The sequence below is a fragment of the Arthrobacter sp. GW460-12-1-14-TSB2 genome (assembly GCF_059423525.1).
In genome coordinates this window covers 1-57,141 of the sequence record NZ_JBWKYC010000007.1, presented here as the reverse complement: position 1 = coordinate 57,141, position 57,141 = coordinate 1, and the positions used below count along the sequence as shown (strand labels likewise).

Below are 57,141 nucleotides of genomic sequence, written 5' to 3'. Positions count from 1 at the left end.
CGGACGGACAACAGCTGGCCACCATGGCCTCGCTGCTGCACACCGATGCCGCGGGCACACCCTTGGTCTCCGCCCTGATCGAACAGTCCGGGCTGGAACCCGGCGAGTGGCTGCGCCGGTACTTCGAGGCGTACCTCGTGCCCCTGGTGCACTGCCTGTACCGCTACGAGCTGGCGTTCATGCCGCACGGCGAGAATGTGATCCTGGTGCTCCATAACGGGGTGCCCGTGCGGGCGGTCATGAAGGACATCGCCGAGGAAATCGTGGTGATGGGGAACCGGATCGAGCTGCCGGACGCCGTATCCCGGATCAAGGCGGACATTCCCGACGACGAGAAGGTCCTGGCCGTCTTCACCGACGTGTTCGACTGTATCTTCCGGTTCCTCGGCGCCCTCCTGGAGGAAGACGGCGTGCTTCGCGGCGAGGAATTCTGGCGCATCGCTGCCGGGGCCATCCGCGATTACCAGGCGGAGCACCCCGAACTCGCGGACCAGTTTGCCCGGCACGACCTGTTCGCGCCCGACTTCCAGTTCTCCTGCCTCAACAGGCTGCAGCTGCGCAACAACCGGCAGATGCTCGATCTCACGGACCCGTCCGGAGGCCTGCAGATGGCCGGCAGGCTGGTGAACCCGCTGGCGAAGTTCGCCTAGGACGTTCGCCGAGATGGCATGTCACGGCAGTCGTGGTCGAACACACTGCCGTGAGGTGCCGTCCGGGCGCTGCTTAGGGGGAGGCGCCGGGCACCAGGTGCCACTAGGCTTCTGCCATGACCGAACAAGTTCCCGGACCCACAGCCCTGATCACCGGCGCGACGGCGGGCCTTGGCGCCGAGTTTGCCCGCCAGCTCGCGGAACAGGGGCACCACCTGGTGCTGGTGGCCCGCGATGCGGAGCGCCTGCGGGCCGCCGCGCACGAACTGGAGAACAACTACAGCATCACGGCCGAGGTGCTGTCCGCTGACCTGACGGACGACGCCGGGGTGGCCACCGTCGTCGAACGCCTTTCCGACGCTTCACGGCCGGTGGAGATCCTGGTCAACAACGCCGGCATCGGGCTGCTGAAGTCCTTCGACAAGAACAGCTTGGACGAGGAACGCAGGCACCTGCGGCTCCATGTCCAGACGCCCATGGAACTGTGCCACGCTGCCCTGCAAGGCATGCTGGCGCGCGGTTCGGGCAGGATCATCAACGTGGCCAGCGTCGCCGCGTTCGCCAACCGGGGTAGTTACTCGGCGGCGAAAGCCTGGCAGGTGAGCTTCAGCCGCTGGGCCAACCTGGCATACGCCGGCAGCGGCGTGAAAGTGACGGCCGTGTGCCCGGGGTTCACCCACACCGAATTCCACGACCGGATGGGCATGGACAAAACAGTGGCCCCGCGGTGGCTGTGGCTGCACGCGGACCGCGTGGTCCGGGAAGGCCTGGCGGACAACGAACGCGGCCGTGCGGTGTCCATCCCCACCAAGCGGTACAAGGTGGTTGCCGCCGTTTCGCGGGTGCTGCCGGCGCGGTTTACGTCCGGGCCGCCAAAAAGGCCCGCAAAGTAGCCGCTGTGTTCAGCTGGACGGGCGCAGGCGGACTGTCCGCCGCCGGACCAGCACAATCACCAGGATGCCAACCACCGCGCCCACCACGGTTTCCACGGCACGTTCCGTGATGAGGACATAGGGGTCTGCCGGGGCGGCAAGTTGCGTCATTAGCAGGATGACTGGGGTGAACGACACCATGGCGAGGCCGTAGTGCCTGGTCATGAAAAGTTCCGTGGTGAACTGGAAGATGATGACCAGAACCGCCAGCACGGCGGCTTCCGCCCCCGGAAAAAACGTCAGCGGCGCCCAGGGCACCGGAAGAAGTACGACGGCGACCAGCACCAGCCCGAGGAAGGTCCCCACCATGCGGTGGAGGCCGCGGTGCACGCTGCTGGGCAGGTCTGCTCCGGCGAGGGGAACCGCGGCGGCGGCCATGGCCCAGTGCGGGTGGCCGCTGCCGCTGAGAACACCGATGGAGCCGGCTGTTCCGACTGCCAGGACATAGCGGGCCGCGTGGATCACGGCTGCCTGCCGCCTTAATCCGCCCAGCGGCGCGGCAGCCCGGACCGCTCCCGGCTGCCACTTCCGGCCGCGGACCCAGCCGCCAAAACCGACGGCTATGGAAAACGCCGCGGAGGCGGCTGCAATGACCAGTGCCGCGAACCAGGGAATGGTGGTGGGGACGGAGGCGCAGGCGCCCAGGGCCAGGATGCCGAAGAACGGGCCGTTGGGCTTCAGGTTCACCCTGTCGGAGAACACCGAGCCGATGCCGGCGAGGACGGCTTCGACACCCACCAGCCACCAGGAGTGCAGGTGGTTGACGGACAGGAAAATGCCGACGCCAACCCCGCTGAGCAGGACCAGCGCGGCCTGCGTCTGGTGAATGAGGCGGAGCTGGTGGGGCTCGGACCGTCCATACATCCCGGTCAGGGCGCCGAACACGGCATAGATGATCAGGTCCGGGCGGCCGAAAACCAGGAGGGCCAGCGAGGGGACGGCCACACTGACCGCCACGCGCAGGGCGGACAAATGATCATTGTTGGCCGGGCCGAGGCTATGCAGGTCGCGGAGATGCCGCAGGAGGCCGTGGGCCATGGGTACCTCCGTTCTTCCGTGCGTTCGTTCCGAGCGCACTTCCTCAAAAAGTCTGCCAGACGCGCGGAAGGCCTGCTTTGCACGCTGTCACAAAAGAACATCGTGCAAAGCAGGCCTCGTCGGGCGGGGCTGCTGGGCTACGAGGCTAGGCCCTCGCAGGAACCTTTTCGGTTTCGCGCAGCTCGTCCTCAAACGGCATGTCATCCAGGTTGATCAGCGGGTTCTCATCCTGGGTGGCCACGAGCTCGTGCGCCTCTGCCTTGGTGTCCACGCTGGGCATGGAGCCCGGCAGCGGACGGTTGGCTGATTCCTTCAGGAAGTAGATGGCCACCGCGCCGACGGCCGACGTGGCCATCAGATAGTACGCGGGCATCATGTCGTTGCCGGTGCTATTGATCAGGGCGGCGACGATGAACGGTGTGGTTCCGCCGAAGATGGCCACGGAGAAGTTGTAAGCGATGCCCATGGCGCCGTAGCGGCTGGACGTCGGGAACTGGGCCGGCAGGGCGGAGGCCAGGTTGGCCACGTAGAACGTCACCGGGAAGGCGATCAGGCCGAGGCCCAGCAACGTCGACCAGACTTCTCCGATGCCGATCAGGAGGAACGCCGGAGTTGCCAACACCACGGTGCTGAGGGCTCCGATCCAGAGCACGGGTCGGCGGCCGATCCGGTCAGACAGCTTGCCGGTGAGCGGAATGCAGAGGCTCATGACCACCAGCACGGGGATGGTCAGCAGCGTGCCGTGAACCGGATCGTAGCCCTTGGACTCCGTGAGGTACGTCGGCATGTAGGACGTCAGGGCATAGCCGGCCGTGTTTGCGGCGGCCACGAGGATCATCGCGACGATGAGCGAACGCCAGTAGGCCTTCACGATGCCCACCGGGCCCTTGGATGCGGCTGCATCGCCGGCGGTGGCGTCCTTTGCGGATGCTTCCTGCGCGTCAAGGGTCGCCTGGAACTGCGGGGACTCCTCGATTTTGCTCCGGAAGTAGACGGCGATCAGGCCCAGCGGCCCGGCGACGAGGAACGGAATCCGCCAGCCCCATTGCTCCATGGAGTCCTGGCCAAGCGTGAGCTGCAGGACGGAGACCAGGGCGGCACCGATTGCGAAGCCGAGGTAGCTGCCCATGTCCAGGAAGCTGGCGAAGAAGCCACGGCGCTTGTCCGGCGCGTATTCGCTCACAAAGGTGGTGGCACCGGCGTACTCGCCGCCGGTGGAGAAGCCTTGGACGAGCTTGAACAGCACCAGCAGGACCGCGGCCCAGATACCGATCTGTGCGTAGCCGGGCAGGAGGCCGACCGCGAAGGTGCTGGCGGCCATGATCATCAGGGTGGCCGCGAGTACCTTCTGGCGGCCGATCTTGTCGCCGAGCCAGCCGAACACGACACCGCCGAGGGGGCGGGCAATGAAGGTGGCAGCGAACGTTCCCAGCAGGAACAGGGTTTGGACGGACTTGTCCGCCTCAGGCAGGAACACCGGACCCATGGTGGTGATCAGGTAGCCGAACACGCCGACGTCGTACCACTCCATCGTGTTCCCCACGATGGTTCCGCCGAGTGCTTTCTTAAGCATCGGCTTGTTGACGACGTTGACATCGGAGACTTTGAGTCTGCGGCGAGGCAACAGCCTCGACTTCTTGGCGCTTTGGGGCGCGATGCCCGGGGGCACAATATTGTTGGTTCCGCGGGCGATGTTCGCGCCTGCTGAAGAGTCGGTCATGCTTCGGTCTTTGGGCATTTGGGCTTCTCCCATGGAGGTCATTTGCTTGCGACTTGTAGCTGCCCCGCTCCGGGCAGGCTTTCAATTTTACGCGATTTCCATGGTGTTTCCGAGTTCGGTGGCGTATGATCCGGGGTTTCAAGGGCCGAACGGCAGCCGGAACCCGAATTATTTTGCGCCGTTTCACCGCGCCAGCACTGGAATCCGTGCATTTTCCGCATCGTTACCAAACCTTTTTCGGCCAGCGGCCGATAGGGTGCCCAAAAACGCCGGATCCGGCCCTTCAGCGCCCACCTGCCGGGCCATGCGTGCGGGGGCCGAATCCATCTGAACCGGGGGTTCCCAACCGGCCGGAATACTGCCTAAGGTTGACCCATGGGAACACTGATCTTTGGATAGGCCGGCGGCCGGCCGCCAGCGGGTGTTCCTGCTGGTCTGTCCGCCCGCCCCATTCACCAGCACACAAGCTCGTTGAGGCGTACTTTCACGTTGATCTGCTCGGCTGACTCCCGTCGCCGTCACTTCTCCACCGCGATCCGGGCGACCGTGACCCGGCAGCGCCTGCGTCCACAACTCACCATCGCAAAACGATTCCGTAAGCCACACGTTTCCGTAATACAAGGAGTGCTTCCATGACCCACCAAGACAACACCCAGGGCGCCGAACCGAAATCGGGCCAGAACACCGAATCGCCGGAGGCCGGAACATCGGATGCCGGCCAAGGGATCAAGTCACGGCTGACGGACGCCCAGAAGGAAATGCTGGCCAGTAAGTCCCGTGGCGGCGCGGGGTTGCAGAGCGTTTCCCACGGCCACAAACCCACGCACGCGAGCGGAAAGCAAGGCCCTGCCCAGAAAAAAGTCCGCTGGTAGTTTCTGCAGACAAGCGGTAACCGCAGACCTAATATTGGTGGACGCTTCATTTCAACGCGGAAAGGAAGAGCACAAAATGGCTGAGAAAAATCCTGGGGGACAGCTCGAACCGGAGCTTGCCAGTCACCTGGCGGAATCCATGGACGAGGCGCCCGCGCCCGAGATGCCAGCTCCCGCGGGCCCCGTCAATGGCGGCCGGCAGTGGCCAGATGGCAACGGCAAGCGGCGTCATCCGAAGGAACGCGGCACCGCCCACGGACGGATGGGCCATGAGGCAGCAGTGACCGCAGTCCACCGGACCGGCCGGCCGCAGATGCCGCACTCTTCCTAGGCGGAATCCCGACCCGGGGCCGGGCGATACCCAGAGCGGGTGTCGCCCGGCCCTTTCCGTGTTCCGGTTCCTGTTTGTCCTTGGCTCGGCTTGGCTGCGCCGCTGTGTCAGCCGGATTCCGCCACCACGTCGTCGGCGTTTTTGTCCAGGCGCCAGCCGCGCCACACCGGGTGCCGCAGCTTCCCGCCGCCGGTCCATTCCCCGAAGGTAACTTCGCCCACCAGTTCGGGAGTCACCCAGTGCGCGTCGGAGGCATCGGCGGCCGGGACGTCGGTGAAGGGCGAGGTCTTCCTCGCCCGCGTGTCCAGCTGGAGCCGCAGCTCCGTCAGCTCCCGGTCGCTGAACCCGCTGCCCACGCGTCCCACGTACCGCAGCGTGCCGCCGTCGGGGATGCCCACCAGCAACGAGCCCACGGAGTTGTGCCGTGATCCCTTGCCGGGGCGCCAGCCGCCCACCACCACTTCCTGGGTGCGCTCGAACTTCAGTTTCAACCAGGACCTGGAGCGCTCGCCGCTGACGTAGCGTCCGTCAAGGCGTTTGGCCATGATTCCTTCAAGCCCCAGTTCCCGGGCGCTTTCCAGAATGTGCTCCACTGCGTCGTCCAGGACTTCTGACAGGTGCACGGGGCAGCCGGACGGCCAGTCCAACTGCTCCAGCCGCACCCTGCGCTTCCGGAGCGGCAGCCTGCGGAGGTCCTCGCCGGCGTCCGAGAGCAGGTCGAACACCATTAGCCGGACAGGCGTGGATGCCCAGGCCCTGGCGACGTCGGGAGCTTTGGTCAGTTTCATCCGCGTCTGCAGCAACCCGAAATCGGGCCGACCGGAAGGCCCGACGGCGACGATCTCGCCGTCGGCGGTAAAGCTCTGCTCCGGCCAGCATGCGCGGTCGGTCAGTTCCGGGTAGCTGGCAGACATGTCGTTGCCGTTCCGGCTGATGAGCCGGATCCGGTCGGCGTCGCCGATGATGAGCGCCCGCACGCCGTCCCACTTCAGTTCGAACTGCCAGTCCATGCCACGAAGGTCGGCCGGGGTTCCGGCGCCCGCGAGCATTGGTCGAAAATCAGGTGAAGACGCCGGTGCGGGCGGCGGCTCGTCCTCCCTTGCTTCTTTCGGGGTACTTAAGCCAGCCGCAGCGCCTGACGCTGGCGGGGCACCGTGCCCCCGGCGGTCCATCAGGTGAATAAGCCACTGCGCTTGTTCCGGCTGTTGGGAGGCGTCGCTGTCCCGGGAGGTCCGGATCAGCGCGAACCTCTTGGTCCCGCCAAGGCCGCCGCCTTCAGACCCCGTGAGCGTGGCAATGACTTCCTTGCCTGCTATCCATTTGTCGCATTCGTAGTAGCCCTGGTCCCAGATGCTGACGGTCCCGGCGCCGTACTGGCCCTTGGGGATGGTGCCCTCGAAATCGAGATAGTCCATCGGGTGGTCCTCGGTCTGGACCGCCAGGTGGTTCTGCGCCCCGCTTACGGGCACACCTTTCGGCAGCGCCCAGGACACCAGGACGCCGTCACGCTCCAGCCGGAAGTCAAAGTGCAGCCGGCTGGCGTGGTGCTCCTGGATCACAAACCGCTCCCGGATGGTGCCGGCTCCGGGGTCCGCCCGGAGCCGGTCCGCACTGAACGGCTCCGGCGTCCCTTCCGGATCCCGCATCGAGCGGTACTTCTCCAGCCTCGGGTCGGTGCTGCCGCCGTCGGCCGTTCCGCGGCCGCTGCGCCCGCCAGCGCCGTGGCCGCCGCCGTCGCCGCCGTCGCCGCCGCCGTCGGGACGGCCCTGCACATGGCCGCCGCCTGCGGAAACCGATGCGAACGGGTCCTTGCCGTCCTTGACCCGCCGCATGACCTCCCGGTAGTCCAGCTGCTTCAGCGCGGGGGAGGCCAGCTCGCGCCAGGTCCGCGGTGCTGAGACCGTGGGCCTGAGCCGGCCGCGGAGTGAGTACGGCACGATGGTGGTCTTGGCAGCGTTGTTCTGGCTCCAGTCCACCAGCACTTTGCCGGTGCGGAGCGTCTTCTTCATGTCGCTGACGGCAAGGTCCGGGTGGTCAGCTTCCAGAGCGCGGGCAAGTTCGTGGGCGAATTCGGAGATCTGCTCCGAGCCTTGTGTGCCGTCGAGGCCGGCGTAAAGGTGGATGCCCTTGCTGCCACTGGTCACCGGCACAGGGTCCAGGCCAACGTCCTTCAGGATGGCGCGGGCAAGCCGGGCCACTTCGGCGCACTCGGCCAGCCCGGCGCCCCCGCCGGGATCAAGGTCCAGCACCAGGCGGTCAGGGTTCATGGGATTCCCGTGCGGGTCCACGCGCCACTGCGGGACGTGGATTTCCAGCGAGCCCATCTGCGCCAGCCAGATCAGCGTGGCGGCATCGTTGACCAGCGGGTATTGGTTGGTGCGCTCCTTGTGCCGGATCGAGGCGCGCGGAATCCAGCCGGGCGTGGTGTCCTCCAGGTTCTTCTGGAAAAACATCTCGCCCGGCGCCTCCGCGGTGCCCACTCCGTTAACCCAGCGCTTGCGCGTGGCGGGCCGGTTTACTGCGGCGGGGATCAGGACCGGCGCAACTGCGGTGTAGTACGACAGGACGTCCGCTTTGGTGGTGCCCGTCTCCGGGTACATCACCTTGTCCAGGTTGGTGACCACCAGTTCTCGGCCTTGGATCCGGACACGTTCCCTACTGCCGGCCAAAGGTCTTCACCTCCGGGCAACTCTGATGTTCACTTGATCCATGAGAGCCATCTGGAAAGGCGCTATCGCATTTGGGCTGGTCAACGTGCCGGTCAAGGTCTACAGCGCCACGGAGGACCACGACATCGGGCTCCACCAGGTCCACGGCGCCGACGGCGGACGCATCCGGTACCAGCGCCGCTGTGAAGTCTGCGGCGAGATCGTGGATTATGCGGACATCGACAAGGCCTACGAGGAGGACGGCCGTACGGTGATCCTCACCCGTGACGAGCTTAAGTCCATCCCGGCGGAGAGCAGCCACGAGATCGAAGTGGTCCAGTTTGTTCCGTCCGAGCAGCTCGATCCCATGATGTTCGAGAAGAGCTACTACCTGGAACCGGATTCCAAGTCCCCGAAGGCGTACGTCCTCCTCCGCCGGGCACTGGAAGACACGGACCGTGTGGCCGTGGTCCAGTTCGCGCTCCGGGAGAAGACCCGGCTCGGCGCGTTGCGGATCAAGGACGACGTCCTGGTGCTGCAGTCGCTGCTGTGGGCGGACGAGGTCAGGGAGCCGGCATTTCCCGCCCTGGAAACCACCGTCCGGATCTCCGCCCAGGAACGGGAGATGTCCGCAGCCCTGGTTGACTCCATGGCCGGGGACTTTGAGCCCGGCCAGTTCACCGACGACTACCAGGTGCAGCTCCGCAAGCTCATCGACGCGAAGATCGAGCAGGGCGAGTCCCTGGACACCGAACAGACGTTCGGCGCCGAGGCCGCCGAGACCGGGCAGGGTGAGGTCATCGACCTGATGGAAGCCCTGAAGCGAAGCCTGGAAAAGAAGCGGGGCGGCGGGGCGGCCAAGGCCGCGAGCGAGTCGGGGGCGGCGGACAGCGCCGACGCCGACACCGACGAGGCTCCCGCGAAAACCACGCGCGCCAAGGCCCCTACGGCCCGCTCCAAGACGACCGCTGCCAAGGCAACGGCTGCCAAGACTCCGGCAAAGGCGGCAAGCAAGGCCGCTGCGGCGGAAACTGCAGTCAAGGAGCCGGCGAAAAGCCGGCGAAAAGGGGCCTGATACGGCAGTGCACTGGCCGGTTCGGTAACCCATTGCTGCCGCGGTCAGGAGTTCCTGAGAGCTGAGATGAGCTCACTTTTCTTCTTGGCGGAGTAACCCTTCAGCCCTATTTCCTTCGCTTTGGCTTTGAGCTGGGCGACCGTCCAATCCTCGTAGTCGCCCGCCTTGCCGCCCTTGCGCCCCACCTCGGAGCGTCCCCTTTTGGCGGCGGCGTTGGAAATCCGGGCGGCCTTCTGCTTCGAGGCGCCGTCCTCGCGCAGCTCCTCGTACAGTTGCGGGTCCTTGAGGCTGGGGTTCTTTTTCTCAGGCACGGTCAGCTCGGATCTGATGGTTCGGCGTCGTCGATGAAGGGGTCCACCCCGGCCGGACGCTTCGGCGAAGGCGTGGGTGTATGCGGCGGCTGCGGGTGGGATTCGTGTGCCGCGGACCCGGGTGCCTCCGACACGTGTGCGTGGTGCGCCGGAGCGTTCGCCGCAAAGCCTGCCTCTTCCTCGGTTTCTTCCACTTCTCCGTGGTCCACGGCAGAACGCCAGGCGCCCGTTTCAATGCCGCGCGACTCGATGAAGTGCTTGAACCGCTTGAGGTCGGCGCTGAGCTGGTGGCTGACCGCGCCCACTGCGGAGCCGGCCTTCTCCACCAGCCCCTCCGGCTCCCATTCCAGTGCCACGGTGACCCGGGTGTGCTCCGGCCCGAGGGATTCGAAGGAGATTTCGCCGGCGTTGCGCGGCTTGTCCGTGCTGACCCAGGCGATCCGCCGGTCCGGGAGCTGCTCGGTGATCTGCGCGTTGTACTCGCGCCTGACCCCAGCGATGTCGGTCCGGAAATGCAAGGACGTCTCGTCTATTTGTTCCACGGACTCCACGCCCTTCATGAACTCCGGGAATGATTCGAACTGGGTCCATTGGTTGTAGGCCGTGGACACGGGAACTTCCACCTCGATGGTTTCCTGCAGGGTAGCCACTGTCTCATCCTCTTTCAGCCCGGGGTCGTGCCCCGAATGGGTCTGTTGAACGGCGTGTCGCCACGCTGTCCACGCTAACGGGGCCGTCAGGCAAAAACAAGGAATGTACTAAGTCGGCTTAGTTCATTGTGCCGGGAGTTAAACGCAGCGGCCGGCCCGTGCGCCGTGTGCCCCCTCAAGGGGCCGTGGCGCAGCGTGCCGGCCGCTGGCTGCCGTTCCGGAAGCGGACTGTATCAGCCCGCCGTGCCGCTACTCGGCGTCGTGATCGGTTTCCAGGATCTGGACCAGGTGGTCCAGTGCCGTATCGGCGCCGTCGCCTTCGGCGCGGAGGACCACAACGTCGCCGTGCGAGGCGCCCAGGCTCATCAGGGACAGGATGCTGGCGGCGTCCATGGCCTCGTCAACCGGTTCGCCCTGACGGGCAATGGTGATCTCGTGCGGGTACTCGCCGGCTGCCTCGGCAAAGATGGCGGCGGGGCGGGCGTGCAGGCCCACGCGGCTGGCGATGGTGGCGGTGCGTTCGAACATGTGTGCTCCTTGGATATCAGGTCGAGACAAATGGTTGGTCAGAATACCGAACCGGGTCAGACAGTTACTGGAACCGGCTCCACGGTATCAACGGACTTGCGGACGGCCCAGCGCTTCAGCGCAATCACTGCCAGGGCGGTGACGACGGTGCCCACGAGGATCGAAACAACGAACATTACGAAGTTGTCGATCGCGAAGAAGACGAAGATTCCGCCGTGCGGGGCCTTTGATCCGACGCCTGCTGCCATCGAGATGGCACCGGTCACTGCGCCGCCCAGCATGCTGGCGGGGATGACGCGGAGCGGATCGGCTGCGGCGAACGGGATGGCACCTTCGGAAATGAAGGACGCTCCCAGCAGCCAGGCGGCCTTGCCGTTTTCACGCTCGGCCAGGCTGAAGCGCTTCTTGTCCAGGACGGTGGAAGCGAGGGCCATGGCCAGCGGCGGGACCATGCCCGAAGCCATGACGGCTGCCATGATCTGCCACGGCGCCTGGTTGTCCAGGGTGGCGGCGCCCAGGCCGGCGACGGCGAAGGAGTAGGCAACCTTGTTGACCGGGCCACCGAGGTCGAAGCACATCATGAGGCCCAGGATGACGCCCAGTGCGATGGCGCTGGCGCCGGTGAGGCCGGAAAGCCAGCCGTTCAGGCCCTTGGTGATGGCAACGATCGGAGCGCCCAGGATAAGGAACATCAGGCCGGAGGCAACCAGTGAAGCAAGCAGCGGGATGATCACCACGGGCATCAGGCCGCGCAGCCAGCGGGCCACCTGGATCTGCCCGATGGAGTGGGCGATGTAGCCGGCCAGGAGACCGCCCACGATGCCGCCCAGGAAGCCTGCACCCATGAACCCTGCCACGGCGCCGGCCACGAAGCCCGGTGCGATACCCGGACGGTCGGCGATGCCGTAGGCGATATAACCGGCCAGTGCGGGGACCAGGAAGCCGAGCGAGAGGGCACCGATCTTGAAGAGCACGGCACCGAGGTAGGCGCCGAGCGGGCCCCAGGCGTTTTCAGGGTATTCGGTGGGCAGGTTGAAGATGCTGTTGTCCACCACGATGACGTCTGCGAACTGGGTAATCAGGTAGCCGCCCATCAGGAAGCCCAGGGCGATGAGCAGACCGCCGCCGGCCACGAACGGAATCATGTAGCTGACGCCCGTGAGGAGCGCCTTCTTGAGTTTCTGTCCGATGTGCTCGCCCTTTTCGGTGGCTTCGGCTTCAGCCTGCTCTTCGGCGCCGAAGTGCGGTACGCGGCGGGCGTTGGGGTTGTCCGCCGCGGCCAGTGCCTCCTGCACCATCTTGTCCGGTTCGTCGATGCCGCGCTTGACGGGTGCGTTGATGACCGGCTTGCCGGCAAAGCGCTCCTTGCCGCGGACGTCCACGTCCACCGCGAAGATCACGGCATCGGCTGCGGCGATCACGGCGGGGTCCAGCGGCTTGGCGCCGGAGGAGCCCTGGGTTTCCACCTGCAGGTCCACACCGACTTCCTTGGCTGCGGCAACCAGTGAATCGGCGGCCATGTAGGTGTGGGCGATGCCCGTGGGGCAGGCCGTCACGGCTACGAGGCGCTTGGGGCCGGACCTGGCGCCGGTAGCGGCACCGGCAGAGGGCGCGGCTGCTGCGGCTGATGCCACGGCAGGCTCGGCTGCGGCCGCAGGCTTGTCGGCCAGGGCGCCGTCCACCAGCTCAACGATCTCGGCCTGGGTGGTGGCTGCACGCAGGGAAGCGGTGAAGTCCTTTTTGATCAGCGAGCGGGCCAGCTTGGACAGGAGCTTCAGGTGCTCCTGGTCCGCGCCTTCGGGGGCTGCGATGAAGAAGATCAGGTCCGCCGGGCCGTCCTTGGCGCCGAAGTCCACGGGCTGCGAGAGCCGGGCCATGGCCAGGGTGGGCACCGTCACCGCCGTGGAGCGGCAGTGCGGAATGGCAATTCCGCCGGGCACGCCCGTGGCGGTCTTGGATTCGCGGGCAAAGGCGTCCGTGAAGAGGCCTTCGGCTTCGGTGGCGCGTCCGGTGGCGGCAACCCTGCCGGCCAGATGGCGGATCACGTCCTCGGGCGAATTGCCCAGGTTCTGGTCTAGCTCGACCAGATCAGTAGTAATGAGCTGAGTCACTGTCAGTCCTTCCGGAGGGCCGTGATGGTTACGGCATCAGGGGTGGTTTGGTGGACCGCCGGGACTGTGGAGCCCGGCAGGGAGGCGGCAGCGGCACCATGTGCCACGGCCTGACGGAGGCAGTCGGCCGGGGCGGCGCCCTGGCTGGAGGCGAGCAGGTAGCCGGCAAGGGAAGAATCTCCCGCGCCGACAGTGCTGACCGCCTTGACCGGCGGATGCGTGGCCAGCCACGCGCCGTCGGCCGTCACTAGTACCGCACCCTTGGAACCGAGCGTTGCCAGCACGGCACCTACACCGGAACGCACGACGGCGGCGGCGGCTGCCGCGGCAGCCTCCGGATCCGCTTCCAGTTCGTCAGCGGTGGACGCCGTGGCGAAACCGGCTGCGGCAGCCAGTTCAGCCAGTTCTTCGGCGTTGGGTTTGAGGAGGTCCGGCATGCCTGACGCGTCGCCCGAGAGGGCGGCGGCGAGGGGCGCGCCGGACGAGTCGACGGCGATGCGCGGGGCAGCACCGTCGTTGGTGGACCGAAGCCGCCGGGTAACGGTGGCGTAGAAGTCGGCCGGGACTCCGGGTGGGAGCGAGCCGGCGAGGACAACCCAGCTGGCGCCGCGGGAACGCTCCAGCAGAAGCCCGATCAGGGCTTCCTGCTGGTCTTCGCTCAGTACCGGGCCGGGTTCGTTGATTTTGGTGGTGACGCCGTCCGGCTCCGTCAGCGCCACGTTGGTGCGCAGCGGTTCGTGGATGGCGAGGGCGGCGAAGGGGACGCCGCCGTCACGAAGTCCTGCCAGCACCGGATCGGAGTCGCCGCCGGGGAGGACGGCCACTGTTTCCAGTCCGGAGGCCACCAGGGCACGGGATACGTTGACGCCTTTCCCGCCGGACTCCTGGCGGACGGAGACGGCCCGCTGCACTTCCCCGCGCAGCAGCGGCGAGGGCAGGGCCACGGTGCGGTCGAGGCTCGGGTTCGCGGTGAGGGTGACAATCATGCGATCACCACGTCCACGCCGGCGTCAGCAAGCGCCGCCGCCAGTTCCGGGCTGGGTTCACTGTCTGTAATCAAGGTGTCCAGATCTTTCAACGAGGCGAACTGGACCAGCGTTTCGGCATCCAGCTTGGACGAATCGGCCAGCACCACAATGCGGCGTGCCGATTGGACGAAGGCCGCTTTGACGGCGGCTTCTTCAGGATCGGGGGTGCTCAGCCCGAAGGCCGAGTGGATTCCGTTGGCGCCGATGAAGGCGATGTCCGGACGGATTCGGTGTGCCGCGTCCACGGTGGACTGGCCCACGGCAGCCTGCGTGAGGCCGCGGACCCTGCCACCCAGCAGGTGGAGGGCGATGCCCGGCTCGCCGGCGAGCTTGGCGGCGATCGGGATCGCGTGGGTGATGACGACGAGTTCGTTCTCCGAGCCGGTGTCAGGGGCGGCGGAAGGGTCGGCAAGGCGCAGGGCGATCAGGTCCGCCAGCGCTTCAGTGGTTGAGCCGGCGTCCACCAGGATGCTGCCCGCCGGATTTTGCGGGATGAAAGCCAAAGCGGCCTCGGCAATGCGCAGCTTTTCCGGCTGCCGCTGCACGGTCCGTTCCAGGATGCTTTCCTCGGTGGTGCTGATCCGGTCTGGGGCGACGGCGCCGCCATGGACCCTGCGTACTGTGCCGGCGGCTTCCAGCGCAGCCAGGTCCCGCCGGACGGTTTCGGTGGTGATGTTGAAGCGCTCGGCAAGCGCAGTGACGCTGGCCCGGCCGCTTTCGGCGACTAGACCCGCGATCAGCTGTTGGCGCTCTTCGGCGAACACTTACCCTCCATTGCGTAAATACTGCTGGTACTTCAGTGAACGGCTTCAGTGACTGCCATCACACGATGTTGAATTGCTTGACTTTATCTTTGTTCTTGTTGGTTTGTCAATGAAAACAACACGAACGCAGATCGCGGTGTTGGACGGCGGTCCTTCCAAAGACGGCGAAAGCCGGGCCCGACCGTGTTGGTCTGGCCCGGCTTCCGGGGTACTCGCATTGCGGTTCGCCTGTGTCCGTGGACAGCGGCGGCCGGAGGATCATGGCTAGAGGCTGCCGTCCCGGCTCTCATTGCGGACAATCCGCTCGCCCGTGTTTGGGTCCACCACCGACCGGGTTTCGCTTACCCGCCTGGTGCGTCCCGGCGAAGCCAGCACCAGTGAGGCGATCAGGCCGATGACGCCGACGGCCATCAGGATGTACCCGATCAGCGTCTGGTCCACATAGGGGATGAGGCCGGGGGTGATGGCCCACGCCAAGATGGCGCCGATGGCGATAAGGAAAATAGAGGAACCGATTCTCATGACTTGCTCCTAGCTGTCCGGGGGACGTGCGGGCAAAAAGACGTGCGCAAAACTTGATCAGCATGCTGTCTAGCGACAGGCTACAGCCCCTTCCCGGCCGTTTCAATGAACCGGAAGGCGCGCGCCGGAGCTGTGTCACAGTCGTTATTTACCGGGATGTTGCCGGCGGCGGCGAAGTAACACCAGCAGCCGGAGGCGTGCCCCGCGTACTGTGGATTGCGCACGCATTCTCCCGGCCGGGCACATTCGTCCGGCCAGGCAAATTTGCCCGGCCAGCGGGGGGAGGCGTCCGCGACAAACAGCGCGCAGCGTCCACGGATCCCAGGAGCAGTGTTACCCATGTCTGAACAAGTCCCCGCGGTAGTAGTCACCGGTCTGGGAGCAGTGACTCCCGTCGGCTCAACCGCCGGCGAAACATGGGACGCGCTCCTGGCCGGACGTTCCGGGATTGTGGCCCTTGACGACGGCTGGTCAGACGGGCTTCCCGTACGCATTGCAGGACGCGTCACCGCAGACGTCCCGTCACTGCTGTCCACCTTGGAATACAAAAGGATGGACCGCTGCGGCCACCTGGCGCTTATCGCCGCGCGCGAGGCCTGGGCGCACGCCGGCCGGCCGGAGGTTGACCCGGAACGGCTGGCCGTGGTGATCGGCTCCGGCTACGGCGGCCTGGACACCACCCTTGAGCAGACCCGGACGCTGGACGAGAAGGGGCCGCGCAGGGTCTCACCGCACACGCTTACCCGGATCATGGTGAACGGCCCCTCGGCGTGGGTCTCCATTGACGTCGGAGCCCGCGGCGGGGCGCGGACTCCCGTCAGCGCCTGCGCCTCCGGGGCCGAAGCGATCTCGCAGGCGGCCGACATGATCCGCAGCGGCGCCGCCGACGTGGTGATCGCCGGCGGAGTGGACTCCTGCATCAACGGCCTGACCATCAGCGGGTTCTCGCAGATCCGAGCCCTCTCCACCCGCAACGACAGCCCGCAGGCCGCCTCCAGGCCCTTCGACCGGGACCGCGATGGCTTCGTCATGGCCGAGGGCGCCGGGATCGTGGTGCTGGAGCGCGAGGACCACGCCCGTTCCCGCGGGGCCGAGGTGCTCGGCGTCATCGCCGGCAGCGCCGTCACCTCCGACGCCGTGGACATCGTGGCGGCCGACCCCGCCATGCAGCGCCGCGTCCTGCAGAAGGCCATTGCCGCGGCCGGACTCACCGGGGCGGACATCGGCTTCGTGCACGCCCACGCCACGTCCACTCCAGTGGGGGACCGGCTCGAAGCGGAAGCCATCGGCGCCGTCGTCGGACATTCCGTTCCTGTCACGTCCACGAAAAGCCTTACCGGGCACCTGCTGGGCGGGGCCGGGGCGCTTGGCGCCATCGTCACCATCCAGGCGCTGCGCACGGGCGCCATCCCGGGCACCCTCAACCTCGACAGCAGGGACCCGGACATCCACCTGAACGTCGTTTCGGAGACAACCCCGGGGCTGGCTGCGGGGGCCGGCATTGCCAACGCCTTCGGATTCGGCGGCCACAGCGCCTCGCTGGTGATCACCGCAGGCTGAGGCCTGCCGCCGGGACCGCCGGCGGAAAGTTAGGCTGTTGCGATGGAGACAGTCGTATGGTCCAGGCCGGAGGGCCAGCGCGCCGGAACGCCGCTGCTGGTGATGATGCACGGCTACGGCACCGACGAAGTGCGCATGTCGGACCTGTTCGGCCAGCTGCCGCCCGGTTTCACCTGTGCGGCCCTGCGCGCGCCCAAGGTGATCGGCGACGACTACGGCTGGTTCCTGCTGGACTATTTCCTGACCCATGACTTCGCCGACGTCATTTCCGTCAGCAACAAGGTGTTCGACTGGATCAACTCCGTCAAGGGCAAGCACAGCAGCGTGAGCCTGCTGGGCTTCTCGCAGGGCATGGCTATGGCCAGCACCCTGCTGCGGCTGCGGCCCCACGATTTCCGGGCAGTAGTGGGGTTGTCCGGGTTCGTCCTGGACAACGAACTGCTGGCCATGAGCGAATCCTTCGACGCCAAGCCGCCCTTCTTTTGGGGACGGGACAAGGCGGACCTGGTGATCAACGACGACGCCGTGGAGCACACCGAGGAATGGCTGAACCGGAATACGCAGCTGACGGCCCGGACCTATCCGGGCATGGGCCACACGATTTCCAAGGCGGAGATGGTGGACGTGAGCGCCTTCCTGCGCCACTACGTCCTGCGCTGAAGGACAAGGCGCGCGGGTCGTTTCCCCGGAAACCCGAAATAATCCGCACTCGCGGGTAAAACCAGTTGCGCGCTAAATTTGTAAGCGCTTACACTCTTCTTCGGCCATGTATCGGGCCCACGACTTCCGAAGAAGAAAGGGCTGAGCCCGTGTTGCATGGCTAGAGCACCGCGCGTGACCATCCAGGACGTTGCCGCATTGTCGGGGCTGTCCATCTGTACCGTTTCCCGCGCCCTGCGCGGGCTGCCCAATGTCTCCGAAACGGCACACCTGAAGGTTGCGGACGCCGCCACTAAGCTCGGCTACAAGGCATCCTCGGCGGCGGCGCGCCTTGCGGGCGGGACCACGGGGTCCGTGGCCATCATCGCGCCCACAGCCACGGCGTGGTTTTTCGCCCAGGCCGTGGAGGCAGCCGAGGAAGTCTTCGCTGACAGCGGCTTCGACACGATGCTGATCAGCCTGCGCAACACCCCCAGCGTGCACCGGAAGGTCTTCGGCGACCTGGATGCCCTGTCGCAGCGCGTGGACGGCGTCCTGCTGCTGAACATTGCCCTCAGCAGCGACGAAATCGATGCCCTGGCCTCCTCCGGGCTGGCCGTAGCCAGCGTGGGCATGCACAACGTCCCCTGGGACAATGTGGGAATCGACAACGAGGACGCGGCCTGGAAGGCAACCAACCACCTCCTGGGCCTCGGACACTGGGACCTTGCCATTCTCTCCGGCCGCGAATCGGGGGAGCGCTCGGTGGTCACGGCCACGGACCGCCTCAACGGATTCCGCCGGGCGCTGGCCGAGCACCACCTGACCGTGGACCCGGACCTGGTGATGGACGCCGGGTCGAGCATCGAGGGCGGCCGCCGGGCCATGACCGAGCTCATCGAAAACCGCAGAATGCCCTCCGCGATTTTCGCCGGTTGCGACGAAACTGCCTTCGGCGCGCTCATGGCCCTGCGCGAGCTCGGTTTGTCAGCACCGAAAAACGTGTCCATCATAGGTATAGACGATCATCAGATGAGTTGGTTCCTGGGACTGAGCACCATAGCGCAGCCGGTAGCCGACCAGGGCGCCTTCGCAGCCAACCTGCTGATCGAAGGACTCCAACGTCCGGGGCAGTTGAATGCCCCCGCCAGCCACGTGCTGGATACCAAACTGATTGAGCGCAAGACCACGCGACGGAAACGCTGAGCACAAACGCTGAGCACAAACGCTGCGTCGCGCAAACACCGAGCAAGGCACCGCCGCCCTTCTGCTCGCCACGGCTCCCACCGCCCCAAAACCCGCAGCATCCATGCACGTCCCCCTGCACGCCGTCTGAAAGGACACCGAGTACCGCATGACTGAGCTTTCAAACAGCACCACCGTCCACGGCTGGACCGGCGCTTCCGCCATCCTCTTCGACCTCGACGGCGTGCTCACGCCCACGGCGATCGTCCACGAGCGTGCCTGGCAGGAGCTTTTCGACGGCTTCCTGCAGGACGTTCCGGAGGCGGACAGCTACCGCGAAAGCGACTACTTCGACCATATCGACGGCAAGCCCCGGTTCGACGGTGTCCGGGACTTCCTCGCCTCGCGCAGCATCGTGCTGCCCGAGGGCCCCTCGGACGACGACCCCGCCAACAACACGGTCCATGGCCTCGGCAACCGCAAGAACAAGGTTTTCAACGACATCGTCGAGGCCGGCGGCGTGGCCCCGTACGAAGGCTCGGTGCGCTTCCTGGAAGCAGCGCAGGCGCTGGGACTCAAGGTCGCCGTCGTCTCTTCCTCCCGGAACGCACCTGCGGTGCTGCAGGCTGCGGGACTGGCGCACCACTTCCCCGTGGTGGTGGACGGCGTCGTCGCTGCTGCCGCGGGCCTGCCCGGAAAGCCCAGCCCGGCCACCTACGAATATGCGGCGCAGCTCCTGGACCTCCCCAGCGAGGAATGCGTCGTGGTTGAGGACGCCGTGTCCGGCGTCCAGGCCGGTAACGCCGGCACCTTCCACTCGGTGATCGGAGTGGACCGCGGAGCCGGCCGGCAGACGCTGCTGGACGCCGGCGCCACCCTGGTGGTCGGGGACCTGAACGAACTCCTCTAGCCCGACCAAACGCCCCTCACCTGCACAACGCCAAAAGGAACCCCAACAGCCATGGCACTCATCACCTCTGACCGTGCTCGTTTCCCCAACGACCCCTGGCAGCTCGTGGAAACCGTCCACCTTCCCGGAAACGCCGGAACCCTGGAAACGCTCTTCAGCCTGGGCAACGGCCATCTCGGCATCCGCGGCGCCCACTGGGCTTCCGCGGACGCAGACCTGCCCGGCAGCTTCATCAACGGCTTCCACGAAACCTGGGACATCAAGCACGCAGAGAATGCCTTCGGCTTCGCCCGCACCGGCCAGCGGATCCTTTACATCCCGGACGTCAACAACTTCACCGTGATCATCGACGGTGAAACGCTGACCCTGAGCGAATCGACAGTGCTGGACTACCGCCGGTCCGTTGACTTCGCCACGGGGATCTACGAATGCCGGATCACCTGGCAGTGCCGCTCAGGGGCCACCGTGACCACCACGGAGCGCCGGGCGGTCGGTTACCAGTCCCGCGGCACCCTGGGCATCAGCCTCGAAGTGGCCGCGGACCGGGACGTTTACGCGGACGTGACGTCCGCCGTGGTCAACCGCCAGGACCAGCCCGTGGAGGACCACTCCACCCACGATCCGCGCCGCGCCGGTCGGCACGCCGGACGCGTCCTGCTGCCGGTAAGGCTCGACGGCGGGGACGGCTCGCTCCGCCTGTCCTGGGAAGCCGCCGAGTCCAGGCAGCGTGTGGGCCTGGCCGTGGACCACTGGACCTCTGCCGAGGTGCAGCCGTTCGAGACCCTGGTGGACCAGGACGACAGCAGCGTCCGGTACGTCCTCGCTGTCGGTGCGGACCAGCCCTTCCGGCTCGAGAAGAGCGCCAGCTACGCCGTGGCGCGGGCCTTCCGCGAGGGAGCCGTGGACGGCGGGTCTGCGCAGGACCCTTCGGAAGCGGCAGAGAACGCTCTTCAGCCCGTCAGCGCGATCTTCGCCGAAAGCGAGGCGCACTTCCGGGAATACTGGGCCACCACGGACATTGTGGTGGGCGGCCAGCCCGAACTGCAGCAGGCCATCCGCTGGAACCTCTTCCAGCTGGCCCAGGCCACAGCCCGCGCGGACGTGGCCGGCATCCCGGCCAAGGGCGTCAGCGGCTCCGGCTACGAGGGCCACTACTTCTGGGACCAGGAGGTGTACCTGCTGCCGTACCTGACGTACACCAGCCCTGACAACGCCCGCCAGGTCCTGGAGTTCCGGCACGAGATGCTGCCGGACGCCAAGGTCCGGGCCAAGGAACTGAGTGTGGACGGAGCCCTGTTCCCGTGGCGCACCATCAACGGGCTCGAAGCAAGCGCCTACTACGCCGCCGGCACCGCGCAGTTCCACATCGCAGCCGCGATCGCCTTTGCCACCAACAGGTACATCTGGGCCAGCGGCGATGCGGACTTCAAGCACGGGATGGGTTCGGAGCTGCTGATCGAGACCGCCCGGATGTGGGTTTCCCTGGGCTTCTTCGGCAAGGACGGCCTGTTCCACATCCACGGCGTTACCGGCCCGGACGAGTACACAGCCGTGGTTAATGACAACCTCTACACAAACGTCATGGCCAGGTTCAACCTGCGCACCGCGGCGGCCCTGGACCACCCGGAGATCGACGACGCCGAACGCGAACTCTGGGAGCAGGCTGCCATCCGGATGCAGCTGCCCTACGACGAAGACCTCGAGGTGTACTCGCAGGACAACGACTTCATGACGCTGGAGCCGTGGGACTGGAGCACGCCCCGGTCCAAGTACCCCCTGTTGCTGAACTTCCACCCGCTGGTGATCTACCGCCACCAGGTCCTCAAGCAGGCGGATACCGTGCTGGCGATGTTCCTGCAGTGGCAGGACTTCACACCGGAGGAAAAGCGGCGCGCGTTCGACTTCTACGATCCGATCACCACCGGCGACTCCACCCTGTCCGCCTGCGTCCAGGGCATCATGGCCGCCGAGGTGGGCTACAGCCAAGCCGCGCTGGACCATTTCACGCACGCGCTGTACATCGACCTGGATGACACCCACGGCAACACGATCGACGGCGTCCACATTGCCTCGACGGGCGGTGTGTGGAGTTCCCTTGTCAGCGGCTTCGCGGGGCTCCGCGACCAGGGCGAGGTTCCCTTCTTCGATCCGAGGCTGCCCGTCGAGTGGGAGGGCCTGACCTTCCACCTCAAGGTGCGGGGCCGCCTGCTCTTCGTGGAGCTGGGCCAGGGATCCATCGGCCTCAGCATCCGCGAAGGCGAACCCCTGGACGTCAACGTCCGCGGCGAGCTGCTCACAGTGGGCCACGACGTTGCCCGGGTACCGCTGGCCCCTGTCGGCGCGCCTGAGCCCACCATATTCCCGAGCGGGCTTCCGACGGCGTCCATCCCGATCGTGCGCGCCCGCAGCTAAGGGCGCAGTAGTCCCAACAGGCGCGCGGGATCAACCGAACGGTTGATCCCGCCGTCGTGCTTCGGCGGAAGACTGGGGGAGTGAAAAAACTCTTCCATGCCTCATTTGCCTATGCCATCGCCGGAGTCCTCTCCGGCCTCTACTATCGGGAACTTACCAAGATCACCGGCTTCACCGGCGACTCCCAGCTGGGCCTGGTGCACACGCACTGGCTGGTGCTGGGCTTCATCGTTTTGCTGCTGGTGCTCGCGTTCGAGAAGGTCTTCGCCATCTCCGCCGCGGCGCCGAAGCTGCTGGCCTGGTTCTTCTGGATCTGGAACGCCGGGGTGGTGGTGACCGGCGGGATGATGCTGGTCAAGGGAACACTGGTCGTGGCGGGTTTGGACGCCGGTTCAAAAGCCCTGGCCGGGATCGCCGGCACCGGGCACATGCTGCTCACCGCCGGCCTGGTGCTGCTCTTCCTGGCCCTGCGGAAGGCGTTGACGGCGGCTCCGCTGGCGGTGCCGCCGTTGCCCGTAGCCGCCAAGGCGTAGCAGCCGCGGGACATAGCAGCCTACGGGCTGTCCGCGTGCTCCCGGTCCCCGGCGCTGCGGTCCAGCGGGTGGGCCAGCTCGTCGGCCGGCATCCTGGCCACCACCATTGCCACCACGGCCATGACTGGGCAGACGCCGCCAGCCACCAGGAAGATCACCCACGTGGGCAGCACGGCCGCAGCGGGTCCGGCCAGCGCCATGGAGACGGGCATCAGGGCCAGGGATACGAAGAAGTCCAGGCTGGAAACGCGGCCCAGTAGATGGGCAGGAACCCGGCGCTGCAGGAGCGTCCCCCAGATGACCATGCCGATGCCGCCTGTGGCGCCGAAGATGAACAGCGCCGCAGCGACCATCCAGAAGCTGTCCATGATCCCGACCGCCGCGAGTGGAAGGCTGCCGGCGCCCCACGAAACCATCATCACCGTGAGGTAGCGGCGCGGCAGCGCGAAGGACGCCGTGGCCAGCGATGCGGCCGCACCGCCTACGCCCATCACGGCCAGCAGGAAACCGAACATGCGCGAGTCGCCGCCCAGCTGGTCGCGGACAACGAACGGCAGCAGCACCTCGATGGGGCCGATCAGGAACAGCACCGAGATGCAGGCCCAGAGCAGCGTCCACAACAGCCAGGGTGTCCGGACCGTGTAGCTGACGCCCTCGCGGAGGTCGTGGAAAAAGGACGTTTTGTTACGGTCGACGGCGGCCCCGGCGGTACGTTCGACGGCGGCCCCGCCGGCGGCGCTGTCCGTCCCGGCGGTGCCCGTGGCCGGCGCATCAAGCGCGTGCTGGCCGAGGAAGTTGAGGATGATGAAAGCGAGGAGGTGGCATGCCGCCACGCCCGTGACTGCGTGCGAGGGGGACAATGCGGCCACCAGGATGCCGGCCACGGCGGGACCGGCCGCCTGCTGCAGGATGGGCCGCAGGGTTCCCTCCATGCCGTTGGCCGCCAGCAGGTCCTCCGGCGGCAGGATCCTGGGCAGGATGGCCGAATAGGCAGGGAAGAAGAACGCCGCTCCCACGCCGAGCACGAACGCGCCTACGGCCAGGTGCCACAATTGCAGCCACCCGGCCAGGGCAAGCCCGCTGATGGCGGCAATCACAGCGAGGTTGGTGCCTTCCACGGCGATAATCAAAAGCCGCTGCGGCACGCGGTCCGCGGCGATCCCGCCCGCCAGGACGAACGCCACCAGTCCCACGCTGCCTGCAGCGGCAACAAGGGACAGCTCAAGCGGACCGCCGCCCAAGCGGATCACCTGGTAGACCATGCCCACAGCCCACATTCCGGAGCCGAAAATGGAGACGGCCAGCGCCGCGATCAGTACCCGGTACTCCCGGTGCACAAACGGCCGGAGGGCTCTGGGGGTGGGCATAAGGCTAGTCTAGGCCTGCCCATCCGGCCGCGCCGCAGCTGCCGCTGACCCCTGCCGGGCTAGGCTCTCCGTATGGGGAACAGTCCGGCAGGCGTGTCACGCCGCAGCATGGCATTCATCGGCAGCAACCCGGGCCTGGCGCTGCATCCCGTTAACCCCGACGGCGTCCATATCCCCGGTGAACCCGCCAGCTGCTTCGCCTCCTTTTGGATGGCCGAATGGTCCAGATGGGGCAGCGGCAATGCCCTCCTGGTGGCCACCCGCCAGGGCTGGCGCAGCTACGGCCCCAACGGCTACTTCGCCGAAACCCTGGCCAACGAACTGACCCGCTATTTTCCGGAGGCAGCCCGGTTTCCGCTCTCGGAAATCACCCACACCCAGGACGAGTTCGACGTCGAACTGGACGTGGACCGCGGATTCCGGGCCGTGGGGCGCAAGGCGGAGCTCGAGATCAGCGGCGTCCTGGACCGCCGCCAGTTCTCGTCGCCCGATTTCCAGCTCGGCGGAACCAGCGCCGCCCTGGCGAATGTCTACCTTCCGTGCAGCACGGGGCGGCTGTCGGAGTTCGGGGTGGAATGGCCCGGTGCGCCCACGGTGTATCCCGGGCCTCGGGGGCCGTCGTCGTCCGCGTACATTGCGGTGGCCGAGTCATGGGTCATGTAGCAAGGTGGCTTAGTGTTAAGGGTGAGCGACAGCCACAAGCTGTCCTTGCCCGGCAGCAATCACGGTTCCGAACCGCGGTTGCGACCAATAGCGGGCGGCTTGTTCCCGTTCCAGGAAAGGTGACGATGGCCATGCGGAAGAACCCGGCAATGAGAATTGCACAAAAAACCGCGCACAAGGCGGTGTTCGACTCCCAAGGCAAGCCCAAGCCCGGATTGCACGGCATGCTGCTGCGGGCCGTCGAGGTCCAGCGCCCGCTGGTCCTTGCCAACCTCCGGCGGCTCCAGCGCAGGCACCCGCGCGCCACGGCGGCGCAGCTCGCGGACAAGCTGGAACGCGACTACCTGCTGGCCGTGACCGGCGGCGGCGCGCTTGTCGGCGGCTCCGCCGTCATCCCCGGCGTTGGCACCGTTGCTGCCTTGGGCCTCTCCGCCGCAGCCACGGTCGGCTTCCTCGAAGCCACCGCGCTGTACGCGACGTCCCTGGCCGAGCTGCACGGCATCCGCATGGTGGACCCGGAGAAGGCCGGCACCCTGGTCATGGCCATCATGCTGGGCGAGGAAGGGACCGCCCTCCTCGGAAGCCTGAGCGGCCAGGCCGCCGGCCGGGGCAAAGGCCCCACGGACGCCTGGGGTTCCGCGTTCGCACGCAAGACCTCCTTCCCCGGCTTTGGCTCGGTGCGGGACCGGATCCAGCGCGCGTTCCTCCGCAACCTGCTGCAGCGGCAGGGGACGGCGCTCCTGGGCCGGGCACTGCCGTTCGGCGTCGGTGCCGTGGTGGGCGGCGTAGGCAACCGCGTTATGGGACGCGCCGTCGTCGCAAGCGCCAAGGAGGCTTTCGGCCCCATGCCGGACACGATCCCCGGCGAACTGACACCCGGGGCTGCCGGCAGGGGCACCACCGGCAGCGCCGGCGCCCCCGCCGCTATTGACGCCGGCACCAATACGCCCGGCTCCGGCACCCCCGGCGGAGACTCAACACTGAAAGGCGGATTCATTGGATCTGAACGCTGACCTGGGGGAGTCCTTCGGCACCTGGACCATGGGGGACGATGCCGCCATGTTCCCGCTCATCACCAGCGCCAGCGTGGCCTGCGGCCTGCACGCCGGGGATCCCGTCACCATGCTGGACACCTGCCGTGCGGCCTTTGAACTGGATGTCAGGGTGGGCGCGCACGTCGGGTACCCGGACCTGCCCGGTTTTGGCCTCCGGTCCATTGACATGACCTTTGACGACCTCTTCGGGGCCGTGCTGTACCAGCTCGGCGCGCTCGACGGCGTGGCGCACGCCGTCGGGGCATCCGTGGACTACGTCAAGGTCCACGGCGCGCTGTACGACCGTACGGTGCACGACGCCGAACAGGCCTCCGCCGTGATCGCGGCCATCCAGGCCTACGATCCCGGACTGCCCGTCCTTGGCCTGCAGGGGTCGGCACTCCTGTCCTTTGCCGCCGAGGCAGGCCACCCCGTGTTCCATGAAGCCTTCGCGGACCGCGCCTACCTGCCGGACGGGTCGCTGGTGCCGCGCTCAGCCGACGGCGCGCTCCTGGTCGACACCGGGGAGATCGCCGAACGCGCCGTCCGCCTGGCCATTCACGGCGAGGTGGAGGCGGTGGACGGCACGGTGGTCAGGCTGCAGCCGCATTCGCTGTGCCTCCACGGCGACACCCCCGGCTCCGTGGAGACGGCAGCCGCCGTCCGCAAGGCCCTGGAAGCCGCCGGTGTGGAGCTCGAACCCTTCGCCTAGTACGTAGTTCGCGGCCCTCCCTTGACGCGCGCGGCGTCGGAGCGCGAACGGGCACTTGCGGCCCTCCCTTGAAGCGCGCGGCGGGTGCTCAAGTGTCCGTTCGGGCTTAGTCGGGGGCGGGCCAGTGCCGTTCGGCCCTATCCGGGGGTTCACGCGGCAACCTAGCTTGAGGGCATGGCTGCCGGACCCCATGCGGGGTTAGATGGACCCGCATCAGATGCAATGTTGAAGCTGGGCCGTTTCTTCACCAAATGGGACCAGACCGACGACGGCAGGGCGGTGTTCCGGGAGGGCGGCCGCAAGGGCGACATCTTCTACCGCGACCGCTGGAGCCACGACAAGGTGGTCCGCTCCACGCACGGGGTGAACTGCACCGGCTCCTGCTCCTGGAAGGTGTACGTCAAGGACGGCATCATCACCTGGGAATCACAGCAGACCGACTACCCCTCCGTGGGCCCGGACAGCCCGGAATACGAACCCAGGGGCTGCCCTCGCGGCGCGGCCTTCTCCTGGTACACCTACTCGCCCACCCGCGTCCGCTTCCCGTACGCCCGCGGCGTCCTCGTCGAGATGTACCGCGAGGCCAAGGCCCGGATCGGCGACCCGGTGCTGGCCTTTGCCGACATCGTGGGGGACCCGGAGCGGCGCCGCCGCTACCAGCAGGCCCGCGGCAAGGGCGGCCTGGTCCGGGTCTCCTGGCAGGAAGCGATCGAAATCGCGGCCGCCGCCCACGTGAACACGATCAAGAACTACGGGCCGGACCGCTGCGCCGGATTCTCACCGATCCCTGCGATGTCCATGGTTTCGCACGCCGTGGGAACCCGCTTCATCCAGCTGATCGGCGGGGTGATGACGTCCTTCTACGACTGGTACGCGGACCTGCCCGTGGCCAGCCCGCAGGTGTTCGGGGACCAGACCGACGTCCCGGAATCCGGCGACTGGTGGGACGCGCGCTACCTCATGATGTGGGGCTCCAACGTCCCCGTCACCCGGACCCCGGACGCGCACTGGATGGCCGAGGTGCGCTACCGCGGCACGAAGGTGGTCACCGTCAGCCCGGACTACGCGGACAACACCAAGTTCGCGGACGAATGGCTCCCCGCCCAGGCCGGAACGGACGCCGCGCTGGCCATGGCCATGGGGCACGTCATGCTCAAGGAATTCTTCGTGGACCGGGACGTCCCCTTCTTCTCCGACTACGTCCGGCAGTACACGGACCTTCCGTTCCTGGTCCGGCTGGTGAAGAACGACGACGGCGCGCTGACGCCGTCGAAATTCCTCACCGCCCGGGACCTCCCGGCCGAAGCCGGGGCTGAGGACGCTGCGTTCCGCACCGTGATGTTCGACAAGAAAACCGGGCGGACCGCAGTGCCCAACGGCTCCATGGGGTTCCGCTATTCGGGCAGCGGCGAGGGCAAATGGAACCTCGACCTCGAAGGGATCGACCCCGCATTGTCGCTCCGCGAGGTGTCCGGGGAAAGCGCCGAGATCCTGCTCCCGTGCTTCGAGGACGCCGGCGGGGAAGGGAGCGTGCTGCGCCGCGGCGTGCCCGTCCTTGAGGTGGAAGGCCAGCTGGTCACCACCGTGTTCGACCTGATGCTGGCCCAGTACGGCGTGGGCCGGGACGGGCTCCCGGGGGACTGGGCCGCCGGCTACGACGACGCGTCCACGCCCTACACTCCGGCCTGGCAGGAGGAGATCACGAGCGTCCCCGCGCAGGCCTGCATCCGGGTGGCAAGGGAGTTCGCCCGGAATGCCGAGCAGTCCAAGGGCCGGTCCATGATCATCATGGGCGCCGGGATCTGCCAGTGGTTCCACGGCGACACCACCTATCGCGCCGTCCTGGCGCTGGTGATGCTGACCGGCTGCATGGGCCGCAACGGCGGCGGCTGGGCGCATTACGTGGGGCAGGAAAAGACCCGCCCGGCCACCGGCTGGGTTTCGCTGGCCAACGCCCTGGACTGGTCACGTCCGCCGCGGACCATGATCGGCACCGGCTACTGGTACATGCACACCGACCAGTGGCGGCAGGACGGCTACTCCGCGGATGCGCTGAAGTCCCCGCTGTCCACCGGGGCCCTGGACGGCATGCACACCGCGGACGCGCTGGCCCAGTCCGCCCGTCTGGGCTGGATGCCGTTCTACCCGCAGTTCGACCGCAACCCGCTGGACCTCGCGGACGAGGCGGAGGCCGCCGTCGCCGCCGGCATGGCGAAGGACACCCCCACTTACATCGCGGACGCGCTCAAGAACCGCACGCTGAACCCGGCGATCGAGGACGTGGATGCCCCGGAGAACTGGCCGCGGACCCTGGTGCTGTGGCGTTCCAACCTGTTCGGCTCCTCGGCCAAGGGCAACGAGTACTTCCTGCGCAACCTGCTGGGCACCCACAACAACGTCCTGGGCAAGGACCACGCCGAAGGGCTCAAGCCCAAAGACGTGAAATGGCATGAGCAGGCGCCCGAAGGAAAACTGGACCTGCTGGTCTCTGCTGATTTCCGGATGACCTCCACCACGCTGCTGTCCGACGTCGTGTTCCCGGCCGCCACCTGGTACGAGAAGCACGATCTGTCCTCCACTGACATGCACCCGTTCGTCCATGCTTTCAGCCCGGCGATTGACCCGCCGTGGGAAACCAAGACGGACTTCGACACCTTCCACCTGCTGGCTCAGGAGTTCTCCCGGCAGGCGAAGACCCACCTGGGCGTCCGCCGGGACCTGGTCAGCGTGCCGCTGCAGCACGACACCCCCGGCCAGCTGGCCCAGCCCGGCGGGATCGTGCGGGACTGGCGGGAGACGGACATCCCCGCCGTGCCGGGGCAGAACATGCCCGTCTTTTCCGTGGTGGAGCGGGACTACACGGCCATCGCGGACAAGCTTGCCGCCGTCGGGCCGCTCGCCGACAAGCTGGGCTTCACTGTCAAGAACGTCACCTACAAACTCGCCGGCCCGCTGGACCGGCTCAGCCGCTCCAACGGCGTGATGCTCGGCGGCGCCGCGGACGGCCGCCCGGCGATCGACACCGACGCGAAAATGGCGGAGGCCATCCTCGCCTTCTCCGGCACCACCAACGGCGCCCTGTCCGTCCAGGGCTTCAAGGACCTCGAGGTCCGTACCGGACGGAAACTGGCGGACCTGTCCGAGGGCTCCGAGGAAAAGTTCATCACCTTCGCCCAGACCCAGGCCGGCCCGGTCCCGGTGATCACCTCGCCGGAGTGGTCCGGCTCCGAAACGGGCGGCCGGCGCTATGCCCCCTTCACCATCAACGTGGAGCGGCTCAAGCCGTGGCACACCCTGACCGGGCGGATGCACTTCTTCCTCGACCACGACTGGATGATCGACATCGGCGAGGCCCTGCCGATCTACCGGCCGCCGCTGGACATGCACCGCCTCTTCGGTGAACCCAAACTCGGCCGGGACGGGGCCATGGAAGTGGTGGTCCGGTACCTGACCCCGCATTCCAAATGGTCCATCCACTCCGAATACCAGGACAACCTGCTGATGCTCTCGCTGTCCCGCGGCGGGCCCACGGTCTGGATGAGTCCGGCCGACGCTGAGGCCATTCAGGTCAAGGACAACGACTGGGTGGAATGCCTCAACATCAACGGCGTCCTCGTGGCCCGGGCGATCGTCAGCCACCGGATGCCCGCCGGCGTGGTCTATGTCCACCACGCGCAGGAACGCACCATCGACGTGCCGAAGTCCGAGGCCACGGGAAGGCGCGGCGGCATCCACAACTCCGTAACCCGGCTGCTGGTCAAACCTTCGCACCTGATCGGCGGCTACGCCCAGCTGGCCTACGCGTTCAACTACCTTGGCCCCACCGGAAACCAGCGCGACATGGTGGCCACCGTCCGCCGTCGTTCCCAGGAGGTGCAGTACTGATGCGTGTCATGGCTCAAATGGGCATGGTCATGAACCTGGACAAATGCATCGGCTGCCACACCTGTTCTGTGACCTGCAAGCAGGCGTGGACCAACCGTGCGGGCACCGAATACGTCTGGTTCAACAACGTGGAAACCCGGCCCGGCCAGGGGTATCCGCGCCGCTACGAGGACCAGGAAAGGTGGCACGGCGGCTGGGTGCTGAACAAGCGCGGCAAGCTGGTGCTCAAGGCCGGCGGCCGGGTGAAGAAGCTCCTGGGGATCTTCGCCAGCCCCGTCCAGCCCGAGCTCAAGGACTACTACGAACCGTGGACCTACGACTACAAGACCCTCGTGGACGCGCCGCTGGGCGACGACTTCCCCGTGGCCCGGCCCAAGTCCCTGATCACCGGCAAGGACACCAAGATCACCTGGTCCGCGAACTGGGACGACGACCTGGGTGGTTCCACCGAGAACGGCCACCTGGACCCCATCGTCGAAAAGGTCCGCCGCGAGTCCGAGGACAAGATCAAGTTCGCCTACGAGCAGACGTTCATGTTCTACCTGCCGCGGATCTGCGAGCACTGCCTGAACCCGTCCTGCATGGCGTCCTGCCCCTCCGGCGCGATCTACAAGCGGGTGGAGGACGGGATTGTGCTGGTGGACCAGGACAAGTGCCGCGGCTGGCGGCAGTGCGTCACCGGCTGCCCGTACAAGAAGATCTACTTCAACCACAAGACGGGCAAGGCGGAGAAGTGCACCTTCTGTTATCCGCGGGTGGAGGTGGGTCTGCCCACCGTCTGTTCCGAGACATGCGTGGGCAGGCTGCGGTACCTGGGGCTGTTCCTGTACGACGCCGACGCCGTCACCGCGGCGGCCGCGGTCACCGACCCGCAGGAACTCTACGATGCCCAGATGGACGTGCTGCTGGACCCGAACGACCCCGCCGTCCAGGCCGCAGCCCGGGCCCAGAACATCCCCGAGGACTGGATCGACGCCGCCCGGCGCTCGCCGGTGTACGCGCTCGCCAAGGTCTACAAGGTGGCCCTGCCGCTGCATCCGGAATACCGCACCATGCCGATGGTCTGGTACGTCCCGCCGCTCTCGCCCGTGGTGGATCTGCTGCGGGACCAGGGGCACGACGGCGAGGATCACGGCAACCTCTTCGGCGCCATTGAGGCGCTGCGCATCCCGGTGGAATACCTCGCGGAACTCTTCACCGCCGGGGACGCGGACCGCGTCACCGCGGTGCTGAAGAAGCTCGCTGCCATGCGCTCCTACATGCGCGGCATCAGCCTGGGCAACGACCCCGACGACTCCATCCCCGAAGCGGTGTGCATGGACGGCCAGACCATGTACGAGATGTACCGGCTGATGGCGATCGCTAAGTACGACGAGCGCTACGTCATCCCCAAGGCCCACGTGGAACAGGCCCATGACCTGGAGGAGATGGGCTGCTCGCTGGACTTCGAGGGCGGCCCGGGCATGCAGGATACCGCCCACTTCGGCGAGGCCAGCGGCCGGCCGGTCCCCGTGGCGGTGGAAACCTTCAACGCCCTCCGCGACCGGCAGACCTCCGACGAGCCGCCCGGTGGAACCAGCCTGCGCGGCCGGGTGAACCTGCTCAACTGGGACGGCACCGGGGCTCCCTCCGGGCTCTTCCCGGAAAAGGCGTTGTTCCCGGACAAGCAGCACCCGGAGGCCGGAGCCAGCCCTGGGCCCGGCACCCCGGCGGGGGAGCAGCCGTGAGCAGGCGCCAGCAGGTGGTCTACCTCGCGGCCGCCTGGTGCCTTTCCTACCCGGACGAGGAACTGATCGGGAGGGTGCCGCTCATGCGTTCAGCACTGGGCGAGTTTCCCGGCGCGTTGCCCGACTTCGCCGAGGTGCTGGACTTGCTGGAATCCACGCCGCCCATGGAGGTGCAGGCCCACTACGTCCGCGAATTCGACCTCGGCAAGCGCCACGCACTGCACCTGAGCTACTGGACGGACGGGGACACGCGGCGCCGCGGCGAAGTGCTGGGCAACTTCAAGAAGACGTACCGGCAAAGCGACATCCTGGTGGACACCCACGGCGAACTGCCGGACTACCTGCCGATGGTGCTCGAATACGCCGCGGTGGTGGACCTGGCGGCCGGACGCGATCTGCTGACCCGTTTCCGGGCGAGCCTGGAGATGCTCCGGTTCGGGCTGCTGCGGGACGAGCTGCCGCACGCCCGGATCCTGCAGGCCGTCTGCGCCACGCTGCCCGGGAAGTCGCCCGCGGATGAGCAGGCCGTGATGCGGATGGCCGGCTACGGGCCGCCCACCGAAGCCGTGGGCCTTGACCCCTACGATCCGCGACTCCTGCCCGTGAAGGGGGCCTGACCATGCCGGCATTCGAAGCCGAGCCCGGATCCGTCGTCGAAATCTCCACGATGGATATTGTGCTCTGGGGCGTCCTGCCGTACGTGATGGTGGTGGTGCTGGTGGGCGGGCTGGTGTGGCGCTATAAGTACGACCAGTTCGGCTGGACCACCAGGTCCTCCCAGTTGTACGAATCGAAACTGCTCCGCATTGCTTCCCCGCTGTTCCATTTCGGCCTGCTGGCGGTGATTGCCGGGCACTTCTTCGGCCTGGTGATTCCGATGGCGTGGACCCAGGCGGTGGGCATGAGCCAGGACTTTTACCATTTCAACGCCTTGTTCGTGGGCGGGATTGCGGGGGTGGGTACGCTCGGCGGGATCCTCTTGCTGATCTACCGCCGCCGCACCACCGGTCCGGTGTTCATGGCCACCACCACGAACGACAAGACCATGTACGTGGTCCTCACCGCCGCCATTGTGTTCGGCCTCTGGACCACCCTTGCCAGCGTTTTCGAGGGCGAGCACGGGCACAATTACCGGGAGACCGTGGCGCCCTGGTTCCGCTCGCTGTTCATTTTCCAGCCGGACATCGCGGCCATGGCTGGGGCGCCGTTCTCCTTCCACCTGCACACCCTGGTGGGCATGGCCCTGTTCGTTATCTGGCCGTTCACCCGGCTGGTCCACGCCTTCACAGCGCCGCTGCACTACCTCTTCCGCCCGTACATCGTCTACCGCTCGCGGGACCGGGACCGTCAATCCACGGGCGCAGCCACCTCAGGGACCACTGGTACGGCAGCCCGACGCGGCTGGTCCGCCGTCGGTACCCGCGACCGGGACACGAGGAACCGCTGATGGCCGGATCCGTGCCTCCGACAACGTCCGCCTCCACGGGCCGGACCCGGAACCTGGTGCTGGCAACCGCGGCGTCCGTGGCAGGCTTCTGGGCGTGGAACTCCGTGGCCACCCTCGGCGCTTATTACACCCAGAACCTGCAGCTGAACCCGGCCACCACCGGAGTCCTGGTGGCCATGCCGGTGTTCGTCGGCTCACTGGGGCGGATCGTCGTCGGAACCCTGACGGACCGGTACGGCGGCCGGGCGATGTTCACCTTCGTGCTGCTTGCCGCCATCGTGCCGATCCTGCTGGTGGCCGTCGGCGGAACCTTGCGCTCCTTCGCGCTGGTGCTGGGCGCGGGCCTGCTGCTCGGTGTCGCCGGAACCGTGTTCGCCGTCGGAATCCCCTTTGTCAGCGGATGGTACGAACCGTCCCGGCGGGGCTTCGCCACGGGCGTCTTTGGCGCCGGCATGGGCGGTACGGCGCTGGCGGCCTTCCTGAACCCCCGGCTCGTGGCCGCCATCGGATACTTCCCGACGCACCTGCTGATCGCAGGGGTCCTTGCCGTCATGGCGGCCCTGGTCTGGTTCCTGATGAAGGAATCCCCGGGCTGGACCCGCAGCAACGCCCCCATGCTTCCTAAACTCCTGGACGCCGCCAAAACACCGGTCACCTGGAAGATGTGCTTCCTCTACGCCGTCGTCTTCGGCGGCTTCGTCTCCTTCGCCACTTATCTGCCCACCTACCTCCGCGACGTGTACAGCTTCGATCCCAGCGGCGCCGGTGCCCGCACGGCAGGGTTCGCCCTCGCGGCCGTGCTGGCACGGCCGGTGGGAGGCGTGCTCGCGGACACGCTCGGGCCCAAACCGGTGGTGATCGTCTCGCTGACGGCCGTCGCCGTCCTCGCGTGGGTGGTGAACCTGCAGCCCGACGGTGAGGTCCCGGCCGGCCTGACGTTCGTCGCCATGGCGGCGGCCCTTGGCCTCGGCGCCGGCGGGGTGTTCGCCTGGGTGAGCGTGCTGGCGCCGCACGGGAAAGTGGGCAGCATCAGCGGAGTGGTCAGCGCGGCGGGCGGCCTCGGCGGCTACTTTCCGCCGCTCGTGATGGGGGCAACGTACGACGCCGCGACGCATAGCTATTCGATCGGCCTGCTCCTGCTGGTGGTCACCGCGCTCGTGGCACTCGTGTTCACCATCTTCGGCATCAGGGGCCGGACCAAAGCGAGTGTCGTCGCTGCCTAGCTTCGCTTCCACTGGAGCGCGAACGGACACTTGCGGCCCTTCGGAAGGGTGCTCAAGTGTCCGTTCGCGCTTGGGCGGTCAGGGCGCGGTCAGCCGAAGGCCAGGTGCGCCAGCGTGAAGATGGCCAGGCCGGCCAGGGCGCCCACCACGGTGCCGTTGAGCCGGATGAACTGCAGGTCCTTGCCCACCTGCAGCTCGATCTTCCGTGAGGTCTCCTCGGCATCCCAGCGCGCCACGGTTTCCGTGATCACGCCGGCGATGTCGGAGCGGTACGTCTTTACGAGGTAGCCCGCGGCGTCCCCGATCCACGCGTTGACCTTGCCCGCCAGTTCGGGGTCCACGACCAGCCGGGTGCCGAAGTCGTGCACGGCCGCCTTGAACTTGACGGTCAGTTCGCTGTGGGGATCGTCGACGGCGCCGAGCAGCGCCGCCTTGATGGTGCCCCAGGTGCGGGATGCCAGTTCTCGGACCTCGGGGTCGCCCAGCACCTGCGCCTTGATGCCTTCAGCCCGGGCGATCATCACCGGGTCATGCTGCAGGTCCTGCGCGAGCGAGGTGAGGTAGGTGTCGATGGACTGCCGGACCTGGTGCTGCGGATCCGCCTGCACGGCCTTGGTGAACTTCAGGATCTCCACGTACACCTTGTCTCCCACGAGGCCGTCCACGAACTGCGGAACCCACTGCGGGGACCGGTCCGAAACCAGCCTGCTGACCGTCTCGTGGTTGTCCCTGACCCAGTCCACGGTCCGGTCCACCAGCAGGTCCACCAGGGTGTGGTGGTGCCCGTCGGCGAAGATCCGCTCGGCGAGCCTGCCCACCGGCGGCCCCCACGGCGGAGTGAGCAGGTGCTTGCGGACCATGGACTCGATCACGGCCTGGACGTCGTCGTCGTTCAAGACCTTGAAGGCGCCGCGAATGACGGCGGCACCCTCCTTTGCCACGCGCTCGGCGCCGCCGGGACCGGACAGCCACGCGCCGGCCTTCCGGGCGATGTCCACCGAAGCCAGCTTTTCCTGGACCACTTGTTCGGAGAGGAAGTTGGTCTCAACGAATTCACCCAGCGAGGCGCCGATCTGGTCCTTGCGGCGCGGAATGATGGCCGTGTGCGGGATCTTGATCCCCATGGGGTACTTGAACAGGGCGGTCACCGCGAACCAGTCCGCAAGCGCGCCCACCATGCCGCCCTCGGCGGCGGCGCGCACGTATTCGAGCCACGGGTACTGCTTCTGGAGCGCGAAGGCAAAGACGAAAATCACCGCCATGACAATCAGCAGGCTCAGGGCCAGCAGCTTCATCTTCCGCAGGGCGGCCGCCTTTTCGGCGTCACCGCCCAGGCCCCGTTCGACGGCGGCACCGGAACCGGCACCGGGTGCGCCGGCATCCGGGGGTCGGGTTGCAGCGGGACGGGTGGTTTGTTCACTGTTCACCTGCATGTGCCCAGCCTAGTCCCGCATCCGCCGCGGGCGTCCGCTAACGTGTCACCATGACTACCGACGAGTCCGCCCTCACCCGGCCGCTGGTCTACGCCCACCGGGGATCCAGCGCCGCCTTCGCCGAGCACACCCGGGCCGCTTATCTCCAGGCCATTGCGGACGGCGCCGACGGCGTGGAATGCGATGTCCACCTCAGCCGGGACCAGCACGTCGTCCTGCTGCACGACGCGAACCTGGACCGCACCTCGGACGGCACCGGCCCCGTGGCTGACCGGACCCTCGATGAACTGCGGCTGCTCGATTTTTCCTCGTGGAAGGGCGCCCGGACTCCCCTCGAATACGGCGGAAAGTTCGACCAGCTGCTGACGCTGCCGGAACTGCTGGACATCCTCCGGGCGGCCGGCCGGGAAATCGGGCTCGCCATTGAGCTCAAGCATCCCAGCCCCTACCTGCTGGCGCTGGAGGACAGGGTGCTGGAGGTGCTGGAATCGGAAGGCTGGGATCCCCGCACTTCACGGGTGGACAACATTTCCGTGTCCTTCATGAGCTTCAGCCCGGACGCCATCAAGCACCTGCTCAAGACTGTTCCGGCCGAGTTCATCTGCCAGTTGGTGGACGACATCAACGTGGACGAAGTCCGTGAAGAACTGGGGCTGGGAGTCATCACGGGCGGGGCCGTGGCGAACGTCATGCGGGCCGCCCAGGTGGAAGGCGAACGGATCCTGAACGACTGCGAAGTGCGGCTGGCGGGACCGGGCATTGACTACGTGCGCCAGCACGCCCGCGCGGTGAAGCGCTGGATGGATTCCGGCCGCAGGTTCAGGGTGTGGACCGTGGACTCGGACGAGGACGTGGCGCTGTGCCAGGACCTGGGAATCCACGAAATCACCACCAACCGGCCAGCGGAGGTGCTGGCCCAGCTCGGCGAAAGCAGTCATCCCGTCAGCTGAACAGCCGCCCGGATTCAGGCTGCAAGGTCCCGGCGGCGCCAGCCGGCGTAGCCCAGCGCGCCGAGCAGCGCGGCGGCAATAGTGAGGGCCGCCAGCGCCGGAATTCCTTCCGCGTCCACCGGAAGCAGCGGGGTGTGCCGGAACGGCGAAAGATCCATCATCCATTCCGGAGCGTTCCAGAGCACCCCGAATTCACCGAGGGCGATGAGTCCGAGCAGGAGCACCCAGACGGCCCCGGTCAGCCGCGGCATCCAACCGAACACAGCCAGTGCGGCGCTGGTCAGCACCCAGGCAGCCGGAATCTGGGCCAAGGCGGCCACCGTGGACCGGGACACTAGTTCTGCATCGTTGACGACGGACGCGGCACCGATGCCGATCGAAAGGCCGGTCAGGAGCTGCAGCAGCGCAACGCCGGACAGTGCCACCGCGTAGTGGCTGCTGGCCCAGCGGATCCGGGTGGTGGCAGTGCCCAGCAGGGCTTCGGTGTGCCCGGCCGTTTCCTCGCTCCGCAGATGGTTGGCGGCGGAAATTCCGTAGGCGGCCGCGATGACTCCCATGATGCTGATCTCGGCGGCGAGGAACGCGTCGGTCAGGGCGCGCGGTCCTCCCAGTGCACGCATCAGGTCCTGGGCACCGGGCGAGCTCAGGAAGTCGGCCACGTTGCCGACGAGGGAGCCGATCACCACTCCGAAGAGGACAAACGCCACACACCATGCCAGCAGGACCCGGTACTGCAGCCGGACGGCGAGGCCCAGCACGCCGGAGAGGTTTCCGCGCGCGGGGCCGGGCCGCTCATCGCGGAGGCCTGCGCCGAGGTCGCGCCGCGCCCGCAGGAAGAACGCCACGGGAACAAGGACGGCGCAGAGCGCCAAGGGCAACGACAGCACCCACCAGTGGTCACCGGCATAGGCCCGCACCTGCTGGTTCCATCCGATCGGCGAAAGCCAGGACCACACCGAGGGTCCCGGCTCGGCGAGGTCGCCCACCGCGCGCATGCCGTAGGTGACGGCAATGACGCCGATGCTGAGCCCCGTCGCGGCCCGGGCGCTGGCCGTCAGCTGGGCAGCCAGTGCTGCCACGGCGCTGTACGCCATCCCCGTGGCAGCCCAGCCCAGCCCGAAGGCGAGTGATCCGGGGCCCGGCAACCCGCCGAGGGAAAGCGCTGCAGCCGACAGCAGCCCGGTCAGGATGCTCGTGGAGAAGCTGATGGCAAGGGCGGACACCAGGGGCGCATCACGGCCCAGCCGTCCGCCGCCCAGGAGCTCCAGCCGCCCGCTTTCCTCGTCTCCGCGGGTGTGACGGATGGTGAGGATGACCATCAACACCGCGAGGATGGCGGTCATGAAGGCGGTGTATTTGATGAGCGAAAGGGCGCCGAGCGAAGCCGGATCGTAGATCCGCCCAAAGAGCGCCACCATGGACGCCGTGGCGTTCAGTGCCGTGGCGGCCGCCACCCGGCTGGGCTCATCCGGGTACAGCTCGGCGCCGGCCGCCGCCGTCGAGTAAGCGATCAGCGCAAAGCCCAGAATCCAGAGCGGCAGCAGCCAGCGGTCCCGCCTGAGCGCGAGCCGGACCAGGACGCCGGTGCCGGCCAGCGTCCCGGTCATCGCCGTCCTGGTCATGGCCGTGCCGGCCAGCGGGCCGTTTCGATCGACCATGCCGGTCATCGCCGTGCCGTTTCGAGCGACCCGGCCGGGCCGTAGTGGCGCAGGAAAAGATCCTCCAGCGTGGGCGGCTGGCTGGTCAGTGCGTGCAGGCCGGCGGCTGTGAGGGCCTGCAGGAACGGGGCCAGCCCCGCCGGGTCCACCTGGGCGCTGACCCGGTGGTTCGTCACCACAACGTCGTGGACGCCGGGCAGGAGGTCCAGGCCCGGGGGCATGCGCGCGACGTCGGCCGTGACCGACGTCCGGGTCAGGTGCCGCAGCTGCGCAAGCGGTCCGGACTCCACCACCCGGCCGGCCCGGATGATGCTTACCCGGTCCGAGAGCGCCTCGGCCTCGCTCAGGATGTGGCTGCTCAACAGGATGGTGCGGCCCTGATCGCGGAGCTCGCGGACGCATCCGCGGAACGCGTCCTCCATCAAAGGGTCCAGCCCGCTGGTGGGCTCGTCCAGGAGGAACAGTTCGGCGTCGGTGGCCAGGGCGGCCACCAGGGCGACCTTCTGCCGGTTTCCCTTCGAATAGGTGCGCGACTTCTTGGTGGGGTCAAGGTCGAAGGTCTGCAGCAGCCGGTCACGCCGGGCGCGGTCCTGGCCGCCTTGGAGCCGCCCCAGCAGGTCGATCACCTCACCGCCCGTCAGGTTGGGCCATAGGGCCACGTCCCCGGGTACATACGCCAGCCGGCGGTGCAGCGTGGCAACGTCGTGCCAGGGGTCAAGGCCCAGCACCCTGGCCGAGCCCGAGGTAGCCCGCAGCATCCCCAGCAGCAGCCGCAACGTCGTGGACTTGCCGGCCCCGTTGGGACCCAGGAAGCCATGCACCTCGCCGGCCGCGACCTGGAAGTCGAGGCCGTCGAGGGCAGTTACAGTTCCGAAACGCTTGACGACGCCGGTCATTTCCACCACGTTGCTCATAGTCAATAAGCTACGCCGCGCTGCGCGTCCTGACCCGGGCGGAAAGTCCCGTCCGCCCGTCGTTTCGCAGGCGCTGACGCTCGCGGTTACCGGGAGCGTCAGCGCCTGTGGTTGCATGGATCCATGCCATTCACCTGGTCCGGCCGGGCCACCCAGACCCTCTCAGCTACTGCCCTGAGCGCCCTGCTGCTGGCCAGCGCCATGAAACATTTCCGCGAACCCGCGTTCTTTTACCAAGTGGTTCCCGATTTCCTGTGCCGTGACGACTCCGGCGCCCGGCCCAACGGCCCGTTTGCGGTGATGACCCGTGATGAATGGGTGGCGCTCAGCGGCCTGCTCGAGGCGGGCGCCGCCGTCGGACTCCTGATCCCGGCCACCCGCAAACCGGCCGCCTGGGGTGTTACTGCCATGTTCACGGCCTTCGTTGCCGGGCATGCCGACGCCTTGCGCCGTGCGTACGGTCCTGCCGGGACGCCAGGGCAGCGGAAGGTGCACACCGCCCGGCTTCCGCTTCAGGTGCCGCTGATCCTCTGGGCCTGGAGCCTGCGAAAGCCGTTCCGTCCTGCCGGGCCGCCGCGTGTTCCCGGGGCCGGGCAGTGAAGCTGCTTCAGTCTCCGGCCGTGCGGGTGGGGCTGTCCATCAGCATCGCCACCGGCCTCTACGGGATTTCCTTCGGGGCGCTCGGCGTCACGTCCGGGCTTGATTTTTGGCAGACCATGGCGCTAAGCCTGCTTCTGTTCAGCGGCGGTTCGCAGTTCGCGTTCATCGGCGTGGTGGCCGGCGGCGGATCCGGGGTGGCGGCGATGGGCGCGGCCACGCTCCTGGGCATGCGCAACGGCATCTACGGCATGCAGCTCAACGCCCTGCTGCAACCGCGCGGGTGGCGCAAGTACGCCGCCGCCCACGTCACCATCGACGAGTCAACGGCCACCAGTACCGGGCAGACGGACCCCGACGAACAGAAGCGGGGATTCTGGACGGCCGGCATCGGCATCTTCGTGCTCTGGAATATTTTCACTGCCGTCGGGGCGCTGGCGGGCAGTGCGCTGGGGGACCCCAAGCAATGGGGGCTCGACGGCGCGGCCGTGGCGGCCTTCCTCGGCCTTCTTTGGCCACGGCTCAAGGGCCGCGAACCGGTGGCCATCGCAGTGGTGTGCGCCCTGGCAACGGTGCTGGCCGTGCCGTTCGTGCCCGCGGGAGTTCCCATCTTGATAGCGGCATTTGTGGCGGCGGCGATCGGCTGGTTCAGCCACGGCCGCAGCGACGAGGGGCTGGAGCCCGATGTGGATCCCTACGCCGAGCACCATCAACACCCGCGTCAGGGCCCCGCTGCGGAAGAGGCCGGCAGATGAGCCTTTGGATGTGGCTGCTGCTTGCCTGCCTCCTTGGCTACGCCTGGAAACTCCTTGGCTATCTGGTGCCGGCAACCCTGCTGCGCAACCCGCGGATGTCCCGGATTGCGGGCACCATGACCATCGGCCTGCTGGCCTCGCTCACCATTGTGAACGCAGTGGCATCGGGCCAGTCACTGGCTCTTGACGCCCGGATGGGCGCCCTGGCCGCGGCCGGAATCGCCCTGTGGCTCCGGGCCCCTTTCCTGGTGGTGGTCCTGGCCGGAGCCGGTGCTGCTGCCGGGTTGCGGCTGCTGGGTTGGAGCTGATGACGGCCGTTCGGCCCTAGTAGGTCCGCCCGTGCTGTGGCAGGATGCCACCATGAGCGAAGAACAAGCGCCCGCGGTTCCTGCTGCCGAAAGAGAATCCAAATCCAGGCCCTACGTGCCATCGCCGGGATCCGAATCCACCCGTGAAATGCGCGAGATGTCCCGCCGCCGACGCGACGCCGAGGAGAAACTCCAGCAGCATCTGCAGGAAGCGGATCAGCTGCACGAGGCGCACATGAAGGCCCACCACAAAGAGACGTCGTTGCCCCCTGGGGGCGAGGCCGCTGCCGAGGATCAAGCCCCGGACGAACACGCCCCGGACGAAGAACGGAAGGCTGGCGCCGAGCCGGCAGAATAGCGCAGCCCAAGTGTATTGACCTAGGCCGAATAGCGCAGCCTAGGCTGCGCCAAACGCATCTGAATCAGCCAAGTCGTCGGCCTGTGGGGAGGCTCCGTTGTTCCTGTTCTCCAACTCTTCCAAGGCAAGGTCGTACCAGACCTGCGCCCCAAACACCGGGTGGGACGTATCCAGGTCCCGGAAAAGGGCGTCTGTGAGGGCCTGCAGTTCCGACGTGCTCGCCGACGAAATAACCAGCAGCGGGTCGGCGTCGCCGTTCATGAGCAAGGCAAGCTGCTGGCGGGTCATGGCAGCACCGGAAGGGAAAATGAGCGTAGTCCGTAGTCCATGTCGAACTCCAAAACGAGACAAAGTGGCTGACTGCGTAACCGCCACAATTCTAATATCCTGTGACGCCCGCCACAATCTCCCGGCCTCGGGCCGTTGGGCGGCGAATTCGGGAGCCGGGGGCGGGCTGTGACCGGCGCCCGGCTGGGCCAGTACCTGGCGGAACGGCTTCAGGACCTCGTCCTCGAGAGTGCCGATGTGCAGGACTTCCTCCGGGAACTGTGTGTATTCTCGGCCGGCTTCATCGGGAAGGCAACCGGGCTTCCCGTGCTGTGCGCCGTCACCCTGACGCGTTCCCGGCGGCCTGTGACGTCCGCCGGCAGCGGACCAGGGGCGAGGCTGCTTGAGGAGATTCAGCAGGCTACCGGCCAAAGTCCTTCGCTGGCTGCCCTGGAGTCCGGTGCTACGGTATCGGTGCCCGATGCCCGGGCCGACTCCCGCTGGCCTCGCTACAACCGCGGCGTGATGAGGGCCGGACAGCTCAGCGTCCTGTCACTCCCGCTGCGGCTGGATCCGGATGCCGCGGCATCCGTGTCGTTTTTTGCCCCGGAAGCAGGTGCGTTTGACGACGAGGCAGTCGTGATTTGCGAAGCGTTCGCCGCCCGCGCCGGCAAGGCCCTGCGGCTGGCTGTGCGCATCGGTGCCTCGAAGGACCTCAATGAGGACCTTCTCGAGGCCTTGAAATCACGCACCAGCATCAACCTCGCCTCGGGAATTGTGATGGGCCAGAGCCGCTGTTCGCAGGCCGAAGCGTTCGCGATCCTGAGCAAGGTTTCCAGCAACCGCAACGTCAAGCTCCGAGTTGTGGCTGAGGACCTGCTGCGAAAATTCGATACGACACCGGACGCCGCCCACTTCAACGGCTAAGGGACGCGCCTTGCGGCTATGCTTTTTAAAGTTCCAGTCAACGGGCGAAGGGCGGCAAAGCAGTGGAGTGGGTGCGGCCATGGTGGTGAAACTACCCCTCGCGGATGAACTTGCGGCAATCTTCGCCCGCGCTTCGGAGCTCCTGCTGACGGACGAGACGGTCTCCAGGGCCCTTGAGCTGATCACCGCTGCCGCGGAAGCGGCCGTGCCCGGAGTCGCAGGCGCGGGCGTCACTCTGATAGACGCTGAGGGCCGGAAACATACGGCGAGTGCTTCCAACACGTTGGTGGAGCTTGCCGACTCGCGCCAGTACAATTTGGGCCAGGGCCCCTGCCTCCTCGCCTGGGCCAGCGGCGAGCCCGTGCTCGTCAGCGACGTCCGGAACGACCGGCGCTGGCCGGAGTGGGCTACCGCGGCAACCGGGCTGGGCCTGCGCTCCTCCGTCAGCGCACCGCTGCTCGCCGGAGAATCCGCCTTGGGCGCCGTCAAGCTCTACGCCCGCAATGAGAACAGCTTCAGCCCCGGCACTGTGCGCCTGTTGGAACTCTTCGCCGCGCAGGCCACCATCTTCCTGATCAATGCCCAGGCCCGCGACAGCGCCCGGACGATTAGCGAGGACCTCCGCGACGCCCTGGCCCACCGCGAAATCATTGCCGTGGCCAAGGGAATCCTGATGGCCCGCCACGGACTTGACGAGGACACGGCCATGCAGGACCTCCTGATGGAGTCGCGGCGGGCCAAGAGGTCGCTGCGGGACATATCCGCCGAGCTGGTGTCCTCCACCCAGCTGCCCCGGTGAGCGGGGGTGCGCTTTGGCCCTGGGCAAGGACGAAGATGAGCAAAGGCTTCGCTTTGAGGAAATGCTCCGGAACGCTGACCTGCGCGTTGAGGAGCTGTGGCTGAGGTATTTCAGCATTGGCGGCAGCGCAGGGCAGTTTGAAGTCGAGGCTTACATCCACGGTGCCATCGCGCTGCCGGCGTTGCAGCGGGACATCCTGGCGCATGCCCTGAACGAGCGCCTTGACGAGATCAACGCCCCCGACGGCAGGGCGTCCTACAGCCGCGGGTCCGAGGACGCCGGCCGGCTACATGACGAGCGGTCGCCTGACGACATAGACCGGCCCGAGGAAGAATCAGGGCAGGACGATTGAATCGAAGGCCGTGCCCGGGAGCGGCGACTGGGGAGGCAGCGGCCGGTGGGGCCGTTCCGTGCGGATAGCGTCCTCCACCAGCGCTACGGGGCGCCGCCAGGCATCGGACCCGGGTTCCATGGTGTCCACAACACCGATCAGCATGGCCAGCAGGCGGATCACGTCAGTCATGGAAATGTCAGTGCGCAGGGTCCCCTGACCCTGGCCGCGGCCCAGCAGGACGGCCACGGACTCAAAGAGGCTGCCGGTGATTCCGGTCAGCAGGCCGCGCCGTCCGGCCACGGCCCCGAGCAGGTTGGCATCCTCGCTGGCGGCTGCCATCAGCGCATCGATCACGCGGAACAGCCCGTCGGCGGCATCAGGGCCGGCCAGGGCGTCGTCGATCACGGGGTCCACCATCAGCCTCAGCTGGCGGTTGAGCGCGGCAAGAACCAGCTGTTCCTTGTCCGCGAAGTTCCGGAACAGGGTTGCGGGACCGACGCCGGCCGTGACGGCGATGGTCTGCAACGGCACTTCCGGGCCGTACTCACGGAAGCAGTTGCGGGCGGCGGTGATGATCTTGTCCACATTGCGCGCAGCATCCGCACGGAGGGGCTTGCGTTCCACTGCGAGGTTCATTTTTCAAGGTTAGCAACGCTGGGCCTGAGCGCCCGGGTTACTGATTGGTAGCCGCGAATGTGCTCCCTATATGACGAATGTATGGGGAAATTCCGCTGTGGCAGACTGGGTCCATGTTGCTCGCATTCTCAGTTGCACCCTCCGGCCAGCCTGCGCACCTCACTGCTGATTCCGGTGCTGTCTCCTCCGCGGCATCCGCAGACGCTTCGGTCCATGACGCCGTCGCTGCCGCCGTCAAGATTGTCCGGGATTCCGGCCTGCCCAACCACACGGACTCCATGTTCACCACCATCGAAGGTGAGTGGGATGAGGTGTTCGCCGTGGTGAAGGAGGCCACCGAAGCTGTCGGGCGTTTCGGCAGCCGTGTGTCACTGGTCATCAAGGCGGATATCCGCCCCGGGTATTCGGGCGAGCTCACCGCCAAAGTGGAGCGGCTGGAAAGCGCCATCGCCGACGCCGGCTAATTCCCGCCTCTGGTTTCTCCTTCCCACGCAGCAAAGGCAACTGCGAGACTGGGCCCATGATTGAGCACCGGCCCGAGCCCCAATGGGTGGCTGTGGAGAAGTACCTGACCGACGTCGTCGTCCGCCCCGGCAGCCCGCTGAAGCGGGCCGTTACTTCCGCCGTCGACGCCGGAATGCCGGCCATCGAGGTGGCGCCCAACGCCGGGAAGCTGCTCAAGCTGCTGGTGCAGCTTTCGGGCGCCCGGCGGGTCCTCGAAATCGGCACCTTGGCCGGTTTCAGCACCATCTGGATGGCCCAGGGACTGCCCGACGACGGCAAACTCGTCACGTGCGAGTACCTCCCCAAACATGCCCGCGTGGCGCGCGCCAACGTGGACGCTGCCGGAGTCGGGCACAAAGTGGACATCCGCGTGGGTGCCGCACTGGACACCCTTCCCGGGCTGCATAATGACGGGCGCGGCCCTTTCGATTTTGTGTTCATCGATGCCGACAAGGAAAACAACCCGCAGTACCTGGACTGGGCCATCAGGCTGGGCCGGCCGGGCACCGCGATTGTGATGGACAACGTGGTGTGGGAGGGCGCGCTGCTCGATCCGTCCCTGGACGAGGTCAACGCGCCGGGGATCATCACCGCACTGGAAATGATGGGGGAGGACCCCCGGCTGGACGCGACGGTCATGCAAACCGTGGGTTCGAAGGGCTGGGACGGCTTCGCGCTGGCCCTGGTCAAGTGACGTCACGCCGCCAAAATGCTAAGTATGCTTAGAATAGGCTAATACCGGACGAACCCGTCCCGCATCGCCTGCAGTGGAGGAAGAAATGAAGGCTTCACCGACCCTTGCCAGCAATCTCCAGATGGTCCTCACGGACCTGATCGAACTTCACGTCCAGGGCAAGCAGGCGCACTGGAACATCGTGGGAACCAACTTCCGCGACCTCCACCTGCAGCTCGATGAAATCGTTACCAGCGTGCGGCTGTTCGCAGATGAAACGGCTGAGCGGATGCGCGCCCTGCATGCCCTGCCGGACGGCAGGAGCACCACGGTGTCCGCCGGCACCCGGCTGGAACAGTTCCCCGAAGGACTCACCTCCACTAAGGACGCCGTCAAACTGATCACGGCCCGGCTGGAGCGCACCGTGAAGACCATGCGTGACGTCCATGACGAGGTGGACGAGGAAGATCCCACCAGCGCAGACCTCCTCCACGCCGGCATTGCGCGACTGGAACAGCTGGCCTGGATGGTGAACGCCGAGACCATGTCGGCGGGGGCTTCAGTCACGGCACCGGACCACGGCTGACGCCGGCGCCACGGCCAGCGGAATGGACCCCGAGGCAAAGCCGCGCCCGGTGCGCATCGGTTCCGCAGCGGAACCGCCCGAAACCCTGGCCACGATGCTTGAGGCCGTGCGCGACGCGGCAGGAGACGTGCCGGCCCTTATTGCACTGGCGCGGGACACGGGACGGACGGCGCCCCGGCCCGGCGAAGGCAGCACGGCGCGGCTCTGGGAACTTCTTGCTTCCGTGACTTCCGTCGACGTCGCGGCCGGCCGCGTGCTTGAACCGCACCTCGATGCGCTGGCCATCCTGGCCCAGTCCGGTTCCCAAGCGGATTCCCCGATCGGTGAATCATCAACGGACGGCGCCTGGGGCGTTTTTGCCGCGGAGGGGCCGGGGCTGCGGCTTGAGGCTACTCCGGACGGCGCCGGGAATTATCTCCTGAACGGATCCAAGCCGTGGTGCTCGCTCGCTGCCCACCTGGACGGCGCCGTGCTGACCGCGCATCTTGCAGACGGAGGCAGGGCCGCCTTCGCCGTCGACCTGCACACTCCCGGGGTGTCCTGCGAGACGCCGCTGTGGACCAGCCGGGGCCTGCGCGAAATCCCCAGCGGCACCGTGCACTTCGACGGCGTCAGCGCCGTTCCGGTGGGTGCATCGGGCTGGTATTTCCAGCGCCCGGGCTTCGCCTGGGGAGGCATGGGCGTTGCAGCCTGCTGGTTCGGCGGAGCCGTTGCCGTGGCCCGCGACTTCAGCTCCGCGCTGTCCGCAGCTGCGGACAAAGGGCGTGAACCGGACCAGATCGCCCTGGCCCACTTAGGCGAAGCGGACCGGATCATCGCCTCCGTGTCCGGCTACCTGGCGCGCACGGCCGAACGGATCGACGCCGGGGAACTGTCCGGCTCCGGTGCGTGGAGCGAGGCGCTGCGCGTCCGCGGAACCGTCGTCGCCGCCGTCGAACGCATCCAGGCTGTAGTGGCCCAAAACCTGGGCCCGGGTCCCCTGGCCTTCAACGAAAAGTACGGAAAACGCATGGCGGACCTGTCGCTGTACATCCGCCAACACCACGCCATGCGGGACGACGCGCAATTAGGCGCCCTGACCCTGAAGGGGGACCGCTCGTGGTGAGTTTCTCACATGCCGATACCGGCACAGCCGAGGCCGAATGGGAGGGAAGCGGCGTGGCCGTCCTCCCGGAACTCCCCCTGGACCAGGACGAACTCGCGGCCATGGCCTTCATTGTGCTGGCTGCGCATCCGGATGACGAGACCCTAGGCGCCGGAGGGTTCCTCGCACGCCTGAACGCTGCCGGCGCGGCAATCGACGTGCTGCTGTGCACGGCGGGGGAGGCATCGCACCCGGACTCCCCGACCACGACGCCGGACCAGCTGGCCGCCCTCCGGCTCGCTGAGTTCAGGGCAGCGGTGTCCGGTTTGGCCCCGGGAGCCGCCAGGGAGTTCCTGCACTTCCGGGACGGCCACCTTGATGCAGACCGGGACCGGATCGCTGCCGCCGTCAAGGAATCGATCGCGGCATCCGGGCGCCCGGCGAACCAGGTGGTTATCGTTGCGCCCTACCGCTCGGACGGCCACACGGACCACGACGTCCTGGGCGCCGTGGCCGCCGAAGTGGCGGCCCAGGGCGGCCACGGGCTGCTGGAATACCCCGTCTGGTACTGGTTGTGGGCGTCACCGGCGGACGGCGCCTGGCAGTCATGGGTCCGTGTGCCGCTGACGCCGGACGAGCAGCGGGCCAAGGCGGCAGCCCTCCTGGCGCACACCTCGCAGACCGAGCCGCTGTCCGACCAGCCCGGCGACGAGGCGCTTCTTGCCGCCGGCTTTGTCGATCATTTTTCCCGCCCGTGGGAGACGTTCGCGTGGCACCGGCCCGCCGGCGGGACCAATACTGCGGGCGACGCCGAGCGGATCTTTGACGTCGTGCACGGCGGGAACGCCGATCCGTGGAGCTACACCACCAGCTGGTACGAAAGGCGCAAGCGGGCGCTCACCCTGGCCATCCTGCCGGACGCCGAGTACGGTTCCGGACTGGAAATCGGCTGTTCCATCGGCACCCTCAGCGTGGAGCTCGCGGCCCGCTGCCGGGAGTACGTGGCGGTTGACGCCAGCAGCGCCGCCCTGGTCCAGGCTGCTGAGCGGTTAGGGGGCCATCCCGCTGCCCGGACCCTGCACCTGACGGTTCCGCAGCACTGGCCCGAAGGCCGCTTCGACCTGGCGGTGGTGTCCGAGACGGGGTACTACCTGACGGCGGAGGAACTGGCCGAACTGTTCGCGCGGGTGCAAGGCTCGCTGAATCCCGGGGGGACCCTGTTGCTCTGCCATTGGCGCCACCCCGTCACCGGCTGGGAACTGGACGGGGACACCGTCCACGCCATGGCCCGGCAGCAGCTCCGCTGGCCCACGGCAGGGCTATACCAGGAAAGGGACTTCGTCCTGGAAGCGTTTGTATCGCCGGGCCCGGATCGGCCCTGAGATGACTAGCGGGACGACCGAACGGGCAGGCGACTGTCCCGCGGAGGCAATCCGGTCCGGCCTGGGCATCGACCGGGTGGCTGTGGTGGTGCCCGCCCACAACGAGGACCAGCACCTCGACCGGGCGCTTTCGGCGCTCCGAACCGCCGCCGACGCGTTGCAGCGGGAACGGCCCGGGATCCAGCTGTCCATCACGGTGGTGCTGGACAGCTGCACCGACCGGTCGGCGGACATCGCCGCCGGCTATGTTGCCTCAGACCCCCGGTTCGCGGCTGTGCACGTACGGCTGGGAAGCACCGGTGCAAGCCGCGCCGCGGGCGTCCAGGCCGCCGCAGGGCTGTGGAAAGGGCTGTGGGCCGGGCATGTCTGGCTTGCCAATACCGACGCGGACTCCGCCGTTCCGGAGAACTGGCTGGTGCGCCAGGTTGAACTGGCCGATGCCGGGGCTGACGCAGTCCTGGGATCCGTTGAGCCGGATCCGGCCGGGACCGATCCTGCCATCCTGCGGCGCTGGCTGGAGCGGCACCCGTTCAGGGAGGACCATCCGCACATTTACGGCGCGAATTTTGGCGTCCGGGCCTCCGCGTACCTGGCGGCCGGCGGGTTTCCCCGGATGCGCGTCCACGAGGACAGGATCCTGGTGGAGAACCTGCGCAAGCAGGCCTACAGGGTGCTGGCCACCGACACCATCCGGGTGCTGACGTCGGGCCGCACCCATGCCCGCGCACCGCAGGGGTTCGGTGCCTACCTCCGGGCGCTGGCGCTGGAGCTGCCGGCGCTGGACCGGGACAGTGGTGACCTTTGACCCTAGGAGCCTGAACTCCTAGACCGCATCCTCGACCCATGGGGTTCCTCCTGAGGGCCATGGTGTCGTGTGCTCGGCGCTGCCCGTGAATAGCGGGCTGCAGCCGTGATCCCGGGCGCCGGCTCCGCTGCTGGTGCATTGCCGCGGGCTGCGGGCCTCAGCTCCGAGGAGGCTGCACTCCGGCTGAAGAAGGTCGGGGCCAACCGGCTGCCGCAGGTCCGCCCGGTGCCGCGCTGGCGCAAGCTGCTGGCCGAAATGACCCATTTCTTTGCCATCATGCTCTGGGTGGCGGCCGGACTTGCCTACATGGCCGGCATGCCGCAGCTGGCCGTCGCGATCGTCGTGGTGATCCTGGTCAACGGAATCTTCGCCTACATCCAGCAGGAACGTGCCCAGCGGGCTGCAGCCAGGCTCCGTGAGCTGCTTCCCGCCATTGTGTCGGTCCGCCGGGACGGCCGCATTGTCAAGGTCCACACCACCGAGCTCGTGCCGGACGACGTGGTGGTGCTGGTTGCAGGCGACAGGGTCCCCGCGGATCTCCGGCTGGTGCTGGCCGCCGGATGCTCAGTGGACGAGTCGATGCTCACCGGCGAGAGCGAAGCCGTAGCCAAGGTCCCGGGCGACGCCGTCCTCGGCGGGACGTTCCTGGTCAACGGCGAGGCAGAGGGTATCGTCACGGTCACGGGCAGCGGCACCCGTCTCGCCGAGATCGCCGCACTGACCGGCAAGGTCGAGGCGCCCCCAACCCCGCTGGCGCTGGAACTGCAGCGGATTGTCCGCATCACAGCCACGGTGGCACTGGGGATCGGCGTGCTGTTCTTTGTCCTCTCGCTGCTGGTGGGTATTTCCTGGCGCGACGCGTTCCTCTTCGCGATCGGGGTGGCCGTGGCGCTGGTGCCCGAGGGCCTGCTTCCCACGGTCACGCTTTCACTGGCCGTCGGGGCGCAGCGGATGGCGCAGCGCAACGCCCTGGTCCGGAACCTGGAAGCGGTGGAAACCCTCGGCTCCACCACCTTCATTTGCACGGACAAGACCGGCACGCTCACCCAGAACCGGATGAACGCCGTCGAGGTGTGGACCCCGGCAGGACTGCTCAGCATCATCGGGGCGGGCTACGGGCCCGAGGCCGAAGTCACCGGGAAGGGAACCGGGGAGGCCCGGCACCTCAGCACCGCTGCGCTGGCCGCCTCCGCCGGACGCGCAGTGCTCCACAACGGGCAGTGGATCGCCGAGGGGGACCCGATGGAGGCCGCCATTGATGCGCTTGCCGTCCGGCTGGCCGGCCCCGGGCAGGAACCCGATGAACCCGAGGTATCGCACCGTTTTGCCTTCGACCCGCGACGGCTGCGCGAATCCGCGATCGTCGGCACCACGCTGTACGTCAAAGGTGCCCCGGAATCCGTGATTCCGCTGTGTGGCGAAAGCAGCGCCGAACGCGCGCTGGAAATGGTTGACCAGATGGCCTCGCACGGGCTGCGGGTGCTGGCCGTGGCCGAGCGAAGCCTGCCCGGCCTGCCGGGCGCCAGCTTCAAGCTGGAGGAAGTGGAGGCCGGACTCACGCTGCTGGGGCTGATCGGCCTCCACGATCCGCCCCGGGCCGAAGTCCGCCTGGCGCTCGAGGCGGCCCGCGATGCGGGAATCAAGGTGGCCATGGTCACCGGCGACCACGCCTTCACCGCCGCCGCCATCGCCCGGGAAACCGGACTGATCGGTTCACCCGAGCTTGTGCTGGAGGGACACACCCTCCCGGAAGACGACGCCGTCCTCACCGCCTTGCTGGACCGCGACGGCGTGGTCATCAGCCGGGTCACCCCGGAACAGAAACTCCGCGTGGCACGCCTACTCCAGCGCCGCGGCCACGTGGTGGCGATGACCGGCGACGGCGTCAACGACGGCCCGGCCCTCCAGCAGGCTGACATCGGCATTGCCATGGGACTGAGCGGCACCGACGTGGCCCGCGAAGCGGCGGACCTCGTGCTGCTGGATGACGACTTCGCCACTATCATCGCCGCAGTGGAGCAGGGCCGCGCTACGTACGCGAACATCCGGCGGTTCCTGACCTACCACCTGACGGACAACGTCGCCGAGCTCACTCCCTTCGTGATCTGGGCACTCTCCGGCGGCCGCTTCCCGCTGGCGCTGAGCGTGCTCCAGATCCTCGCCCTCGACATCGGCACCGACCTGCTCCCGGCGCTGGCCCTGGGCAGCGAGGCCCCCAGCAAGGGCACGCTGAAACGGCCGCCGGAGCGGAGGCACCTGATGGACCGCGCCCTGATGTTCCGGGTGTTCGGCCTGCTGGGTCCGGTGGAGGCCCTCTTCGAAATGACCGCGTACACCGCAGTGCTCCTCGGTGCGGGCTGGCGGCCGGGCGCGGAACTACCCGTGTCGGACGTTCTCATGGCGGCCTCCGGGGCGGCTTTCACCACGGTGGTGCTGGCGCAACTGGCCAACGCGTTCGCCTGCCGCAGTGCCAGCTCCCCGCCGTGGCGGCTGGGCTGGGCCACCAACAGGCTGCTGGTCTGGGCGGTGCTGGCGGAAGTCGGGCTCCTGCTGGCCTTCCTGTTCGTCGGCCCCATCGCCACATTGCTGGGCCATGCGCCGCCGTCGCCCGGGGGCCTTGCGATGGCGCTCGCCGCCATTCCCGCCGTCATCGTCGCGGACTGGCTGTACAAGGTGTTCCGGCACCGCAGGGCGGGCACCGCACGGGCCGTTGCGCGGCCAGCTGTACCGCCGGTCCCGCTGGGGCAGGTGAGGTCCAAAGCCTCTGACCCGCCGGGGTCCGGCAAACGAGGATCAAACCATGGACCAAGGAGCGGGAACAGCCATGACTGAAAGCCACGTGGTGTGGTTTGACGAGATCGGGATGGAGCATGTGCCCCAGGTGGGCGGCAAGAACGCGTCGCTGGGGGAGATGACGCGCTCGCTCAAGTCCCGGGGAGTGCGGGTGCCGGACGGATTCGCCACCACGGCGGCCGCCTACCGTACATTCATCAAAGCCAACGGCATCGACGCCGCCATGCGCGCCCGGATCGCGGAGTATCGGGCGGGCGAGATATCGCTGCGGTCCACGGGCGAGGCCATCCGGGAGCTGTTCCTGGACAGCGAATTCCCGGAAGACATCGCCGAGTCCATCCGCAGCCACTACCGCACCCTTGCCGACAGGGCGGGACTGGACCGGCTGTCCGTTGCCGTCCGAAGCAGCGCCACCGCCGAGGACCTCCCGGACGCCAGCTTCGCCGGGCAGCAGGAGACCTTCCTAAACATCTCCGGTGAACGCGAACTCCTGGACGCCTGTCGGCGCTGCTACGCATCGCTGTTCACGGACCGTGCCATCAGCTACCGGGAGGTGAAGGGTTTCGAGCACCTGGACGTGGCACTGTCCATCGGGGTGCAGCGGATGGTGAGGTCCGACGTCGGCGCCTCCGGTGTGATGTTTTCCATCGACACCGATTCAGGCTTCCCCCGCGCGGCCGTGATCAGCGCGGCCTGGGGCCTCGGTGAAACCGTGGTGCAGGGCAGCATCAACCCGGACAAATACGTGGTGTTCAAGCCGCTCCTGGCGGACAAGGGCCTGGCCCCGATCATCGAGAAGACCCTCGGCTCCAAAGCCCGCAAGATGGTCTACAGCCGGGGCGGCCACGCGCGGACCCGGACGGTGGAGACGTCCGCGGAGGAGCGGGGCTCCTTCGTGTTGGGCGATGCCGAAATCCTGGACCTGGCGCGCTGGGCGGTGACGGTGGAGGAGCACTACGGCCGCCCCATGGACATGGAGTGGGCCCGCGACGGCGCCACCGGGGAGCTGTTCATGGTGCAGGCGCGGCCCGAAACCGTGCAGGCGCTCAAGAGCGGGACACGCTTCACCATCCACCACCTCCGCGGCACGGGCACAGTCCTGGCCTCGGGCGCAGCGATCGGGGATTCGATCGCGCAGGGCACGGCGTGCGTCATCCGGGACACCCGGGACATCGAGTCCTTCCGTGACGGCGCCATCCTGGTCACCGAGATGACGGACCCGGACTGGGTTCCCGTGATGAAACGGGCCTCGGGTATCGTCACGGACCACGGCGGGACCACCAGCCACGCGGCCATCGTGAGCCGGGAACTGGGCGTTCCCGCCGTCGTCGGAACCGGGAACGGAACCAGCGTCCTGGGCGAAGGCCAGGCCGTGACGCTGAGCTGCGCGGAAGGGGACCTGGGCCGGGTGTACGAGGGCACGGTCCCGTTCGACACCGAGGATGTGGACCTGGGTGCCCTGCCCGCCACCCGCACGGCCATGATGGTGAACATCGCCAGCCCGGGGGCCGCGTTCCAGTGGTGGCGGCTGCCCGCGGCGGGGGTGGGCCTGGCCCGGATGGAGTTCATCATCAGCAACCTGATCCGGGTCCATCCGATGGCGCTGGTTCATCCGGAACGGGTCACGGACGCGGAGGAAGCCCGGCAGATCAAGGAACTGACCAGCGGCTACGCGGACCCCCGGGAGTACTTCGTGGAGGCGCTGGCCCTGGGCATCGCCAAGATCGCTGCGCCCTACCATCCGCATCCGGTGATCGTCAGGCTCAGCGATTTCAAGACCAACGAGTACGCGCACCTGATTGGCGGCGGCTCCTTCGAACAGCCCGAAGAGAACCCCATGTTGGGCTTCCGCGGCGCGTCCCGGTACTACGACGAGCGCTACCGGGAGGGTTTTGCACTGGAGTGCGCCGCGCTCAAACGCGTGCGGGAAACCATCGGCTTCAGCAACGTCATTGTGATGATCCCGTTCTGCCGCACCCCGGACGAAGCGGACCGCGTGCTGGCCGTCATGGCCCAGAATGGCCTGGTGCGCGGCGAAAACGGCCTGCAGGTGTACATGATGTGCGAGATCCCCTCCAACGTGGTCCTGGCCGAGAAGTTCGCGCCGAAGTTCGACGGCTTCTCCATCGGATCCAACGACCTCACGCAGCTGGTCCTGGGCGTTGACCGGGATTCCGAGCAGCTGGCCGGCCTCTTCGACGAACGCGACGAGGCCGTCACGGCAATGATCAGCGAAGCCATCCGCAAGGCGCACGCAGCCGGTATCAAGATTGGAATCTGCGGCCAGGGGCCCAGCAACCATCCGGACTTCGCGGCCTTCCTGGTGGGCGAAGGAATCGACTCCATCTCGCTCAACCCGGACAGCTACCTCAAGACGGTGCGGGTGATCGCGGACGTGGAGGCCTCCGCCTGAGGCTTTGGCGGTGCCGTGTGCCGGCCCGGGCTCAGCGCGCGCAGCGCATTGAGGATGGTGGCCAGGTCCACCAATTCCTGTGACAGTGCGCCGGCGATGGCCGGCACGTAGCCCGCCGCCGCGGCCACCATGAGCCCCACGCTCAGCACGATGCCGATCCAGATGCTTTGCATCGCCACCCGGACAGTGCGCTGCCCGATCCGCACCGCATGCGCCGCCTTGGACAGGTCGTCAAGGATGATTACGACGTCGGCAGACTCGCCCGCCGCGGTGGAACCGCGCGCACCCATGGCGATTCCGACGTCGGCCACCGCCAGGACGGGGGCGTCGTTGACGCCGTCGCCCACCATCATTACGGGACGGTGCGGCAACGACCTCACCGCTTCCACTTTGTCCGGCGGAAGGCATTCGGCGCGGACGTCAGTGAGCCCCACTTCGGCCGCGATGTGCTTGGCGGTGGCCAGCGCGTCGCCGGTGAGCATCACCGTTTCGGTGACCCCCAGTGCGGACAGCTCAGCCAGCGTCCGGCGTGCCTCGGCGCGCAGCGGGTCGCTCATGACCAGGGCCCCGACGTACACGCCGCCGACGCCCACATAGATGGCCAGCTGGCCGCTGACCAGCTCCGTTTCCACCACGCCGGGCGCAAATTCGGCCACGAAGGAGGGCTTGCCCACCACTACTTCCCGCCCGTCGAACACGGCACGCACCCCATGCGTGGCATGTTCCAGCGCCTCACTGGCAGTCTCGAAGCGGAGGTCGCGTGAGGTGGCGGCCTCCATTACGGACGCGGCCAGGACGTGCGAGGAGTACTGTTCCGCGGAGCCCGCCAGCCGCAGCAGTTCGTCCTGGTCCATGGTGTCGGCCGTGACGATGGCCACCAGCGAGGGCCGGCCGTAGGTGAGCGTTCCGGTCTTGTCGAAGGCGGCGGTGCGGACCTTGCCGAGCTGCTCCAGGACCCCCGCGTATTTGACGATGATGCCGGACTTGGCCGCCTGGCTCATGCCGCCCAGGAACGCCACCGGCGCCGCGATGAGCAGCGGGCAGGGAGTGGCCACCACCAGCACTTCGGCGAACCGGGCGGGGCTGCCGCTGACAATCCAGGCGACGGCGCCCAGCGCATAGGCGAACGCGGTGAACGGGATGGCGTAGCGGTCGGCCAGGCGCACCATGGGGGCGCGGCTTTCCGAGGCCTCCTTCACGAGCGCAACGATCCGGCTGTACTGGGAATCCTCCATGACGGCCGTGACGCGCATCCGGACGGCGGCCTCGCCGTTGACGGAGCCGCTCATGATGCCGTCGCCGGCCGAGCGTTCCACCGGCAGGCTTTCGCCGGTGAGGGACGATTCGTCGAACGTGCCGGCGTCGGAAAGCAGCACGCCATCCAGCGGGACCACTTCGCCGGGCTTGACCAGCAGGATGTCGCCCACGAGGACGTCCGTGGCTGCAACGTCCTCGTGGGCGCCGTTTTCAGGGCCGCCGTTGCTGTCAGTGCCGTTCGGGGCGGTGTTGTTCGCAGGGGTGACGTTCTTTGCGTTGCCGTTCCGCTCCCGGTGGGCTGTCTGTGGAACACGCGCCAGCAGGGCGCTGAGTTCGCCCTTCGCCCGGCCCGCCGCGTAGTCCTCCAAGGCGGTGCCGCCGGCCATCATGAGCACGATGATCATGGACGCAATGAACTCACCCACCAGCACCGTGCTGACGATCGCCGTCACGGCCAGGATATCGATGCCCCAGTGCCCGCTTCGCAGCCTTCGAATCATGCCGATGGACAGGTAGGCCGCCACCGCCAGTGCATAGCCGCTCGCCGCAAGCTGCGCGATCACCGGCTGGCTGGACATCACCAGGACGGCGACAGCCATCAGGGCCAGTACCGTGCCCGCAACGAGCGGATACCGGAGAACAAGTTTCACAGGCAGACCCGCCTTCATCTGGTTAGCTGCCACGTCTGAACACACACTGACAGGACGCATCCATAGGACACTCCAATGGGACACACACCTATGGGTAACACTCCATTGAACCTGCGATGCGAAACAAGGGGAATAGGGCCCTGATGCGCCGCGGGCGCTGAGCCGCCACGCGTTTGAGCCCGGCAGCGATTCAGCCCGGCAGGCCTTTCAGCCCTGTCAGGCCTTTCAGCCCTGTCAGGGACGGGGCTGCCGCTGTCATGGTTGAAGGGTGTCGAACATGGCCGGGGAACCGTCCGCTTATCCAGGCAAACATCGCAGGCTGGTGGCGGCGGCCGTGGTGGCGGTGGTTGCGATCACGGCGGTGGTACTGGCCGTGATCCTGGCCGGTGCCCCGCGGGAATCGGACCCGGGGGGTGGCCAGCAGACGGACGGCCAGACGTCCTCGGCGCCGCAGCCTTCGGAGCCGGCCGCCTCGAGTCCGGCCGCCTCGCCGTCGTCGGGAAACCAGTCGACGGAACCACAGCCGTCTGATTCCCCGTCCCCGCCGCCCGGAACTTCTGGCGAACCGCCCGCTCCGGCCC

At 67.4% G+C, this 57,141-nt stretch carries 53 protein-coding genes (1 of these 53 only partly in view); 35 read left to right on the top strand and 18 right to left on the bottom strand.

Translation table 11 applies throughout. The features are described from left to right. Positions 1–650: the end of an IucA/IucC family protein gene (locus AC07YR_RS10825; protein WP_494733941.1), read on the top strand. 1,252 nt of this gene lie to the left of the window's left edge; the window shows 650 of its 1,902 coding nt (coding positions 1,253–1,902); its start codon lies off the left edge, out of view; its stop codon occupies positions 648–650. 116 nt (positions 651–766) lie between these two features. Continuing rightward, positions 767–1,543 (top strand): SDR family NAD(P)-dependent oxidoreductase, encoded by a 777-nt coding sequence (locus AC07YR_RS10820; RefSeq protein WP_494733940.1) that lies wholly within the window; start codon positions 767–769, stop codon positions 1,541–1,543. Positions 1,544–1,552: 9 nt separating this feature from the next. On the opposite strand, the gene AC07YR_RS10815 is transcribed toward AC07YR_RS10820, so the two are convergent. Together AC07YR_RS10815 and AC07YR_RS10810 are read right to left on the bottom strand one after the other, a co-directional pair. Beyond that, a complete protein-coding gene (locus AC07YR_RS10815) occupies positions 1,553–2,620 on the bottom strand; it encodes an FUSC family protein (RefSeq protein ID WP_494733939.1) in 1,068 nt (355 codons plus the stop codon). A gap of 145 nt (positions 2,621–2,765) precedes the next feature. Further along, on the bottom strand, positions 2,766–4,358 hold the full coding sequence (locus AC07YR_RS10810; protein ID WP_055802430.1) for an MFS transporter: 1,593 nt from the start codon (positions 4,356–4,358) through the stop codon (positions 2,766–2,768). A gap of 614 nt (positions 4,359–4,972) precedes the next feature. On the opposite strand from AC07YR_RS10810, the gene AC07YR_RS10805 reads away from it, so the two are divergent. Together AC07YR_RS10805 and AC07YR_RS10800 are read left to right on the top strand one after the other, a co-directional pair. Then, positions 4,973–5,212: a hypothetical protein gene (locus tag AC07YR_RS10805; protein WP_494733938.1), complete on the top strand. Its 240-nt coding sequence runs from the start codon at positions 4,973–4,975 to the stop codon at positions 5,210–5,212. 76 nt (positions 5,213–5,288) lie between these two features. Beyond that, positions 5,289–5,543 (top strand): hypothetical protein, encoded by a 255-nt coding sequence (locus AC07YR_RS10800; protein ID WP_028270621.1) that lies wholly within the window; start codon positions 5,289–5,291, stop codon positions 5,541–5,543. Positions 5,544–5,650: 107 nt separating this feature from the next. Here AC07YR_RS10800 and AC07YR_RS10795 read toward each other — a convergent pair whose 3' ends face one another. Then, positions 5,651–8,212, bottom strand: coding sequence for an ATP-dependent DNA ligase (locus AC07YR_RS10795; RefSeq protein ID WP_494733937.1), 2,562 nt, complete (start codon positions 8,210–8,212; stop codon positions 5,651–5,653). A 40-nt stretch (positions 8,213–8,252) separates the two neighbouring features. On the opposite strand from AC07YR_RS10795, the gene ku reads away from it, so the two are divergent. Further along, complete coding sequence (ku, locus tag AC07YR_RS10790) at positions 8,253–9,266, top strand: non-homologous end joining protein Ku (protein WP_494733936.1); 1,014 nt, start codon at positions 8,253–8,255, stop codon at positions 9,264–9,266. Positions 9,267–9,310: 44 nt separating this feature from the next. Here the strand turns inward: ku and AC07YR_RS10785 are convergent, their stop codons facing one another. The 7 genes from AC07YR_RS10785 to AC07YR_RS10755 all read right to left on the bottom strand — a co-directional run bounded on the left by AC07YR_RS10785 (position 9,311) and on the right by AC07YR_RS10755 (position 15,180). After that, a complete protein-coding gene (locus tag AC07YR_RS10785; protein ID WP_055801563.1) occupies positions 9,311–9,577 on the bottom strand; it encodes a DUF7218 family protein in 267 nt (88 codons plus the stop codon). A gap of 2 nt (positions 9,578–9,579) precedes the next feature. Continuing rightward, positions 9,580–10,227 carry an SRPBCC family protein gene (locus tag AC07YR_RS10780; protein WP_055801560.1) on the bottom strand — a complete coding sequence of 216 codons (648 nt, stop codon included), beginning with the start codon at positions 10,225–10,227 and terminating at the stop codon, positions 9,580–9,582. A gap of 249 nt (positions 10,228–10,476) precedes the next feature. Then, entirely contained in the window at positions 10,477–10,755 is a 279-nt protein-coding gene (locus AC07YR_RS10775; protein ID WP_055801558.1) for an HPr family phosphocarrier protein, read from the bottom strand. A gap of 56 nt (positions 10,756–10,811) precedes the next feature. After that, complete coding sequence (locus AC07YR_RS10770) at positions 10,812–12,866, bottom strand: PTS fructose transporter subunit IIABC (protein ID WP_494733935.1); 2,055 nt, start codon at positions 12,864–12,866, stop codon at positions 10,812–10,814. Positions 12,867–12,868: 2 nt separating this feature from the next. Continuing rightward, positions 12,869–13,852 (bottom strand): 1-phosphofructokinase family hexose kinase, encoded by a 984-nt coding sequence (locus tag AC07YR_RS10765; RefSeq protein ID WP_436056430.1) that lies wholly within the window; start codon positions 13,850–13,852, stop codon positions 12,869–12,871. Next, positions 13,849–14,658 (bottom strand): DeoR/GlpR family DNA-binding transcription regulator, encoded by an 810-nt coding sequence (locus tag AC07YR_RS10760; RefSeq protein WP_055801549.1) that lies wholly within the window; start codon positions 14,656–14,658, stop codon positions 13,849–13,851. Before AC07YR_RS10760 ends, AC07YR_RS10765 begins: the two co-directional genes overlap by 4 nt. 264 nt (positions 14,659–14,922) lie before the next feature. Continuing rightward, positions 14,923–15,180: a DUF6458 family protein gene (locus tag AC07YR_RS10755; protein WP_028270630.1), complete on the bottom strand. Its 258-nt coding sequence runs from the start codon at positions 15,178–15,180 to the stop codon at positions 14,923–14,925. Between the two features lie 339 nt (positions 15,181–15,519). Between AC07YR_RS10755 and AC07YR_RS10750 the strand changes: the two genes are divergently transcribed. From AC07YR_RS10750 to AC07YR_RS10725, 6 genes are all read left to right on the top strand, one after another. Next, a complete protein-coding gene (locus AC07YR_RS10750; protein ID WP_494733934.1) occupies positions 15,520–16,740 on the top strand; it encodes a beta-ketoacyl-[acyl-carrier-protein] synthase family protein in 1,221 nt (406 codons plus the stop codon). Positions 16,741–16,782: 42 nt separating this feature from the next. Next, on the top strand, positions 16,783–17,400 hold the full coding sequence (locus AC07YR_RS10745; protein WP_494733933.1) for an alpha/beta hydrolase: 618 nt from the start codon (positions 16,783–16,785) through the stop codon (positions 17,398–17,400). Between the two features lie 174 nt (positions 17,401–17,574). Further along, positions 17,575–18,585 (top strand): LacI family DNA-binding transcriptional regulator, encoded by a 1,011-nt coding sequence (locus AC07YR_RS10740; protein WP_436056433.1) that lies wholly within the window; start codon positions 17,575–17,577, stop codon positions 18,583–18,585. Between the two features lie 148 nt (positions 18,586–18,733). After that, positions 18,734–19,474 (top strand): HAD family hydrolase, encoded by a 741-nt coding sequence (locus AC07YR_RS10735; protein ID WP_494733932.1) that lies wholly within the window; start codon positions 18,734–18,736, stop codon positions 19,472–19,474. 51 nt (positions 19,475–19,525) lie between these two features. Beyond that, on the top strand, positions 19,526–21,886 hold the full coding sequence (locus tag AC07YR_RS10730) for a glycoside hydrolase family 65 protein (protein WP_436056435.1): 2,361 nt from the start codon (positions 19,526–19,528) through the stop codon (positions 21,884–21,886). Positions 21,887–21,966: 80 nt separating this feature from the next. Next, positions 21,967–22,419, top strand: a complete 453-nt coding sequence (locus AC07YR_RS10725; RefSeq protein ID WP_494733931.1) for a DUF2871 domain-containing protein — start codon at positions 21,967–21,969, stop codon at positions 22,417–22,419. Positions 22,420–22,439: 20 nt separating this feature from the next. On the opposite strand, the gene AC07YR_RS10720 is transcribed toward AC07YR_RS10725, so the two are convergent. Continuing rightward, the gene (locus AC07YR_RS10720) at positions 22,440–23,786 is read right to left on the bottom strand and encodes an MFS transporter (RefSeq protein WP_494733930.1); all 1,347 of its coding nucleotides are present in this window, start codon (positions 23,784–23,786) and stop codon (positions 22,440–22,442) included. Positions 23,787–23,858: 72 nt separating this feature from the next. Here AC07YR_RS10720 and AC07YR_RS10715 point away from each other — a divergent pair, with 72 nt between their 5' ends. The 8 genes from AC07YR_RS10715 to AC07YR_RS10680 all read left to right on the top strand — a co-directional run bounded on the left by AC07YR_RS10715 (position 23,859) and on the right by AC07YR_RS10680 (position 34,477). Beyond that, positions 23,859–24,449: a hypothetical protein gene (locus AC07YR_RS10715; RefSeq protein ID WP_494733929.1), complete on the top strand. Its 591-nt coding sequence runs from the start codon at positions 23,859–23,861 to the stop codon at positions 24,447–24,449. 125 nt (positions 24,450–24,574) lie between these two features. Continuing rightward, the gene (locus tag AC07YR_RS10710) at positions 24,575–25,462 is read left to right on the top strand and encodes a hypothetical protein (protein WP_494733928.1); all 888 of its coding nucleotides are present in this window, start codon (positions 24,575–24,577) and stop codon (positions 25,460–25,462) included. Beyond that, entirely contained in the window at positions 25,446–26,195 is a 750-nt protein-coding gene (locus tag AC07YR_RS10705; protein ID WP_436056440.1) for a LamB/YcsF family protein, read from the top strand. Before AC07YR_RS10710 ends, AC07YR_RS10705 begins: the two co-directional genes overlap by 17 nt. 174 nt (positions 26,196–26,369) lie before the next feature. Continuing rightward, positions 26,370–30,080 carry a nitrate reductase subunit alpha gene (locus tag AC07YR_RS10700; RefSeq protein ID WP_494733927.1) on the top strand — a complete coding sequence of 1,237 codons (3,711 nt, stop codon included), beginning with the start codon at positions 26,370–26,372 and terminating at the stop codon, positions 30,078–30,080. Beyond that, a complete protein-coding gene (gene narH, locus AC07YR_RS10695) occupies positions 30,080–31,807 on the top strand; it encodes a nitrate reductase subunit beta (RefSeq protein ID WP_494733926.1) in 1,728 nt (575 codons plus the stop codon). Before AC07YR_RS10700 ends, narH begins: the two co-directional genes overlap by 1 nt. Continuing rightward, on the top strand, positions 31,804–32,424 hold the full coding sequence (narJ, locus tag AC07YR_RS10690; protein ID WP_494733925.1) for a nitrate reductase molybdenum cofactor assembly chaperone: 621 nt from the start codon (positions 31,804–31,806) through the stop codon (positions 32,422–32,424). The genes narH and narJ overlap by 4 nt, the downstream gene beginning before the upstream one ends. A gap of 2 nt (positions 32,425–32,426) precedes the next feature. Next, a complete protein-coding gene (narI, locus tag AC07YR_RS10685; protein WP_494733924.1) occupies positions 32,427–33,254 on the top strand; it encodes a respiratory nitrate reductase subunit gamma in 828 nt (275 codons plus the stop codon). Continuing rightward, the gene (locus AC07YR_RS10680) at positions 33,254–34,477 is read left to right on the top strand and encodes an MFS transporter (protein WP_494733923.1); all 1,224 of its coding nucleotides are present in this window, start codon (positions 33,254–33,256) and stop codon (positions 34,475–34,477) included. The genes narI and AC07YR_RS10680 overlap by 1 nt, the downstream gene beginning before the upstream one ends. 89 nt (positions 34,478–34,566) lie before the next feature. Here AC07YR_RS10680 and AC07YR_RS10675 read toward each other — a convergent pair whose 3' ends face one another. Further along, positions 34,567–35,910, bottom strand: coding sequence for a DUF445 domain-containing protein (locus AC07YR_RS10675; RefSeq protein WP_436056446.1), 1,344 nt, complete (start codon positions 35,908–35,910; stop codon positions 34,567–34,569). A 50-nt stretch (positions 35,911–35,960) separates the two neighbouring features. Here AC07YR_RS10675 and AC07YR_RS10670 point away from each other — a divergent pair, with 50 nt between their 5' ends. After that, positions 35,961–36,860 carry a glycerophosphodiester phosphodiesterase gene (locus AC07YR_RS10670; protein ID WP_494733922.1) on the top strand — a complete coding sequence of 300 codons (900 nt, stop codon included), beginning with the start codon at positions 35,961–35,963 and terminating at the stop codon, positions 36,858–36,860. A 14-nt stretch (positions 36,861–36,874) separates the two neighbouring features. Here AC07YR_RS10670 and AC07YR_RS10665 read toward each other — a convergent pair whose 3' ends face one another. Next, on the bottom strand, positions 36,875–38,518 hold the full coding sequence (locus tag AC07YR_RS10665) for an ABC transporter permease (protein ID WP_494733921.1): 1,644 nt from the start codon (positions 38,516–38,518) through the stop codon (positions 36,875–36,877). 5 nt (positions 38,519–38,523) lie between these two features. Beyond that, positions 38,524–39,432, bottom strand: coding sequence for an ABC transporter ATP-binding protein (locus tag AC07YR_RS10660; protein WP_494733920.1), 909 nt, complete (start codon positions 39,430–39,432; stop codon positions 38,524–38,526). Positions 39,433–39,555: 123 nt separating this feature from the next. Between AC07YR_RS10660 and AC07YR_RS10655 the strand changes: the two genes are divergently transcribed. The 4 genes from AC07YR_RS10655 to AC07YR_RS10640 are packed head-to-tail and all read left to right on the top strand — an operon-like array spanning position 39,556 to position 41,450. Then, a complete protein-coding gene (locus AC07YR_RS10655; RefSeq protein WP_494733919.1) occupies positions 39,556–40,032 on the top strand; it encodes a DoxX family protein in 477 nt (158 codons plus the stop codon). Next, a complete protein-coding gene (locus tag AC07YR_RS10650) occupies positions 40,029–40,784 on the top strand; it encodes an AzlC family ABC transporter permease (RefSeq protein WP_200939340.1) in 756 nt (251 codons plus the stop codon). Before AC07YR_RS10655 ends, AC07YR_RS10650 begins: the two co-directional genes overlap by 4 nt. Next, entirely contained in the window at positions 40,781–41,092 is a 312-nt protein-coding gene (locus AC07YR_RS10645; RefSeq protein ID WP_055801484.1) for an AzlD domain-containing protein, read from the top strand. Before AC07YR_RS10650 ends, AC07YR_RS10645 begins: the two co-directional genes overlap by 4 nt. Positions 41,093–41,144: 52 nt before the next feature. Next, positions 41,145–41,450, top strand: a complete 306-nt coding sequence (locus AC07YR_RS10640) for a hypothetical protein (RefSeq protein WP_494733918.1) — start codon at positions 41,145–41,147, stop codon at positions 41,448–41,450. Between the two features lie 39 nt (positions 41,451–41,489). Here the strand turns inward: AC07YR_RS10640 and AC07YR_RS10635 are convergent, their stop codons facing one another. Beyond that, entirely contained in the window at positions 41,490–41,738 is a 249-nt protein-coding gene (locus tag AC07YR_RS10635; protein ID WP_055801478.1) for a hypothetical protein, read from the bottom strand. A gap of 168 nt (positions 41,739–41,906) precedes the next feature. On the opposite strand from AC07YR_RS10635, the gene AC07YR_RS10630 reads away from it, so the two are divergent. From AC07YR_RS10630 to AC07YR_RS10620, 3 genes are all read left to right on the top strand, one after another. Next, positions 41,907–42,644, top strand: a complete 738-nt coding sequence (locus AC07YR_RS10630; RefSeq protein WP_494733917.1) for a GAF and ANTAR domain-containing protein — start codon at positions 41,907–41,909, stop codon at positions 42,642–42,644. A gap of 79 nt (positions 42,645–42,723) precedes the next feature. Then, positions 42,724–43,443 carry a GAF and ANTAR domain-containing protein gene (locus AC07YR_RS10625; protein ID WP_494733916.1) on the top strand — a complete coding sequence of 240 codons (720 nt, stop codon included), beginning with the start codon at positions 42,724–42,726 and terminating at the stop codon, positions 43,441–43,443. 13 nt (positions 43,444–43,456) lie between these two features. Continuing rightward, the gene (locus AC07YR_RS10620) at positions 43,457–43,795 is read left to right on the top strand and encodes a hypothetical protein (RefSeq protein WP_494733915.1); all 339 of its coding nucleotides are present in this window, start codon (positions 43,457–43,459) and stop codon (positions 43,793–43,795) included. Here AC07YR_RS10620 and AC07YR_RS10615 read toward each other — a convergent pair. Continuing rightward, the gene (locus AC07YR_RS10615) at positions 43,778–44,413 is read right to left on the bottom strand and encodes a TetR/AcrR family transcriptional regulator (protein ID WP_028270654.1); all 636 of its coding nucleotides are present in this window, start codon (positions 44,411–44,413) and stop codon (positions 43,778–43,780) included. The two genes, AC07YR_RS10620 and AC07YR_RS10615, sit on opposite strands and share 18 nt — an antisense overlap. A 113-nt stretch (positions 44,414–44,526) precedes the next feature. On the opposite strand from AC07YR_RS10615, the gene AC07YR_RS10610 reads away from it, so the two are divergent. The 8 genes from AC07YR_RS10610 (at position 44,527) to ppsA (ending at position 54,653) form a co-directional block, all read left to right on the top strand. After that, complete coding sequence (locus AC07YR_RS10610; protein WP_494733914.1) at positions 44,527–44,877, top strand: thiamine-binding protein; 351 nt, start codon at positions 44,527–44,529, stop codon at positions 44,875–44,877. A gap of 56 nt (positions 44,878–44,933) precedes the next feature. Beyond that, on the top strand, positions 44,934–45,611 hold the full coding sequence (locus AC07YR_RS10605; protein WP_055801465.1) for an O-methyltransferase: 678 nt from the start codon (positions 44,934–44,936) through the stop codon (positions 45,609–45,611). A gap of 85 nt (positions 45,612–45,696) precedes the next feature. Beyond that, positions 45,697–46,176 (top strand): Dps family protein, encoded by a 480-nt coding sequence (locus tag AC07YR_RS10600; protein WP_055801463.1) that lies wholly within the window; start codon positions 45,697–45,699, stop codon positions 46,174–46,176. Between the two features lie 22 nt (positions 46,177–46,198). Then, positions 46,199–47,281: an acyl-CoA dehydrogenase family protein gene (locus AC07YR_RS10595; RefSeq protein ID WP_494733913.1), complete on the top strand. Its 1,083-nt coding sequence runs from the start codon at positions 46,199–46,201 to the stop codon at positions 47,279–47,281. Further along, positions 47,275–48,642 carry a PIG-L family deacetylase gene (locus AC07YR_RS10590; RefSeq protein ID WP_494733912.1) on the top strand — a complete coding sequence of 456 codons (1,368 nt, stop codon included), beginning with the start codon at positions 47,275–47,277 and terminating at the stop codon, positions 48,640–48,642. The genes AC07YR_RS10595 and AC07YR_RS10590 overlap by 7 nt, the downstream gene beginning before the upstream one ends. Before the next feature lies 1 nt (position 48,643). After that, a complete protein-coding gene (locus tag AC07YR_RS10585; RefSeq protein ID WP_494733911.1) occupies positions 48,644–49,447 on the top strand; it encodes a glycosyltransferase family 2 protein in 804 nt (267 codons plus the stop codon). Positions 49,448–49,555: 108 nt separating this feature from the next. Then, the gene (locus AC07YR_RS10580) at positions 49,556–52,279 is read left to right on the top strand and encodes a cation-translocating P-type ATPase (RefSeq protein ID WP_494733989.1); all 2,724 of its coding nucleotides are present in this window, start codon (positions 49,556–49,558) and stop codon (positions 52,277–52,279) included. Further along, on the top strand, positions 52,272–54,653 hold the full coding sequence (ppsA, locus tag AC07YR_RS10575) for a phosphoenolpyruvate synthase (RefSeq protein WP_436056461.1): 2,382 nt from the start codon (positions 52,272–52,274) through the stop codon (positions 54,651–54,653). Before AC07YR_RS10580 ends, ppsA begins: the two co-directional genes overlap by 8 nt. On the opposite strand, the gene AC07YR_RS10570 is transcribed toward ppsA, so the two are convergent. Together AC07YR_RS10570 and AC07YR_RS10565 are read right to left on the bottom strand one after the other, a co-directional pair. After that, positions 54,605–56,578, bottom strand: a complete 1,974-nt coding sequence (locus AC07YR_RS10570) for a heavy metal translocating P-type ATPase (RefSeq protein ID WP_436059240.1) — start codon at positions 56,576–56,578, stop codon at positions 54,605–54,607. The two genes, ppsA and AC07YR_RS10570, sit on opposite strands and share 49 nt — an antisense overlap. 279 nt (positions 56,579–56,857) lie before the next feature. Then, positions 56,858–57,141, bottom strand: a 284-nt coding sequence (locus AC07YR_RS10565) for a hypothetical protein (protein ID WP_494733910.1), incomplete at its 5' end; no start/stop codon positions are given.

Coding starts and splice junctions, on each gene's coding strand:
- AC07YR_RS10805 (WP_494733938.1), top strand. CDS start 4,973: ATGACCCACCAAGACAACACCCAGGGCGCCGAACCGAAATCGGGCCAG.
- AC07YR_RS10730 (WP_436056435.1), top strand. CDS start 19,526: ATGGCACTCATCACCTCTGACCGTGCTCGTTTCCCCAACGACCCCTGG.
- AC07YR_RS10670 (WP_494733922.1), top strand. CDS start 35,961: ATGACTACCGACGAGTCCGCCCTCACCCGGCCGCTGGTCTACGCCCAC.
- AC07YR_RS10700 (WP_494733927.1), top strand. CDS start 26,370: ATGGCTGCCGGACCCCATGCGGGGTTAGATGGACCCGCATCAGATGCA.
- AC07YR_RS10625 (WP_494733916.1), top strand. CDS start 42,724: ATGGTGGTGAAACTACCCCTCGCGGATGAACTTGCGGCAATCTTCGCC.
- AC07YR_RS10605 (WP_055801465.1), top strand. CDS start 44,934: ATGATTGAGCACCGGCCCGAGCCCCAATGGGTGGCTGTGGAGAAGTAC.
- AC07YR_RS10610 (WP_494733914.1), top strand. CDS start 44,527: ATGTTGCTCGCATTCTCAGTTGCACCCTCCGGCCAGCCTGCGCACCTC.
- AC07YR_RS10635 (WP_055801478.1), bottom strand. CDS start 41,738: ATGACCCGCCAGCAGCTTGCCTTGCTCATGAACGGCGACGCCGACCCG.
- AC07YR_RS10655 (WP_494733919.1), top strand. CDS start 39,556: ATGCCATTCACCTGGTCCGGCCGGGCCACCCAGACCCTCTCAGCTACT.
- AC07YR_RS10815 (WP_494733939.1), bottom strand. CDS start 2,620: ATGGCCCACGGCCTCCTGCGGCATCTCCGCGACCTGCATAGCCTCGGC.
- narI (WP_494733924.1), top strand. CDS start 32,427: ATGCCGGCATTCGAAGCCGAGCCCGGATCCGTCGTCGAAATCTCCACG.
- AC07YR_RS10570 (WP_436059240.1), bottom strand. CDS start 56,578: ATGAAGGCGGGTCTGCCTGTGAAACTTGTTCTCCGGTATCCGCTCGTT.
- AC07YR_RS10745 (WP_494733933.1), top strand. CDS start 16,783: ATGGAGACAGTCGTATGGTCCAGGCCGGAGGGCCAGCGCGCCGGAACG.
- AC07YR_RS10720 (WP_494733930.1), bottom strand. CDS start 23,786: ATGCCCACCCCCAGAGCCCTCCGGCCGTTTGTGCACCGGGAGTACCGG.
- AC07YR_RS10645 (WP_055801484.1), top strand. CDS start 40,781: ATGAGCCTTTGGATGTGGCTGCTGCTTGCCTGCCTCCTTGGCTACGCC.
- AC07YR_RS10735 (WP_494733932.1), top strand. CDS start 18,734: ATGACTGAGCTTTCAAACAGCACCACCGTCCACGGCTGGACCGGCGCT.
- ppsA (WP_436056461.1), top strand. CDS start 52,272: ATGACTGAAAGCCACGTGGTGTGGTTTGACGAGATCGGGATGGAGCAT.
- AC07YR_RS10710 (WP_494733928.1), top strand. CDS start 24,575: ATGGCCATGCGGAAGAACCCGGCAATGAGAATTGCACAAAAAACCGCG.
- AC07YR_RS10665 (WP_494733921.1), bottom strand. CDS start 38,518: ATGGTCGATCGAAACGGCCCGCTGGCCGGCACGGCCATGACCAGGACG.
- AC07YR_RS10595 (WP_494733913.1), top strand. CDS start 46,199: ATGGACCCCGAGGCAAAGCCGCGCCCGGTGCGCATCGGTTCCGCAGCG.
- AC07YR_RS10640 (WP_494733918.1), top strand. CDS start 41,145: ATGAGCGAAGAACAAGCGCCCGCGGTTCCTGCTGCCGAAAGAGAATCC.
- narH (WP_494733926.1), top strand. CDS start 30,080: ATGCGTGTCATGGCTCAAATGGGCATGGTCATGAACCTGGACAAATGC.
- AC07YR_RS10820 (WP_494733940.1), top strand. CDS start 767: ATGACCGAACAAGTTCCCGGACCCACAGCCCTGATCACCGGCGCGACG.
- AC07YR_RS10775 (WP_055801558.1), bottom strand. CDS start 10,755: ATGTTCGAACGCACCGCCACCATCGCCAGCCGCGTGGGCCTGCACGCC.
- AC07YR_RS10675 (WP_436056446.1), bottom strand. CDS start 35,910: ATGCAGGTGAACAGTGAACAAACCACCCGTCCCGCTGCAACCCGACCC.
- AC07YR_RS10765 (WP_436056430.1), bottom strand. CDS start 13,852: ATGATTGTCACCCTCACCGCGAACCCGAGCCTCGACCGCACCGTGGCC.
- AC07YR_RS10800 (WP_028270621.1), top strand. CDS start 5,289: ATGGCTGAGAAAAATCCTGGGGGACAGCTCGAACCGGAGCTTGCCAGT.
- AC07YR_RS10680 (WP_494733923.1), top strand. CDS start 33,254: ATGGCCGGATCCGTGCCTCCGACAACGTCCGCCTCCACGGGCCGGACC.
- AC07YR_RS10660 (WP_494733920.1), bottom strand. CDS start 39,432: ATGAGCAACGTGGTGGAAATGACCGGCGTCGTCAAGCGTTTCGGAACT.
- AC07YR_RS10750 (WP_494733934.1), top strand. CDS start 15,520: ATGTCTGAACAAGTCCCCGCGGTAGTAGTCACCGGTCTGGGAGCAGTG.
- ku (WP_494733936.1), top strand. CDS start 8,253: ATGAGAGCCATCTGGAAAGGCGCTATCGCATTTGGGCTGGTCAACGTG.
- AC07YR_RS10755 (WP_028270630.1), bottom strand. CDS start 15,180: ATGAGAATCGGTTCCTCTATTTTCCTTATCGCCATCGGCGCCATCTTG.
- AC07YR_RS10600 (WP_055801463.1), top strand. CDS start 45,697: ATGAAGGCTTCACCGACCCTTGCCAGCAATCTCCAGATGGTCCTCACG.
- AC07YR_RS10715 (WP_494733929.1), top strand. CDS start 23,859: ATGGGGAACAGTCCGGCAGGCGTGTCACGCCGCAGCATGGCATTCATC.
- AC07YR_RS10615 (WP_028270654.1), bottom strand. CDS start 44,413: ATGAACCTCGCAGTGGAACGCAAGCCCCTCCGTGCGGATGCTGCGCGC.
- AC07YR_RS10810 (WP_055802430.1), bottom strand. CDS start 4,358: ATGCCCAAAGACCGAAGCATGACCGACTCTTCAGCAGGCGCGAACATC.
- AC07YR_RS10585 (WP_494733911.1), top strand. CDS start 48,644: ATGACTAGCGGGACGACCGAACGGGCAGGCGACTGTCCCGCGGAGGCA.